The 57671-nt window shown below is 44.5% G+C and carries 56 protein-coding genes and 1 other annotated feature (2 of these 57 only partly in view); of the genes, 46 read left to right on the plus strand and 10 right to left on the minus strand.

From position 1 onward, the window contains the following. The 7 genes from B0H99_RS08615 to B0H99_RS08645 form a co-directional block, all read left to right on the plus strand. On the plus strand, positions 1-567 hold the 3' end of the coding sequence (locus tag B0H99_RS08615; RefSeq protein ID WP_181313624.1) for a flotillin lipid rafts scaffold protein FloT. It extends 954 nt beyond the left edge of the window; only the last 567 of its 1521 coding nucleotides appear in the window; its start codon lies off the left edge, out of view; it ends in the stop codon at positions 565-567. A 309-nt stretch (positions 568-876) separates the two neighbouring features. Continuing rightward, the gene (locus B0H99_RS08620; protein ID WP_106533241.1) at positions 877-2367 is read left to right on the plus strand and encodes a Mur ligase family protein; all 1491 of its coding nucleotides are present in this window, start codon (positions 877-879) and stop codon (positions 2365-2367) included. Between the two features lie 66 nt (positions 2368-2433). Beyond that, entirely contained in the window at positions 2434-3816 is a 1383-nt protein-coding gene (fumC, locus tag B0H99_RS08625; protein ID WP_106533242.1) for a class II fumarate hydratase, read from the plus strand. Between the two features lie 204 nt (positions 3817-4020). After that, the gene (locus tag B0H99_RS08630) at positions 4021-4683 is read left to right on the plus strand and encodes a Dph6-related ATP pyrophosphatase (RefSeq protein ID WP_106533243.1); all 663 of its coding nucleotides are present in this window, start codon (positions 4021-4023) and stop codon (positions 4681-4683) included. Positions 4684-4689: 6 nt separating this feature from the next. Then, a complete protein-coding gene (locus tag B0H99_RS08635; RefSeq protein WP_106533244.1) occupies positions 4690-5685 on the plus strand; it encodes a GNAT family N-acetyltransferase in 996 nt (331 codons plus the stop codon). Positions 5686-6019: 334 nt separating this feature from the next. After that, the gene (locus B0H99_RS08640; RefSeq protein WP_106533245.1) at positions 6020-6718 is read left to right on the plus strand and encodes an ABC transporter ATP-binding protein; all 699 of its coding nucleotides are present in this window, start codon (positions 6020-6022) and stop codon (positions 6716-6718) included. Further along, positions 6708-7982, plus strand: coding sequence for an ABC transporter permease (locus B0H99_RS08645; RefSeq protein WP_106533246.1), 1275 nt, complete (start codon positions 6708-6710; stop codon positions 7980-7982). Before B0H99_RS08640 ends, B0H99_RS08645 begins: the two co-directional genes overlap by 11 nt. A gap of 162 nt (positions 7983-8144) precedes the next feature. On the opposite strand, the gene B0H99_RS08650 is transcribed toward B0H99_RS08645, so the two are convergent. Then, positions 8145-8699, minus strand: a complete 555-nt coding sequence (locus tag B0H99_RS08650) for a M15 family metallopeptidase (protein ID WP_106533316.1) — start codon at positions 8697-8699, stop codon at positions 8145-8147. Positions 8700-8798: 99 nt separating this feature from the next. Between B0H99_RS08650 and nfsA the strand changes: the two genes are divergently transcribed. The 3 genes from nfsA (at position 8799) to B0H99_RS08665 (ending at position 11125) form a co-directional block, all read left to right on the plus strand. Then, positions 8799-9530, plus strand: a complete 732-nt coding sequence (gene nfsA, locus B0H99_RS08655) for an oxygen-insensitive NADPH nitroreductase (RefSeq protein ID WP_106533247.1) — start codon at positions 8799-8801, stop codon at positions 9528-9530. Positions 9531-9761: 231 nt separating this feature from the next. Then, on the plus strand, positions 9762-10376 hold the full coding sequence (locus tag B0H99_RS08660) for an NAD(P)-dependent oxidoreductase (protein WP_106533248.1): 615 nt from the start codon (positions 9762-9764) through the stop codon (positions 10374-10376). 26 nt (positions 10377-10402) lie between these two features. Next, complete coding sequence (locus tag B0H99_RS08665) at positions 10403-11125, plus strand: alpha/beta hydrolase (protein WP_106533249.1); 723 nt, start codon at positions 10403-10405, stop codon at positions 11123-11125. 39 nt (positions 11126-11164) lie between these two features. On the opposite strand, the gene B0H99_RS08670 is transcribed toward B0H99_RS08665, so the two are convergent. Both B0H99_RS08670 and B0H99_RS08675 read right to left on the minus strand, forming a co-directional pair. Continuing rightward, positions 11165-12109 (minus strand): ABC transporter permease, encoded by a 945-nt coding sequence (locus B0H99_RS08670; RefSeq protein WP_106533250.1) that lies wholly within the window; start codon positions 12107-12109, stop codon positions 11165-11167. Then, a complete protein-coding gene (locus B0H99_RS08675; RefSeq protein WP_106533251.1) occupies positions 12087-13010 on the minus strand; it encodes an ABC transporter ATP-binding protein in 924 nt (307 codons plus the stop codon). The genes B0H99_RS08670 and B0H99_RS08675 overlap by 23 nt, the downstream gene beginning before the upstream one ends. Positions 13011-13177: 167 nt before the next feature. Between B0H99_RS08675 and B0H99_RS08680 the strand changes: the two genes are divergently transcribed. After that, positions 13178-13606: a hypothetical protein gene (locus B0H99_RS08680; RefSeq protein ID WP_106533252.1), complete on the plus strand. Its 429-nt coding sequence runs from the start codon at positions 13178-13180 to the stop codon at positions 13604-13606. A gap of 41 nt (positions 13607-13647) precedes the next feature. Here B0H99_RS08680 and B0H99_RS08685 read toward each other — a convergent pair whose 3' ends face one another. Continuing rightward, complete coding sequence (locus B0H99_RS08685; RefSeq protein WP_106533253.1) at positions 13648-13902, minus strand: hypothetical protein; 255 nt, start codon at positions 13900-13902, stop codon at positions 13648-13650. Further along, positions 13899-15056 carry a class I SAM-dependent methyltransferase gene (locus tag B0H99_RS08690; RefSeq protein ID WP_106533254.1) on the minus strand — a complete coding sequence of 386 codons (1158 nt, stop codon included), beginning with the start codon at positions 15054-15056 and terminating at the stop codon, positions 13899-13901. The genes B0H99_RS08685 and B0H99_RS08690 overlap by 4 nt, the downstream gene beginning before the upstream one ends. A 159-nt stretch (positions 15057-15215) precedes the next feature. Between B0H99_RS08690 and B0H99_RS08695 the strand changes: the two genes are divergently transcribed. From B0H99_RS08695 to cydC, 5 genes are all read left to right on the plus strand, one after another. Then, on the plus strand, positions 15216-16862 hold the full coding sequence (locus B0H99_RS08695; protein WP_181313626.1) for an AMP-binding protein: 1647 nt from the start codon (positions 15216-15218) through the stop codon (positions 16860-16862). Between the two features lie 206 nt (positions 16863-17068). Next, on the plus strand, positions 17069-17683 hold the full coding sequence (wrbA, locus tag B0H99_RS08700; protein WP_106533255.1) for an NAD(P)H:quinone oxidoreductase type IV: 615 nt from the start codon (positions 17069-17071) through the stop codon (positions 17681-17683). A 79-nt stretch (positions 17684-17762) separates the two neighbouring features. Then, positions 17763-18497 (plus strand): ZIP family transporter, encoded by a 735-nt coding sequence (locus B0H99_RS08705; protein WP_106533256.1) that lies wholly within the window; start codon positions 17763-17765, stop codon positions 18495-18497. Positions 18498-18986: 489 nt separating this feature from the next. Beyond that, entirely contained in the window at positions 18987-20711 is a 1725-nt protein-coding gene (gene cydD / locus B0H99_RS08710; protein ID WP_106533257.1) for a thiol reductant ABC exporter subunit CydD, read from the plus strand. After that, complete coding sequence (gene cydC, locus B0H99_RS08715) at positions 20708-22414, plus strand: thiol reductant ABC exporter subunit CydC (protein WP_106533258.1); 1707 nt, start codon at positions 20708-20710, stop codon at positions 22412-22414. Before cydD ends, cydC begins: the two co-directional genes overlap by 4 nt. Positions 22415-22453: 39 nt before the next feature. Here the strand turns inward: cydC and B0H99_RS08720 are convergent, their stop codons facing one another. Next, positions 22454-22684: a hypothetical protein gene (locus B0H99_RS08720; protein ID WP_106533259.1), complete on the minus strand. Its 231-nt coding sequence runs from the start codon at positions 22682-22684 to the stop codon at positions 22454-22456. Between the two features lie 199 nt (positions 22685-22883). On the opposite strand from B0H99_RS08720, the gene desA reads away from it, so the two are divergent. The 3 genes from desA to B0H99_RS08735 all read left to right on the plus strand — a co-directional run bounded on the left by desA (position 22884) and on the right by B0H99_RS08735 (position 25769). Next, positions 22884-23903 carry a Delta(5) desaturase DesA gene (gene desA, locus B0H99_RS08725; protein WP_106533260.1) on the plus strand — a complete coding sequence of 340 codons (1020 nt, stop codon included), beginning with the start codon at positions 22884-22886 and terminating at the stop codon, positions 23901-23903. 133 nt (positions 23904-24036) lie between these two features. Continuing rightward, positions 24037-25173, plus strand: a complete 1137-nt coding sequence (locus B0H99_RS08730) for a sensor histidine kinase (RefSeq protein ID WP_106533261.1) — start codon at positions 24037-24039, stop codon at positions 25171-25173. After that, on the plus strand, positions 25170-25769 hold the full coding sequence (locus B0H99_RS08735; RefSeq protein ID WP_106533262.1) for a response regulator transcription factor: 600 nt from the start codon (positions 25170-25172) through the stop codon (positions 25767-25769). The genes B0H99_RS08730 and B0H99_RS08735 overlap by 4 nt, the downstream gene beginning before the upstream one ends. Before the next feature lie 36 nt (positions 25770-25805). Here the strand turns inward: B0H99_RS08735 and B0H99_RS08740 are convergent, their stop codons facing one another. Beyond that, positions 25806-26174, minus strand: coding sequence for a DUF2188 domain-containing protein (locus tag B0H99_RS08740; protein WP_106533263.1), 369 nt, complete (start codon positions 26172-26174; stop codon positions 25806-25808). Between the two features lie 111 nt (positions 26175-26285). On the opposite strand from B0H99_RS08740, the gene putP reads away from it, so the two are divergent. The 3 genes from putP to hflX all read left to right on the plus strand — a co-directional run bounded on the left by putP (position 26286) and on the right by hflX (position 30036). Beyond that, entirely contained in the window at positions 26286-27806 is a 1521-nt protein-coding gene (gene putP / locus B0H99_RS08745; protein ID WP_106533264.1) for a sodium/proline symporter PutP, read from the plus strand. A gap of 115 nt (positions 27807-27921) precedes the next feature. Beyond that, complete coding sequence (locus B0H99_RS08750; RefSeq protein ID WP_245894467.1) at positions 27922-28671, plus strand: VOC family protein; 750 nt, start codon at positions 27922-27924, stop codon at positions 28669-28671. Between the two features lie 93 nt (positions 28672-28764). After that, positions 28765-30036 carry a GTPase HflX gene (gene hflX, locus B0H99_RS08755; protein ID WP_106533266.1) on the plus strand — a complete coding sequence of 424 codons (1272 nt, stop codon included), beginning with the start codon at positions 28765-28767 and terminating at the stop codon, positions 30034-30036. A 185-nt stretch (positions 30037-30221) separates the two neighbouring features. Here hflX and B0H99_RS08760 read toward each other — a convergent pair whose 3' ends face one another. After that, entirely contained in the window at positions 30222-31940 is a 1719-nt protein-coding gene (locus B0H99_RS08760) for an ABC transporter ATP-binding protein (protein ID WP_245894469.1), read from the minus strand. A 153-nt stretch (positions 31941-32093) separates the two neighbouring features. Here B0H99_RS08760 and B0H99_RS08765 point away from each other — a divergent pair, with 153 nt between their 5' ends. The 9 genes from B0H99_RS08765 to B0H99_RS08805 all read left to right on the plus strand — a co-directional run bounded on the left by B0H99_RS08765 (position 32094) and on the right by B0H99_RS08805 (position 39751). Then, the gene (locus tag B0H99_RS08765) at positions 32094-32954 is read left to right on the plus strand and encodes a DUF6612 family protein (RefSeq protein ID WP_106533268.1); all 861 of its coding nucleotides are present in this window, start codon (positions 32094-32096) and stop codon (positions 32952-32954) included. A 259-nt stretch (positions 32955-33213) separates the two neighbouring features. Continuing rightward, on the plus strand, positions 33214-34164 hold the full coding sequence (locus B0H99_RS08770) for an ABC transporter permease (protein WP_106533269.1): 951 nt from the start codon (positions 33214-33216) through the stop codon (positions 34162-34164). Beyond that, a complete protein-coding gene (locus tag B0H99_RS08775) occupies positions 34157-35107 on the plus strand; it encodes an iron chelate uptake ABC transporter family permease subunit (RefSeq protein WP_106533270.1) in 951 nt (316 codons plus the stop codon). Before B0H99_RS08770 ends, B0H99_RS08775 begins: the two co-directional genes overlap by 8 nt. Continuing rightward, complete coding sequence (locus B0H99_RS08780; protein WP_106533271.1) at positions 35104-35865, plus strand: iron ABC transporter ATP-binding protein; 762 nt, start codon at positions 35104-35106, stop codon at positions 35863-35865. The genes B0H99_RS08775 and B0H99_RS08780 overlap by 4 nt, the downstream gene beginning before the upstream one ends. 18 nt (positions 35866-35883) lie before the next feature. Continuing rightward, positions 35884-36831, plus strand: coding sequence for a siderophore ABC transporter substrate-binding protein (locus tag B0H99_RS08785; RefSeq protein WP_106533272.1), 948 nt, complete (start codon positions 35884-35886; stop codon positions 36829-36831). 17 nt (positions 36832-36848) lie between these two features. Then, complete coding sequence (locus tag B0H99_RS08790; RefSeq protein ID WP_106533273.1) at positions 36849-37157, plus strand: antibiotic biosynthesis monooxygenase family protein; 309 nt, start codon at positions 36849-36851, stop codon at positions 37155-37157. Between the two features lie 84 nt (positions 37158-37241). Then, positions 37242-38309 (plus strand): ABC transporter permease, encoded by a 1068-nt coding sequence (locus B0H99_RS08795; RefSeq protein ID WP_106533274.1) that lies wholly within the window; start codon positions 37242-37244, stop codon positions 38307-38309. A 3-nt stretch (positions 38310-38312) separates the two neighbouring features. Next, positions 38313-38987, plus strand: a complete 675-nt coding sequence (locus B0H99_RS08800; protein ID WP_106533275.1) for an ABC transporter ATP-binding protein — start codon at positions 38313-38315, stop codon at positions 38985-38987. A 119-nt stretch (positions 38988-39106) separates the two neighbouring features. Beyond that, positions 39107-39751 (plus strand): phosphatase PAP2 family protein, encoded by a 645-nt coding sequence (locus B0H99_RS08805; protein ID WP_106533276.1) that lies wholly within the window; start codon positions 39107-39109, stop codon positions 39749-39751. A 25-nt stretch (positions 39752-39776) separates the two neighbouring features. Here the strand turns inward: B0H99_RS08805 and B0H99_RS08810 are convergent, their stop codons facing one another. Both B0H99_RS08810 and B0H99_RS08815 read right to left on the minus strand, forming a co-directional pair. Beyond that, positions 39777-41060, minus strand: a complete 1284-nt coding sequence (locus B0H99_RS08810) for an ammonium transporter (RefSeq protein ID WP_106533277.1) — start codon at positions 41058-41060, stop codon at positions 39777-39779. Positions 41061-41072: 12 nt separating this feature from the next. After that, a complete protein-coding gene (locus tag B0H99_RS08815) occupies positions 41073-41414 on the minus strand; it encodes a P-II family nitrogen regulator (protein WP_106533278.1) in 342 nt (113 codons plus the stop codon). 130 nt (positions 41415-41544) lie between these two features. Between B0H99_RS08815 and B0H99_RS08820 the strand changes: the two genes are divergently transcribed. The 15 genes from B0H99_RS08820 to trpC form a co-directional block, all read left to right on the plus strand. Beyond that, positions 41545-42189, plus strand: coding sequence for a uracil-DNA glycosylase (locus B0H99_RS08820; RefSeq protein WP_106533279.1), 645 nt, complete (start codon positions 41545-41547; stop codon positions 42187-42189). A gap of 153 nt (positions 42190-42342) precedes the next feature. Further along, the gene (gene zupT, locus B0H99_RS08825) at positions 42343-43152 is read left to right on the plus strand and encodes a zinc transporter ZupT (protein WP_106533280.1); all 810 of its coding nucleotides are present in this window, start codon (positions 42343-42345) and stop codon (positions 43150-43152) included. Positions 43153-43819: 667 nt separating this feature from the next. Continuing rightward, a complete protein-coding gene (locus B0H99_RS08835) occupies positions 43820-45037 on the plus strand; it encodes an MFS transporter (protein WP_106533282.1) in 1218 nt (405 codons plus the stop codon). A 181-nt stretch (positions 45038-45218) separates the two neighbouring features. After that, complete coding sequence (locus B0H99_RS08840) at positions 45219-46064, plus strand: GNAT family N-acetyltransferase (RefSeq protein ID WP_106533283.1); 846 nt, start codon at positions 45219-45221, stop codon at positions 46062-46064. Between the two features lie 231 nt (positions 46065-46295). Continuing rightward, complete coding sequence (gene abc-f / locus B0H99_RS08845; protein WP_106533284.1) at positions 46296-47939, plus strand: ribosomal protection-like ABC-F family protein; 1644 nt, start codon at positions 46296-46298, stop codon at positions 47937-47939. Between the two features lie 114 nt (positions 47940-48053). Continuing rightward, positions 48054-49022, plus strand: a complete 969-nt coding sequence (locus tag B0H99_RS08850; protein WP_106533285.1) for an ABC transporter ATP-binding protein — start codon at positions 48054-48056, stop codon at positions 49020-49022. After that, entirely contained in the window at positions 49019-49657 is a 639-nt protein-coding gene (locus tag B0H99_RS08855; protein ID WP_106533286.1) for an ABC transporter permease, read from the plus strand. Before B0H99_RS08850 ends, B0H99_RS08855 begins: the two co-directional genes overlap by 4 nt. A 13-nt stretch (positions 49658-49670) precedes the next feature. Continuing rightward, positions 49671-50579, plus strand: a complete 909-nt coding sequence (locus B0H99_RS08860; protein ID WP_106533287.1) for an ABC transporter substrate-binding protein — start codon at positions 49671-49673, stop codon at positions 50577-50579. A gap of 152 nt (positions 50580-50731) precedes the next feature. Further along, a complete protein-coding gene (locus B0H99_RS08865) occupies positions 50732-51880 on the plus strand; it encodes a thiolase family protein (RefSeq protein WP_106533288.1) in 1149 nt (382 codons plus the stop codon). Between the two features lie 26 nt (positions 51881-51906). Next, positions 51907-52677 (plus strand): 3-hydroxyacyl-CoA dehydrogenase, encoded by a 771-nt coding sequence (locus tag B0H99_RS08870; RefSeq protein WP_106533289.1) that lies wholly within the window; start codon positions 51907-51909, stop codon positions 52675-52677. 12 nt (positions 52678-52689) lie between these two features. After that, positions 52690-53838, plus strand: coding sequence for an acyl-CoA dehydrogenase family protein (locus B0H99_RS08875; protein ID WP_106533290.1), 1149 nt, complete (start codon positions 52690-52692; stop codon positions 53836-53838). An 87-nt stretch (positions 53839-53925) separates the two neighbouring features. Continuing rightward, positions 53926-54405, plus strand: a complete 480-nt coding sequence (locus B0H99_RS08880) for a CoA transferase (RefSeq protein ID WP_181313627.1) — start codon at positions 53926-53928, stop codon at positions 54403-54405. Then, entirely contained in the window at positions 54402-56015 is a 1614-nt protein-coding gene (locus tag B0H99_RS08885) for a long-chain fatty acid--CoA ligase (protein ID WP_106533292.1), read from the plus strand. The genes B0H99_RS08880 and B0H99_RS08885 overlap by 4 nt, the downstream gene beginning before the upstream one ends. 212 nt (positions 56016-56227) lie before the next feature. Beyond that, positions 56228-56457 (plus strand) — a binding site (T-box leader). Between the two features lie 63 nt (positions 56458-56520). Continuing rightward, positions 56521-57513, plus strand: a complete 993-nt coding sequence (trpD, locus tag B0H99_RS08890; protein WP_106533293.1) for an anthranilate phosphoribosyltransferase — start codon at positions 56521-56523, stop codon at positions 57511-57513. After that, positions 57510-57671, plus strand: partial view of an indole-3-glycerol phosphate synthase TrpC gene (trpC, locus tag B0H99_RS08895; RefSeq protein WP_106533294.1) — the beginning only. It continues 612 nt past the right edge of the window; only the first 162 of its 774 coding nucleotides appear in the window; it begins with the start codon at positions 57510-57512; its stop codon lies off the right edge, out of view. The genes trpD and trpC overlap by 4 nt, the downstream gene beginning before the upstream one ends.

The following is a 57671-nucleotide window of genomic DNA, read 5'->3' on the forward strand; positions in this document are numbered from 1 at the left end:
GTGAAAAAGAAAGCAGATGCGGACCGTTATGCAGTTGAACAAGCTGCAGCAGCAGAAAAGTCGAAACAATTAACTATAGCAGACGCACAGAAATACAGTGTTGAAGCAATGGCGAAAGCGGACGCTGAAAAAGTGCGCTTAGATGGTTTGGCAAAAGCCGACTCGCTTCGTGCGCAAGGTGAATCGGAAGCGGAAATTATCCGCATGAAAGGTTTGGCTGAAGCAGAAGCAAAACGTAAAATTGCAGAAGCGTTTGAAATGTATGGACAGGCTGCGACTCTCGACATGATCGTCAAGATGCTTCCTGAATATGCAAGAGAAATTGCAAGTCCACTTTCCAACATCGACAAAATCACAGTTGTGGATACAGGCGGTGGAGAAGGCGGCGGAGCCAATAAAGTAACTGCCTATGCAACAAATTTAATGTCGTCACTACAAGAAACATTAAAAGAATCATCAGGCATCGATGTTCGTGAGATGTTGGAAAGTTTGACAGGAAAAACCGATTATGCTGAAACACTAAAACAGCTGCAGTATGAAACGGTCAATAAACAAGCAGCGGAATAAATATTTTACTGATTATCAAAGAGCACAGAAGCGTTCAGCTTTTGTGCTCTTTTAATTCGATTTTAAGGGTATTTTTACAGTATCATTCCATAATAGGGGTGTTTTCCCACAAAAACCAGCATGACAAGTGAACGATATCCAAAAAGCGATAAGAAAAAATTGTGAGACTAGTCGTATAGTACGAAAATAAGGGAATAAGAGAAATGGTTTCTGTTAACAGTTCTCCAGCTCCTGTTAAAATGATAGAATAATGGCAATCGAAGGATAAATTTATCTATTCAATGAGTCGATTTTCAAAAAGGAGCAGCTATGAATATACAATTCAACCAAATTCCAAATTTTTCGCTTATCGTCTGTTACGGTCCAGAAACACAGGAAATCAGTTCCATTGTATATAACTCTCAAGAAGCTGCTGAAGGTTCTGCATTCTTTTGCGTATCCGGAGAAAACACAGATGGGCACCTCTATGTGGAAGAAGCTATTCAAAGAGGAGCTGTCGCAATCATTGGGTCGGATCGCGAAGCATTAGAAGCCTATGCAAAAATCCATGGCACGTTGACTTTTGCAGTAGTAGAAGATCCCCGTATTGCAATGGCCCATGCCTCAATTCTTTTTTCTGATCGGATACAAGACCGATTGATCAAAATTGGTGTAACCGGAACGAACGGTAAGACCACGACTGCTACTTATGTCTATCATTTATTCAACTTGCTTGGAATTCCATGCGGATTTCTCGGGACAACCGGCATTTGGAATTCGGCTGGAAAAATTGCTTATAAAAAGAGTACGCCAACCACTCCTTTATCTTCAGATACCCATAATATCTTTTCTGAACTGGCAGCTTTTGGAGACCAAGCTGCATCCATGGAAGTTTCTTCTATTGCATTAGATCAAAAGAGAGTAGAAGGCATTCTTTTTGATGTTGCAATTCATACCAATATTTCAGAAGAACATATGGAATACCACAAAGTTTTTGAGCATTATTTACAATGCAAACTTCAATTGTTTTCCCAAGCAAAAAACGCGGTCATTAATCTTGACGACAAAGGAATGGCGCAGGAAATACTAAATACCGTAAATTATCCGGCGCTTACATACAGCCGCTATCCGGATTCCGGCGCTGATTTGGTTTGGGCAAATTGCGAGAGCCAAAAAGATGGATTGGTATTTGACCTGCTTTATGACGGACAATCTTATCCGATACAAGTTCCGCTTTATGGTGAATATAACGCCAGCAATCTAACGGCTGCAATTGGAGCGGCGCTGCTGGCTGGCGCTCCAATTGGCCAAGTCGTGGAGGTGCTTTCGAAAATGCCGCAAGTGGAAGGGCGCTTTCAAGTAATTCAAGGACCGGAGGACCGCAAAATCATTCTTGACTATGCGCATACCCCGGTCGCTTTGGATTTGGTATTAAGGGAAGTGAAGAAATTGCCGCATAACCGGCTCATCGCTTTGATTGCGGGAGTGGGCATCCGTGATTTCGCCAAAATGCCTAAAATGGCCCGAGCGGCTGAAGGAAAAGCGGATGTATTAGTTGTGACAGTAGATCATCCTGGATACCATAATCCGGACGACATTATAGATGAGGTGCTGAAAGGCTTGTCAATGCCATATAAGCAAAAAGTGATAAGAGCCCGTTTCCGCCGTGAAGGGGTTATCGAAGCTTTAAAAGAAAGTGGCCCGAATGATATCGTATTGCTTTCCAGCGGCAATATTAACGGAGCGCAAATTGTTGAAGACCAACACATTCCACATTCAGATGAAGAAGTAATTGAAGGATTTTTCATGCAGCAAAACTAGATTTTTGGTTGCCGCTTGTGTTTAATAGAAGAGAAGGCTACAGACATACGAATTGGAGTGAATGGAATGCAGTATCGTACAGAAAAAGATACCATCGGTGAAATTCAAGTAGAAGCTGACAAAATGTGGGGCGCGCAAACACAGCGAAGCGTGCAAAACTTCGCTATCGGAACAGAGCGTATGCCGCATGAAGTTGTAATTGCGTTTGCCCAATTGAAAAAAGCAGCCGCAAAAGCAAACCACAAACTTGGCAAACTATCTGAAGCGAAAATGACTGCAATCGAAACAGCGGCAAATGAAGTGATCGAAGGAAAATGGAACGACCATTTCCCGTTAGTCGTCTGGCAAACAGGCAGCGGTACACAGTCCAATATGAACATGAACGAAGTACTGGCTCGCCGCGGCAATGAAATTCTAGCGGAGCAAGGATCAGAAGAAAAACTGCATCCGAACGACGATGTAAACATGTCGCAAAGTTCAAATGATACATATCCGACAGCAATGCATGTTGCGGGTGTACTGGCAGTGACTGAAAACCTGATTCCGGCTATCCAGAAACTCAAAGCGACACTTGCTCAAAAGTCTGAGGAATTTGATAACGTTATCAAAATCGGCCGCACACATCTGCAGGATGCCACACCGCTTACACTGGGTCAGGAAATCAGCGGCTGGAAACATATGCTGGAAAAAAGCGAGCGCATGATCCGTGAGAGTGTCGAGCATATGCGAGAATTGGCAATTGGCGGTACTGCTGTAGGTACAGGCATCAATGCAGACCCGACATTCGGCCCTTCTGTTGCCGAGTTCATTTCAGAAGCAGTGGGTGCACCGTTCACTTCAGCTGAAAACAAATTCCATGCGTTGACGAGCCACGATGAAATGGTTTATGCACATGGCGCAATCAAAGCCCTGGCAGCGGACGCAATGAAAATCGCAAACGATGTGCGCTGGCTGGCAAGCGGCCCGAGAAGCGGCATTGGTGAAATTACGATTCCTGCAAACGAACCGGGAAGTTCGATTATGCCAGGAAAAGTAAATCCAACCCAAAGTGAAGCGTTGACGATGGTAACTGTCCAAGTAATGGGCAATGACGCAGCTATCGGTTTTGCAGCAAGCCAAGGAAACTTCGAACTAAACGTTTTCAAACCGGTCATTGCATATAACTTCTTGCAATCCGTGCGGTTATTGAGCGATAGCTTGATCAGCTTTAATGACCACAGTGCAATTGGCATCGAAGCGAATCTTGATGTAATCGCAAACCATGTGAAAAATTCATTGATGCTTGTAACGGCATTGAATCCCCACATTGGATACGAGAAAGCAGCGGCTATCGCGAAACAAGCTCACGCAGAAGGCACGACGTTAAAAGAATCGGCAGTGAAAAGCGGACACCTTACAGCAGAGCAGTTTGACGAATGGGTGAAAGCGGAAAATATGGTAGGAAGATAATGAGTGTGAGAGCGGCCAATTTTTTTGGCCGTTCTTTTTTGTTTAGAAAACAAATAGGCAAGTGCATCTGCTTCCTGTAAATAATATTGAAAAACGATTTTAAACTGGGTTTCAATTTGCTGAAAACTCCAGTTGACAAAGGAATTAATGGGCACAGTGGCGAATAACTTAAAACAAGAAACATTATACAAAAAGAGGTGCCAAATGCAAAAAACATTTTTTATGTCATGGAGCGGCGGAAAAGATTCTGCGCTTGCGTATTACCGGGCAGTCTTGGACGGGCATGTTCCTGTTGCTCTGTTCACCATGTTCGAAAAGGATGGGTCCAAATCACGTTCTCATGGCTTATCGCTGGATGTGATGGAAGCGCAAGCTGAAAGAATGGGCCTTCCCCTTGTTATTGGAAAAGCGGACTGGTCTGGCTATGAACAAGAATTTATCAAACAGCTGAAGAGCTTTCGGAACGAAGGCATTCAAATGGGTGTATACGGCGATATCGACTTGGAAGATCATTTGGAATGGGTGAAAAAAGTGAGTGCGGAAGCCGGGATGAAACTTTTCCATCCACTGTGGCAAGAGCCAAGGAAGTCTTTGTTACAAGAATTGGTGGACGAAGGCTTTAAAGCGGTTATTACAGTTGTCGATACGGAACGTCTTGATGAACGTTTCTTAGGGCGGGAGTTTACTTCTGAATTAATCGAAGAACTTGAGGCGCTCGGCATTGATGCGTGTGGAGAAGAAGGCGAATTTCATACTGTCATCATCGATGGGCCAATCTTTGTCGAGCCAGTGCCAGTTGTTTTTGGAGAAAGACTGCAAGTAGAACATTATCGGGTTTTGGAAGTGAAACTTCGGTCAGGGGAGTGAGTGGACATGATTCAATTTATTGGAGTCGAAGAAAACCATATCCGCCAAATGGCGACGTTGTTAGCTAAACGGCATGAGCGGGAGCGGAAAAGCTTTGTATTTCTTCCTGAAAAATTTGAGGAAATTGATGAAGCGGAAAACGTGATTCGGAAAATGCTGGAACGCCCTTACATTAGCGGCATTGTCGCAGTAAGAGGCATTGAAGTGATCGGGTACTTATTGTATGAATTTAAAGAAGATGCCGAACGTGGGCGTTATGTTTGGATGGATTACGAAGCGATTGCCATCAGTGAGAAAGAAAACCCGAGCTTGCTGCGGCTCCTGTACGCAGATGCAGGGGCGGAATGGATTAAGCACGGCTATTTCCATCATGTATTAATGGTCCCGCTTGGCAATCCGGCAATCGTGGAACAATGGCTGAACCAATCGTTCTACTATGAACAGAAATACGCAGTTTTGCCGCTTGAAAACTTTGAGCCGAAACTCCCTGCGCAAAAGCCGAATTTGTCGTTCCGCCGCGGCGGAAAAGAAGATGCCCCGCTTTTAAAAAAGATGGCGCTTTGGAATAGTATCCATCAAGCGGAGGCGCCCTCATGGCTGCCGATCACAAAAGAAACGATGCACAATATAAAAAACGCATATGAAGCTTTATCAGAAGATCAGGAAGCTTATTTGTGGCTGGCTGAACAAGGGGAGAGGGTAGCGGGATTCCATGTCTATTACCGGAAAGACAATCCGTTAAGCCTGGTGGCACCCACCAATTGCGTAGATTTGCCGGCAGCTTCCACAAATCCTGAACTCCGGGGAAGAGGAATCGGACGGGCACTCGCTAATCATTGCTTCACGGAATTAAAAAATGAAGGATTTGATTTTATTTTTGCTGATTGGCATACGCCCAATCATTTGGCTTCGTCATTTTGGCCGCGTCTTGGATTTAAGCCAGTAATGGTGCGGATGTCGAGGCAGATTGATCCGCGCATTGCTTGGGCACGCGGACAATAACGCCAGAAACAATTGGCGTTTGAAAAGCTGTCGCACTCCTGAAATAGAATTCGCGCGAAGTTATCTCTATAGGAATAACGTTAAAGCTCACAAAGAAGAAGCATTGCTTTTTCTTTGTGAGCTTTTTAACAGTCTTCTTAGCTTAGCTGATGGAAAAGAGATGGAAAAACGGCACTCTTGTATGCTTGCCTAACTTCGCCGTAAAGGCATCGACCCTTTTCGGAAGGGTCTTTATTGTGTTCAAAACATCTTAAGACTTTCTTCAGAAAACCCCTACTAAATTGTTAAGATTTGCCCTTTATACTAAAGGCATGAAGCAGAGAGGGGCAGAAAGATGATTAAAATTCAGGGTTTGCAGCACACATTCGCAATTGGCAAAAAAGGAAAAGAACGCCGCGTTCCAGTTTTGAAAGGCGTGACGCTGAACGTAGAAAAAGGTGAGATTGTCGCGATTCTTGGGAAAAGCGGATCGGGAAAATCAACGCTGTTGAACATATTGGCAGGTTTTATGGCGCCAGAATCCGGGTCTGTAAAAGTAGGTGGAAACGAAACCACAACACTGAACGAAGCGCAAATGGCCAACTTTCGGTTGGAGAGCTTCGGGTTCATTTTTCAAAACTTCCAATTGATGCCGGGATTGACCGCATTTGAGAATGTTGAACTGCCACTGAAAATCAAAGGAATGGCAGAGCATGAAAGACGGAAAAAAGTACAGCGATTACTGGAGGAAGTAGGCCTTGTTGCAGTGGCGGACCATTACCCGAATGAATTATCAGGAGGCCAACAGCAACGCGTCAGCATTGCCCGGGCTTTAATCACCGACCCGCCGATTTTACTTGCTGATGAACCGACAGGCAGCTTGGATTCGGAAACAGAAGGGGATATTCTAAAGCTGATCCGATCCCTGAATCAGTCACTTGGATTGACATTTGTCATTATTACGCACGACGAAGAAGTTGCCAATGTGGCACACCGGCAATACCGGCTCCATGACGGCGAATTGGTGAAAGGGGAAAAGCGCCATGCGATTTAACGATCAATTTGATTTTATTCGCCAGCACATGAAACGAAACAAACTTCGGGTAGCAACAACTATTCTGGCAGCGATGATGGGTTGTGCTTTCTTGATCATCTTGGCATCGGTCGGTTTCGGCTTACATAAAACGATTACGGACGGTGTACTGGATAATCAACTGGTGACAGAAATACAAGTGCCGGGCAAAGAAACGTCCGATGAAAAAATTACTGATGAGGAAATCCAGGCGATGCGGGAAATCGATCACGTAATAGCAGGCGTCAAACGAAGCAGTCCCGATGCGGAAGCTGTAGCCATGCTTGATGAGCGGAAAGGGTATGTTCCCGCAGTTCTTGTGGACTTTGAAGAGGAGCAAAAAGCGGGCCTCGCGTTATCGCAAGGGGAGATGCCGAAATCAGAAAATGAAGTTTTGGTAGGCTACCATTTTGCTAAGCAGTTATTAACAGAAGAAGAACAGAAGAAAGTCGATGAAGGGGAAGAAGTTAAAGGTTTTACGGACAACGTCGTCGGCCAGACGTTCAAACTGGAACTGTCTCCATATAAAGAAGGGGTGGAGCCGGCAACTTGGGAATTCACAGTTTCCGGCATCATGGATGAGCCTGCAAAAGATTGGATTGTTAACAGTAAGATTTACATTGATGATTCTTTCGGACCGGAGTTCAACAATAAACTGGCGCTTGGAGAAAGTTACAATGAAATTTTAGTCTATGCAGATGACCTGCAAAACGTTGGAACTATTACGAAAACGTTAAAAGATGAAGGATACTATGTATACTCCGTTACGGAAGAGCTGGATTCGATGGATATGTTCTTTACCGCACTAAAAGCGGGGTTGATTTTTGTCGGAACCATTGCGGTGTTGATTGCTTCCATTGGGATTTTCAACACTATGACTATGGCTGTTACTGAGCGAACGCGCGAAATCGGCGTCATGAAAGCAATTGGAGCGCAGCCAAAGTTGATACAGAAACTTTTCTTGATGGAAAGTGCCGCTATCGGCATCATAGGTACTGTGCTTGCTGTTATTAGTTCTTACGGTATCAGCTTTTTAGCGAATTGGCTGGTTCCAATTATTATAAAAAGTTCTTTAGGAGGAGAAGAAGGCATGGACGATGTTACTCTTCTAATTTCAGTTATTCCATGGCAGCTTGTGGTCATTGCGTCAGTGATCAGCATAGGAGTTGCAATGGTGTCCGGATGGCGGCCAGCACGTAAAGCGACGAAAATTGATGTTATTCAGGCATTACGCCAGGAATTATAGGTGAAATTTGAAAGTTATGCACGTTCAAGAGAATTTACGCACGCTCAGCGAAAAATACGCACGTTCAGGAAAACTTATGCACGCTCAACAAAAAATACGCACGCTTGCCGAAATTCAGCAGCGCAGCCACCAAAAAAGAGCGCCCAAAGGGTGCTCTTTTTCCTATTCCATAACATCTTCAGGGCGCCAGCCATTTTGCAGGTCGTCGATAGATAAGCCGAAACTCATTTCCAGATGCGGGTAATCTTTAAAATACCGCCAGTCGCCACCCCATGAAAAATCGAGGTCTTTCGCAATATCAACTACTTCCTGCCAATCGGCTTTACCGTTTCCGTTGCCATCGCGATTTATATCCCATACAACATCCCCGTTCGGCAAAAGCAATGCGAAATCGATTGCCAAACCGTAATTGTGGTATGACTCGCCGCCTTTAGCATGTGTCACAATTCTTCCTGGATCGCTGCGTCCTTGGCGATGCAAACTGTTTTGTTCTTCAATGGACCGGAAATCATCTGTAATAAGGATATCGATTCCGATGTCCGCCGCTTTTGCAATCAGCTCATTTTTCTTTTCTTCGACGATAGGATGAAGGGTTGAAGGAACAGGCCGTTCTTTCAATTCTTCCCGAAACGCTATCTCGCTGCGTAGCCAAATAAACAAAAAACTGCCGAGTACTAATAAGAATAAAACGGAAAAAGCAGTCTTGGCATTTTTCAAATTCATTCACCTCTATGAGTCTATTGTAGCAAAAAGCGCCGGAGGAGTATCGGTGTAAAGTTTTTGATAGGATAGAGGAAAGAGAGGAGAATGAAATCCATGGTCATCAAATTAATGAAATCCCACGCTTCAGTGCGTGATTATAAAGAAAAACAATTAGCGCGGGAAGAGGTCGATGAATTAATCGAGGCGGCACAGCACGCAGCAAGCTCTCATTTTGTGCAAGCCTATTCCATCGTTTGGGTAACCGATCCGGAGAAGCGGAAAAAACTGGGCAAGTTGTCCAGCAATCCCCGGCAAATAGAAGGGGCTGGCGCGGTATTCTTAATGTGTGCAGATTATAACCGGTTAAAGCATGCAGCGGCTATGCAAGGACAAACGATTGTTTTTGATCAGGCTGAAAATTTGATTGTGGCTATTACGGATGTCGGACTTGTCGCCCAGAACTTGGCGCTAGCAGCCGAATCCAAAGGGTATGGCATCTGCTATATTGGCGGAGTGCGGAATAATATGGAAGCAATCAGCGAGCTCGTCGGCTTGCCGGAGGGTGTTTTTCCGGTCTATGGCTTAACAGTAGGTGTGCCAAATGAAGCAAATGAAGTAAAACCGCGTTTGCCGGTAGAAGCAATTTTGCATGAAAATGCATATGATGAAGCAAAATACAAAACATTATTGGCTGAATACGACCAAACGATTTCAGACTATTATCAAAAGCGCACTTCCAATCAAAAATCCATCACTTGGACACAGCAAATGGCCGATTTCCTGAACAAGCCGCATCGTACCAATCTGCGGGAGTTTCTAAAGAAAAAAGGCTTTCTTTTCAAATGAAAAAATAACGCGTTGGAATGGATTAGTTTTTTAAGGTCTGCGCTGATGTTAAGTGCTTTTTTTGGAAAGTATCTTGGTTTTTCCTAGGAAGGACTTACTAGTTTATGGAAAATTTGATATACTTATCGAATATATGATAACACTTTTTAACTAGGTCCTAGGTACAAGGTTTTTGTTGTTTTGACCGGTAAATTATTTTTTTATTTTATTATTAGTTAGGGAGGGAAGGGCATGAAAATAGCACTGTTTGGAGCTACTGGACGGGTTGGTGAAAACATACTGCGATATGCTTTGGACGACGGACACCAAGTGAAAGCTTTGGTCCGTTCAAAACCGCCTTTTGAACATTCGAATTTAGAATCCATTGTTGGTGATATACGAAAAGCGGAAGACGTTGAAAAGACACTTGAAGGAACAGAGGCAATTTTCAGCGCTATTGGGACTGATCGGACCACTACACTTTCGCAAGCCATGCCGCTTATAATCAATGCTATGAAAGCAAAAAAGATCCGGCGTATTATCACTATTGGAACAGCAGGCATCTTGAATAGCAGGATGTCTCCGGGAGAGCTCCGTTTTCAAGGAGGCGACTCGAACCGGAAGCTGACATTTGCGGCAGAAGAGCATGCTGCAGCATTCCGTTTGTTGGAAAAAACCAATCTTGATTGGACTATTGTCTGTCCAACCTATTTGCCTGATGGAAAAGCATATGGCAATTACCGGATCGAAAAGGATTTCTTGCCGGAAGGCGGAAAGCAGATCACTGTAGGGGATACAGCTGAATTTGCTTATAAACAATTGGAAAATCCCGAGTTTATCGGCAGCAGGGTGGGTATTGCCTATTAGCAAGCCCTTATAGGAGCAGAGAAGAAATGAAAAAATGGAGTATCCGAATATTATTGGCGATTGCCCTATTTATTGGAGGAGGAGCAATTACATTTTTAGTATATGCGCAATTCCAATATGCCCCGAGCAGCGTATTAAAAGAGGAAGTAGATATCAGTGCGATTAATACGGAAGAAGAAGGGCTTTTGTTCCAGCCTGAAAAAGGGAATGGAAAAGGAGTCATTTTATATCAAGGAGCCAAAGTTCAGGTGGAATCATATGCCTATTTGGCAGAGAAATTGAGCGAGCAAGGCTTCTTGGTCGTGATTCCAAAGATGCCTTTAAATTTTGGCATTCTTGGTGTGAATAATGCTGACTTAGCCATCGAGAACCATCCAGAAATCCAGCATTGGTTTATCGGAGGTCATTCTTTGGGCGGTGTTGCAGCTGCGATGTATGCGCAAAAACATCAAGAGGAGTTGTCCGGCCTCTATTTTCTGGGTTCTTATCCAGCATCGGATTTTTCTTCAGGCTCTTTTCCTATGCTTTCCATATTTGCTGAAAATGACGGGTTATCGACAACCGAAAAGATTGAAGAAAATCGTCGCCTTTTTTCCTCGGAAAGCCGCTTTGTAGAAATATCAGGAGGAAATCATGCTCAGTTTGGGTTATATGGAAAGCAAAAAGGGGACAATGCAGCGGAAATCTCGCCACTGGAGCAGCAAAATCAAGTGGTGGAAGCACTGGGAACTTGGCTGAACCATAACTAAAAAACCGCCTGTGCGATTGCGCAGGCGGTTTTTAGCATTCTAAGCTGTAACATCCCGCTTAGAGAAGGTCCAGTAGCTGATGCCGAGGAAAAGAAGGAAATAAACAAACAGCACGGTCAATGACATGGCCATCGTGATATCGGGAATCAGCATGAATCCGGTATAAAACTGGGTTAAATCTGTATGAGTGAATAGATAATATTTAACGATCTCATAATTGCTCAACAAAAAGACAGCTTGAATTCCTGTGAACATTAAGAAAATTGACAGGCCGATTGCAAGCGAGCTCGAGCGGAAAACAGTGCCTAGCATAAAGGCGAAAGTCCCGATGATCCAAACACTTGCAAAACTGAGAATGGAAAATTTAACGGCTTCGAGCCAGTAAGAGCCTTCGACTACACGAGAACCATTCCATTCAAGATACGTTCCTTCCCCAATGCCGAAAAATATCAACCCGGCCAATGCAGTAGCTAGCAAAGTAATGATCGATAACAAGACGGCAAATACCATCGTGGTTAAATATTTAGAAGTCAGCACTTTCCACCTTTTTACCGGACGTGTCAACAGCATCTTGATAGTGCCTTGAGAAAATTCGGAAGCTGTAATACCCGCCGCGATAATGACAGTGAATAAGGTAACAAGCGACAGCATTTCATGCGTGTTGAGAACACTCTGTTGCATGCTGGTAAACTCGAAAGGCTGTACATCGTTAGCGAGACGGTACTCCGCAATGGCAACTTGCTCCGTGTAATAATCTTTTTGTGTATCACTCAAATTTGGATTCATGAGTATTGCTTGATTAGCTTCTAATTGAGCGGCAGTAACATCTTGCCATGATTCTTCGATGCCTTCGTTAGCTGTTGAATTTACGTACTTAGTAATAGCCGCTGAAGCGAAAAGGATTAATACCAGCAGGAAAACCATCATCCAGCTTGCTTTTTTGCTCCATAATTTCATCCATTCATTTTGCATGAGTTTGAGCAATTTGGCCACCTCCGGTCATTTCAAGGAATTGGTCTTCAAGTGTTGCCCGGTACGGCTGGACCGCATAGATTTTCACTCCTGCTGAAACGAGCATTTGAATAGCGCCAGGAATATGCTGCTCTTCTGTATCAATGACCAAGCCTTTGTCCTGTCTCGCAAGAGAGAAACCGATGCCCGCCAGCACTTCTTCTGCCAGCTCCAACGGCTCGGCTTGGATATAATACTGGGAGTGATGAAGTTCGTTGACATTTTTAATGTCGATCAATTCGCCATTTTGAATGACGGCAATCCGGTCGCAAAGCAATTCAATTTCTGACAGCAAGTGGCTTGAAACAAAAACAGCGACACCGTTTTCGCTGGCGACTTTTTGCAAGTACTGGCGGAACTCGCGGATTCCTGCCGGATCCAAGCCGTTTGTCGGCTCGTCCAAAATCAAAAATTGAGGCTTATGGAGAAGGGCTTGCGCCAATCCCAAACGCTGTCGCATGCCAAGTGAATAAGAACCGACCTTTTCATGAATACGGTTCTCCATTCCCACTTGCCTAACGACTTCGTTAATACGCTGTTTTGGAATGCCTTTATGCATACGGGAAAAATGCAGCAAGTTTTTATAACCGCTCATGTATTTGTAAAGCTCAGGATTCTCGACAATCACACCGACTTTTTGAATGCTTTCTTCAAAATTGGTTTTGATGGATTGGCCATCAATCAATACATCTCCGGATGTAGGCTGCATCAGTCCCACCATCATCCGGATGGTCGTTGTTTTCCCAGCGCCGTTCGGTCCGAGAAATCCCGTAATTTGACCGGGGTACAAATCCAAGTTCAAGTTTTTGATGATTTTCTTGTTGCCGATGGTCTTTGAAAGATTTTGCAATCGAACAATCGGTTTTCCGTTCATTTTCCCGCACCTGCTTTCCGTAATCTCTTAGTAGTAATAACGAATCAATCGGTTCAAAGTTTCGGAATTTGCACAATCTGGAATCCGGAGATTGAAAGAGCATGCATAATGAATGGTAAATCAGGGAATACGAAGCATAAAGAGCAGCAAAAAATGGAGGGATTCTAATGGCGGCATTTCAGGAACAAGAACAAATCTTAATGGCTTATTATGTACAATATTACCGCGGCGCAACAACAGCGGAAGTAAAAGAGCTTGATAAACGCCTGCGTGATGAAATAGGCGAAGATGAGTATGACCGTGCGATGAATGAATTGGTCGAACAAGGGCTGGTTCTTGGAATCGAAGGAGTAGAAGAGCGGGAAAAAGAAGGCCTTGAAGCGCCGATGGCCACACGAGAAGGAATTCTTTATATTTCCGAGGCCCTCAGTTTGCAGTCGGATATGGTAGAAGAAACGATCCTTTACTATTTTGACAAATATCTTCAAGCAAGCGAGGAGAACGGGCTGGAATTGACCTTAGAACCCATAAAAGCCTATATCGATGAATCCATCAAAGAACACCAGGAAGAAAAACCGAATTCCAATCAGCCTTAAAGGAACGCTATAAAAAAGAGCCCGCAAATGTTTGCGGGCTCTTACAGTTCCAAGGCGAAAAAAGACAAGGTGAGCGCCAAGATGACGACAAAATTGACGGCGAGTGCCGCGCGCTTGCTTATCGGTTCTTCTAATGAAGAGAAACGTGAAGCAAGCTTTGATAATGCGGCGATCAGCCCGACGATCAGTCCAATTACCAGGACGGTGTGCATGTTGTATATGCGCACGTCGATAAACCGGACAAAAATGACGGAAAAAGCAAGAATAATACCGTTTAATACTTTCTTTTTCGTCATAGCAAATGCCGCAATTCATTTTCTAAAAAAGGTTCAGCTGACAAAAGCTGCGTGAATGCTTTATAGCGGTCCCATTGGCCTGCTGCCGGTTTTTTGCCGGTTTTGTATGCCCGGATCAAAATGTTTTTCGGCGTGTTTTCCAAATCGATAAATTCCATCAGCTGAGTCTCATAGCCGACCAGTGACAGGATTTCAGCGCGGATAGAGTCAGTTGCAAGGGCGCTAAAGCGCTCTTTGATCAAACCGTGCTGAAGCATAAGGCCAAGTTCTGGTGCATCAATTTGGCTGTTCAATTCATGCTGGCAGCAAGGGACGCTTAATATGACACTAGCGTTCCATTTAACTGCTCTAGAAAGGGCCATATCTGTTGCGGTATCACACGCATGAAGGGTTACAACCATATCGACTGCAGATTCTTCGTTATAGTCGTTGATGTCTCCGACTAAAAATTCCAGTTGCCCGTACTGAAGATCATCGGCGATTTTTTGGCATTCTTCAATTACTTCTTTCTTCAGGTCAAGGCCAGTTACGCGAAGGTCTAGGCCTTTTTCGATCCGCAAATAATGGTACAGAGCAAATGTTAAATAGGATTTGCCTGAACCGAAGTCGAGAATCCGCACAGTACGATCCTTTGGCAGATGCTCAAGTGCATCATCAATAAATTCGATAAAACGGTTGATTTGGCGGAACTTGTCATATTTCTGTTTTTTCACTTTGCCATCTTCACTTTGAACCCCAAGGCGTACTAAAAACGGATAAGCAACTCCATCTTCCAGCAAATATTGCTTTTTGCGGTTATGGGAAAGCTCTGCAGTTTTCGTTGTTGTTCCTTCAATTTTCCAGGAAACTTTAAACTTTTTAGAAAGCTGGATTTGCACTTTTTCTTCCGTAAACTGAAACAGAGCCTGGCGAAAATCGCCAAAAACAGTTTCCAGCTTTGCGGCTGCTTCATCAATAGGAAGGTTTTCGTGTTTCAGCACATGTTCATGCTGGTATTCAAATTGAATGCGGTATTCGTTCTTTATATTTACAGGCTTAAGTTTTATGCGTTTAATGTCGTTTGATTTCAACCGTGGCTGGCTAATGGTCGCGGAAACAAGTTCCCGGCCACCTAAGCGTTCGGCAAGTTGAGCGTGCATTGTTTGTAGTTCCATTGAAAATCCTTTCGTCAGACCAGAATAACCTTATATTATCACGGTTAAGGAAAAAAGGGCGAGTAAGCGGCACAAGGGAAGAAAATTGCCTGACCATCCATTCTGAATTTTATGATAATATAAAAAAGACATTAAAAGTAAAATACTGGAGGTATAGCAATGGCAATTTTGCAAAAGACGGTCGGACAAATCGTACGCGAACAAGCAGCTAAACATCCGGATACAGAAGCTTATGTCTATCCGGAGCAGGGTATCCGAAAAACGTATAGGGAATTCGATGAAGAAACAGATCAATTAGCAAAAGCGTTTATTGGAATGGGCATCCAAAAAGGAGAACATGTCGCGATTTGGTCGGACAATAAGCGAGAATGGCTGTTAAGCCAGTTTGCAACCGGCAAAATGGGCGCAGTGCTGGTGACTGTGAACACGAACTACCAGGCCAGTGAATTGGAATACTTGCTTAATCAATCGGATGCGACAACGTTAATACTGGGAGAGGAATTTAAAGGAACCAGCTATATAGACATTCTTAATACGGTTTGCCCAGAATTGAAAACAGCCAGAAAAGGTGCCATCGAAAGCAGTAAACTGCCGCATTTTAAACGGGTGATCCTCATGGGGGAAAATGACTATCCCGGGATTTTTAAATGGAGTGAATTGGAAGCGCTTGCAAAAGGGGTGCCGGATGATAAATTCGAAGACCGCTTCCAGTCGATGGACCCGAATGATGTTATCAACATTCAATATACTTCCGGAACAACCGGATTTCCTAAGGGGGTAATGTTAACGCACGTCAATGTCGTCAATAATGGCAGATTGGTCGGTGATCTGATGAATCTGACAGAACACGATCGCTTGTGTATTCCAGTGCCGTTTTTCCATTGCTTCGGCTGTGTGCTCGGGACAATGGCAGCTGTAACGCATTCAACGACGATGGTCATTGCTGAGCAGTTTGACGCCAAGCGTGTTCTGCAGATGGTCGAGGATGAAAAGTGCACAGGGCTTCACGGCGTCCCGACCATGTTTATCGCGGAACTCAATCATCCGGACTTTGCCTTGTTCGACACTTCAACACTTCGGACTGGCATCATGGCTGGATCTCCGTGTCCGATTGAAGTGATGAAAAAAGTCATCAATGATATGGGAGCGACGGAAATCACCATCGCTTATGGTCAGACAGAATCGTCTCCGGTTATTACACAAACACGGTCGGACGATGCCATTGAAAAACGTGTGGCCACTGTCGGCAAACCACATGCCGAAGTAGAAGTGAAAATTGTCGACCCTGCGACAAATAAACCCGTGCCGATTGGAGTTCCAGGCGAATTATGCACAAGGGGCTATCATATTATGAAGGGTTATTACAAAAACGAAGAAGCGACCAGGAACGCGATCGATGAAGAAGGATGGCTCCATACAGGCGATATCGCGGTTGAAGATGAAGACGGCTATATTGCCATTACCGGACGCATCAAAGACATGGTCATCCGTGGAGGCGAAAATATTTATCCGCGGGAAATTGAAGAGTTCTTATACAGCCATCCAGCTGTCCAGGACGTACAAGTAGTTGGGGTGCCGGATCCGAAGTACGGAGAAGAGCTGATGGCGTGGATCATTCTGAAAGAAGGGCAGGTGCTGGAAGAGGAGGAACTGCGGAGCTACTGCACCGGAAAAATTTCGCGCCATAAGATTCCACGCTATATCGAGTTCACAAAAGAATATCCAATGACGGCATCCGGAAAAATCCAGAAGTTCAAACTGCGAGAATTGGCAATCGAGCGCAGCCAAAAAACAGAAGTTCAATAAATGATTACTCCAGGAAGAAATCCGGCACTCGCTATGGATTTCTTTTTGGCTGCAGCTGAAAGACGACACAGAAAAGGTTATTTCAGATTGGAGTTTAGCAGAACTTTATAACGGGGAAATGACTACAGTAAGTAAAATCTTTAAACTAGGATAATTTCGGCTCTAGCAACTGTCACGGATTTTATAGGAGAAGGAGCGGATTTAAAATGGCGAATACGAACTTGGCAATCATTTACTACAGTTCTACAGGAACAAACTATCAGATGGCTCGTTGGGCAGAGGAAGCAGCAATTGAAGCAGGCGCCGAAGTGCGAGTAGCAAAAGTGAGAGAAAATGCGCCACCGCAGGCAATTGCGGCAAATCCTGCATGGCAGGCGCATTCTGATGCTACGCAAGATGTTCCGGAAGCGGAAGTAGATTTGCTGGAATGGGCAGATGCAATCATCTTCAGTTTTCCAACACGCTATGGCCATATCTCTTCTCAAGCGCAGCAATTTTTTGATATAACAGGCGGTGCATGGGCGCAAGGGAAACTGGCAAACAAGGTGGTAAGTGCCATGTCTTCTGCACAGAATCCACATGGCGGCCAAGAGGCGACCATATTAGCTATTTATACAACAATGTTCCATTGGGGCGCTATTGTTGCAGCTCCTGGATATCGAGATGCGGCTCTTTTCAAAGCCGGAGGAAATCCGTACGGAACGAGTGTCACAGTTAACCAAGAAGGCCAAATGGTTGAAGATGTGGAAGATGCCGTGAAGCTGCAGGCAAGACATACGGTAGAAGTAGCTGGCTGGGTCAAAAACGGGCAAAGCCAATAACAGCGGCATATAGTGAAAACAGGTGAGCGGATCCGTCTCTCACCTGTTTTTTATCCTTTAATAAGGAGGGAAAAGACTTATGACATTTTGGCTTAGCTTTATTTTCATCATTGGGTTCGTCCTTATTCATATTTTTTCGAAGAACATGAAGTTTTTGAAAGCTGTACCACGAAGCCGACTGTTGTCGATTGCTGGAGGAATCTCGGTGGCCTATGTCTTTTTGCATTTATTGCCGGAATTAGGCGAATTTCAAAGAGAGCTGCAAGGTGAACTTGAAACAAGCCGATGGGGGTTTTTAGAAAGCCATATTTATTTGGTGGCAATGGTGGGACTTGCTCTTTTTTATGGGCTGGAACAAATGGTTATGTCATCTCGGCGCCGAAAAAGAAAAGGGATGGAACAGAGCTCGCCAGCTGGCGTCTTTTGGGTCCATATCGGTTCTTTTACCTTGTACAACGCCATGATCGGTTATCTTCTTATACGTGGGGAGTATGAGAGCCTATGGGCAATGACTTTTTTCTTTATCGCTATGGGCCTTCATTTTATCACTAACGACAAGGGTCTCCGGGCGACGCATAAGACAGATTACGATAAGTACGGCCGATGGTTGCTGGCAGTAGCCATCTTTGCCGGCTGGGCTCTTGGAGCAGTTACGCACATAGAGCAAGTTTTTGTTTCTTTTCTCATTGCCTTGCTTGCTGGCGGTATTGTATTGAATGTAATGAAAGAAGAATTGCCCGAAGAACGTGAAAGCAGCTTCCCTGCTTTTTGCCTGGGTTTAGCAGGATATTCAATTTTATTGCTTTTGTTATGAGAAATGTTCTAATTTTCTGGATATTTTTCTTTGCCCCTGCTATAATCATGGATAACATAGGTAAAAAGAGATGAGTCTTTTAAACTACGATTCTTTGAGGTGGGCGATTTGCTAACAAAAGAAGAACGAGTTGTTTTCGAAACTGAACTAATCAAACTTCATAAGGAATACCGGAAATGTGCGAATAACTCCTTGAAGCTTCTTATCAAACAAGACATCTTTTTGCTCAGATCGGTAATTTCGCCAGTTCATAAACAGTAAATGTAACGGACAGCCCCAAATAACGAGTGAGCCCATGAATCTTTTCATGGGCTTTTTTATTTTCAACCAAGCTGTTTGGCAAGCACTGATTTTAACTGGAGATTGTGAACGGAATTGTAACAAACGCCTCTCAAACTAGGAAAGAACAGGGCAACAGCGAAGGGTTTTAAAAGGGTATGCCTTATAATATAAGCATAAGCAATATAGCGGTACAAAGGAGAGAACGGCATGATTGATCTGAAACAAATGGCGTTTGAGCGAAAAAACACCATGGCAATGCTTGGAGCAGCTTCTATTTTGAAAGGAGTAGCCATTGTTTTACAAGCTTTATTTTTTGTCTGGGTAGTAGACAGTGTTTTTCTTAAAGGCGATTCTTTTGAAACGGTTCTTCCATTGCTTGGCGGCTTATTTGGCGCAATTGTTCTTCGGGCAGCTTGCGGTTATGCGCTCGGTAGAATGGGCATCCATCTCGCAACGGCGATCAAAATCGAATTGCGGAAAAGATTAATCCGATCATTTGCGGCAAATCCGCTTCAGGCGGCAACTCAAGGCCAATCCGGCCAAAAAGTGAGTGTGTTGATGGATGCGGTAGATGAAACAGACGGCTTTTTCAGTAAATATATTCCTCAGATGATGCAGACATATACCATTCCGCTAATGCTTCTAGGGGTGATTTTTTATCAGCACTGGATAACAGGGCTGATTATTCTAATCACCGCCCCGTTTATTCCAGTCTTTATGGCGATTGTCGGGAAACGGACAAAGGTGAAAGCCGATGAAAAAATGGAGCAGCTTAGCCAGTTCTCAGGAACATTTTTAGATGTTTTGCAAGGATTGACCACTTTGAATCTTTTTGGTCAAGCGAGTAAACAAAAACAACTTATTCAAAAAAACAGCCTGGCTTTTCGAGATGCTACAATGGGAGTTTTAAAGTCAGCATTTTTATCGTCACTTATGCTTGAATATATTTCAATGCTAAGTATCGGGATTGTCGCTCTTGAAATCGGGCTTCGTCTCGTTGTATTCCAAAACATTACGTTTTTTACCGCTTTTTTCATGATGCTCCTGGTCCCTGACTTTTTCAATATGCTGAAAGACTTCGGAAGTGCATTCCATACAGCCAGAGGCAGCATGGCAGCATCGAATTTATTAACAGCGGAATTTGCAAAAGAAGAAGGGAAAGTGGAATGGGGCCAAAAAAGTTTAGCTTCTGGAGCGCCTCGCCTCCAGCTTGATGGGTTAGCGTTTCAATACAGCGACAGTTTTGCTTTGCATCCGGTGCAAGCAAATATTCCACCTTATAGCCAAGTGGCGATTATCGGCAAAAGCGGGTCGGGAAAAACGACGCTCATGCACTTGATTGCAGGGCTCTTGCCTGCAAGTCAAGGGACAGTGAAAATCAACGACATGCCCCGCGAAGAAATTAGCGAACAATCATGGTTTGACCAGTTGAGCTATATTTCACAGAATCCGTACCTGTTTGCCGGAACCATACAAGAGAACATCACCATCGGCGTAAAAAAGGAAGTGACGCACGAAGAAGTGGTGGAAGCAGCGGAAAGAGCAGGAATCATCGAAATGGTAAATTCCCTCAAGCAAGGCTTTGATACAGAGATTGGCGAAGCTGGCCGCGGATTATCTGGCGGAGAAAAACAACGGATTGCTTTAGCGCGTGCCTTTTTGAAAAAACCTTCCGTTATTTTGTTTGATGAGCCTACTACAGGGCTTGATTTGCGAACTGAACAAATTCTGCAAGATTCGATGGCCGAATTTGCTAAAACATCTACGGTTATTACAATTGCCCACCGGCTTCATACAATCAGTCGGTCGGATCTAATCTTTTTCCTTTCAGACGGCAGGTTATCAGCTGTTGGCGGCCATATGGAGTTGATGGAAAATTATAGCCCATATCGCGAAATGGTTGCTGTACAGCAAGGAGGAGTAGCGGGATGACGGACCTGAAATCTATTTTAAAATTGACGATTATGGAAAAAAGGGATGTCGCGCTCGCGGTTCTCTTCGGTTTTATAGCGGGCATTGCTGGAGTGGCACTTCTTGCTTCCAGCGGCTATTTGATTTCAAAAGCGGCATTAACCACGCAAATGACAACTTTGGTCGTAATGGCAGCTTGTTTGAAGTTATTCGGTTTTGTTTCAGCGCTGAGCCGTTATGCGGAAAGGCTGTACTCACATAGAGCAACATTCACAATGTTGAGCAATCTACGGGTTTCTTTTTTTGAAAGATTGTCGCCGCGTGCACCGACTTTATTTCAGCGTTATCGCAGCGGCGACTTGCTGGCCCGGATTGTTGGCGATGTGGAAAGCTTGCAGAACTTTCTGCTCCGGGTGTTTTATCCGCCGCTTGTTTTGGCGCTTGTTTTCTCAAGCACTATTTTTTTCGCTTCGTTTTTTTCAGCAGCGCTTGCTTTTGTGCTATTCGTCGGCTTTTTATTGACGGTCATAGTAGTGCCAGCCCTGTTTGCCTGGCAAAAGCGCAAAACCGCATCGAAGACGAGAGTGAGCCGTGCCGCTTTGTCTACAGAAGCTACTGAATTTTTGTATGGTTTCCGTGATCTGAAAATCTATCAGCAGTTGGAGCAAAAAGAACGGCAGCTTGAGCAATTGGTCGAGTCTTACGCAAAAGATCAGTGGAATGAAGGGCGACGGGAAAATTACAGCCAGTCTATCAATGCTTTTGTGGCGATGCTTGTGTCATTGGTTGTCCTTGGGCTGGGTGCATATTACGTGGCAGCGGGCGAACTGGACGGTTTATATTTAGCGATGCTCGTCATGTTATCGCTGGCTTTATTTGAAAACGTAACACCTATGGCGGTATTTCCTGCCTATTACGAAGATAGCCGAAGAGCGGCAAGCCGTTTGGATAAAGTTGTGGAAGAGCCTTACCAGAATGAAGGGGAGAATAGCCTGCCAGCTGGAAGCTTAGGAATCGAAGTGAAAAATGTCTCCTATACTTATCCGGAAGAAGAGCGGCCGGCTTTGGCCAATGTGTCGGTCCGGTTGCCTTCTGGGTCTAAAACAGCGATAGTCGGACCAAGCGGTTCAGGAAAGTCTACGCTTATGCAAGTTTTGCTGCGGACCCTCCCAGTCGATAGCGGATCGATTTTTATAAATGAAGAAAATATAAACAACTTGGATCAGCAAAAACTATGGAGCCGGATCAATGTCGTACTTCAAGAAAACCATTTCTTTTTTGGTACCATTAGAAGCAATTTGGCCATCGCTAATGAAGAAGCTACTGAAGAGCAGTTGAAGGCCGCACTTGAAAAAGCAGAGCTGGGTGCATTTTCTTTATCTGCGAAAGTAGAGGAAAAAGGTCAAAACTTGTCTGGCGGTGAAAAACAACGGCTGGCAATCGCGCGTGCCATGTTGAAAAATGAGGCGTTGTGGTTGCTGGACGAACCTGTCTCTTCTATTGACGGTTTAACCGCAAGAGCGATCTATAAACGGCTTTTCGAGCAAGGGAAAGACCATACGTTTGTTGTTATCAGCCATGACTTGTCTGATCTTGAACAAATGGACCAAATCATTGTTATGGAACAAGGGCGAATTGTGGAAATAGGCTCATATGATAGCTTGATGGAACGTCAAGGCTATTTTTATGGAATGAAGCAAATAGAAAAAAGTGTGTTTGCATAAATAAAAAGCACGAAACTGCATGCAGTTTCGTGCTTTTTTTCATTTCAAAAGAAAGTCGTTTCCTTTTCGGGCATCTTCGAGTTTCATCTGTTCCAATTCAAGCCTCATTTTTTGCGTTTCGATAACAAAGTTATCATGTTTTAACTTCTCCAGTTCAAGTTCTTTTTCGATCATTTTGTTTTTCAACTTTGCCTGTGTTTGAAGATGCGAGGTGATGATGCCAGCGAGCGGAATTGAAAAAATCATTATGACGGCGATCAGTCCGGTCATGCCGTTCACTCCCATTTCGAATTTTCTGACTCATTAAATTATACACTAATCCAGCAAAATAAAAAGCTGGGCAAAGAGAAAAGATATGACAAGTGTCACGTCTAAACTAGACGTTTATGCCTTTTTTGCTGTTGCCTATCCCTATATGATAAGGGTAATAAGTTATCCGAGCCGACAAGCTCGTATAAGGAGGAAGAACATGAGCAGAGAAAAAACAGCGCAGTTACGTAAATTTGTGGCACCTTTTGAAAAAGCCGATGTAAAAGCAAGTGTTAGACAATTGATCAATACCATTCCACCGTTCATTTTATTTTGGTTCTTGGCTTATCAGGCGTTAGATGTATCTATCTGGTTGACAATCGCTTGTTCAATCGTAGCAGCAGGGTTTGTTATTCGGACATTTATCATCTTCCATGACTGCACGCACGGGTCGTTCTTCAAAAACAAAAAGGCAAACGCTGTAGTAGGGACGATTACCGGCGTTCTGACATTGTTTGCTTACGAAAAGTGGAAACGTGAACACTCGATTCACCATGCTTCAAGCGGAAACCTCGACAAACGAGGCGTTGGCGATATCTGGGTTATGACGATTGAAGAATATGTAGAAGCGTCTAAATGGGAGCGTTTCAAGTACCGCATGTACCGCAACCCGCTTGTCATGTTCGGATTTGGACCATTGTTCTTAGTTTTAGTATCAAGCCGTTTCAACCGTAAAGATGCGCGCAGCAAAGAACGCAACAACACTTACTTGATCAATTTCTTGCTTGTGGCTATTTATGCAGTATTGATTTGGGCAATTGGCTGGCAGGCATTTGTCATCGTTCAAGGAACGACAATGTTTGTAGCTGGGGCGCTTGGCATTTGGCTGTTCTATGTTCAACATACATTTGAAGATTCCTATTTCGAAGACGAAAGCGAATGGGATTATGTCAAGGCTGCAGTGGATGGAAGTTCATACTACAAGCTTCCTAAGGTCTTGCAATGGGTAACAGGAAACATTGGTTTCCACCATGTTCATCACCTGAGCCCGCGGGTTCCGAACTACAACTTGGAAAAAGCGCACGAATCAACTCCGCCGCTTCAACAAGCAACAACTATTACAATCAAATCAAGCTTAAAATCGTTGCGTTATAAAGTATACGATGCGAAAAACAAAACATTCGTTACGTTTAAAGACATCAAGCATCTTGTAAACGACTCTAAAACAGCAACCGAATAAATGTTAAGAAAAACCATTCTTCGTGAATGGTTTTTTCTTTGTGAAAAAAGAGAGGTGTCAAGATTGTTCGAACGCCTGCACTTTTCATCATCTTTTGATATGATATGACTAACAGAAAGAAGAGGGGGAGCTTATGCAAAGCTGGTATCAAATTTTTCCGAAGAATTCTTGGCTTAGCCTTTATGCCTGGATTGCTTTTTGTGTTTTGCCGTTCTTCTTTATTTTTAGATCTTCTTCATTTGCTGAAATTGCAGTCGGCATTTTGCTGCTCTTGCTATTTTTCTTGGCTTACCGTCTTTCGTTCAACTCTAAAACTGGCATGGTATATGCTTGGATAAGTTTAGAAATGGCTATTAACCTTGTAATGACTTTCTTGTTCGGTTATGTGTATTTGGCCTTATTTTTAGCGTTTTTTATTGGGAACATTCGCCATAAGGTTGGATTTTTCATCGTCTATGGCATCCATATTGGCACAACGATAGTTGCGGTCATTTTAGGCCTTATTGAACACCAGGAACTCTACACGGCTCAATTTCCTTTTATGCTTCTTACAGTTATTGGAGTCATTTTGTTGCCTTTCAATACGTACAATCGCAACAAGCGTGAAAAACTTGAAGGGCAGCTTGAGGATGCAAACAAACGAATTTCGCAGCTGATGATCATTGAAGAAAGAGAGCGGATTGCACGGGATTTGCACGATACATTAGGGCAAAAGCTTTCGCTAATTGGCTTGAAAAGTGATCTGGCCAGGAAATTGATTGAACGCAATCCCCAAGCGGCTATTGATGAGATCAACGATGTGCGGCAGACTGCACGCACTGCATTGAAAGAGGTTCGGGAACTGGTTTCGAATATGCGGGGAACCCGATTGGAAGAGGAACTTCTTCGCATCCAGCAAATTTTAAAAGCGGCGGATATCGATTTTGTCTTATATGGAAATGCCCAACTGACCAATACACCTTTATTGGTGGAAAATGTACTGAGCATGTGCTTGAAGGAAGCAGTGACAAATGTGGTCAAACACAGCAATGCCTCCCGCTGCAGCGTACTGATCAAACAAAAACCGGAAGAAGTGCTGGTCCAAGTCGAAGACGATGGAATCGGCCTTTCTGAGGGAAGCAATCTGACGCAAGGAAATGGATTGGCGGGAATGCGTGAGCGATTGGAATTTGTCAATGGTACTTTGGAAATCAAAACAATGGAAGGCACGGTTTTGAACATTCGGGTTCCGAATGTAATTCTCTATAATTCAAAGGAGAAGTTAGTATGATACGAATTGTTTTAGCTGAAGACCAACGGATGCTGCTTGGCGCTTTAGGTTCGCTGTTGGATTTAGAAGAGGATATGGAAGTCGTAGGAAAGGCCTCGAACGGAGAAGAGGCAATTGCGCTTGTTGAAAAGCATCAGCCCGACATTTGCATTATGGACATTGAAATGCCAGTGAAAAGTGGACTTGATGCGGCGGAAATCTTGAAAGACCACTCTTGTAAAGTTATTATTCTCACGACTTTCGCGCGGTCAGGATATTTTGAGAGGGCGCGGAAAGCGGGAGTCAGCGGTTATTTGCTGAAGGACAGCCCAAGCGAAGATTTAGCGACTTCCATCCGCTCTATCATGACAGGTCGGCGGGTTTATGCCCCGGAATTGATTGATTTGGCATACGGTGACGAAAACCCTTTGACGGAACGAGAGCAGGAAGTTTTGAAACTTGTGGCTGAGGGGAAAAACACAAAAGAAATCGCAAGCGAGTTGTTTATTACGACAGGGACTGTCCGGAACTACATCTCCACAATTTTAGATAAATTGGAAGTAGGGAATCGCATTGAAGCGATTTCGCGTTTTAAAGAAAAAGGCTGGTTCAAGTAAAATCCCGATGCTCATCAGCAACGGGATTTTTTCTTTTTAATTTTCTTTGTACAGCGTGTCTTCAAGAGTCCCGTCTTCAGTATAAATGCGCAGCTCTCCATTGTTCTTGTTAACGTAGCGCTTTGCTTCTCCCATTAGCTCTGCTTTCGTCTCTTCGATCAAAATGGCTTTTTTGCTGTCTTTTTTCTTCAATTGCCAACCTTCATCGTGTGACCGAATCTCGTAAACAGGCTGTTCTTCGTCACTGTGAATGCTTTTGCGCGCACGATCAAGAGCAATCGGAATGGCGCGTCCTTCTTCATACCCATCGCGAAGAAGCGCGTTAGCAATTTCAATTGCTTTGCTGCGCACATCTGTGTTCAAATTTTTGAATGAGTCCGGATAATTGTCGTTGCTCCATGGCACTATGATCGCCTCCTTGATTTTCTTTTCCCCCTTCATTCGGGAAATAAAACAAAAAAACTGCTAGACAAGGTTGAAGAACCTGATAAACTAAAATTCTGAGGGGGAGTAAAAATGTCAGATACAGTTTATCAAGTTATAGCTTTAACCATTTATATGGCAGCTATGCTATTTATCGGATGGTATTCATTTAAGAAAACGGCTAATTTAACAGATTATATGCTGGGAGGAAGAGGTCTTGGCCCTGCAGTTGGTGCATTAAGCGCTGGAGCAGCGGACATGTCCGGATGGTTGCTGATGGGATTGCCTGGGGCAATTTATGTCGGCGGTCTCGTAGAGGCTTGGATTGCAATCGGCTTGACAGTCGGAGCTTACTTAAACTGGTTCTTCGTAGCACCGCGATTGCGCGTCTATTCGTTTATCACGAAAGACTCGATTACCATTCCTAGCTTTTTGGAAAATCGCTTGAAAGATACTTCACGTCTATTGCGTGTGGTTTCAGGAATTATTATTTTAGTATTCTTCACGTTTTACGTTTCTTCAGGGATGGTTGCAGGAGGAGTATTCTTCCAAAGCTCTTTTGGCCTTGACTACCATCTGGGTCTAGTAATCGTTTCTGCTGTAGTAGTGGCGTATACGCTTTTCGGCGGATTCCTTGCCGTAAGTTATACGGATTTTGTACAGGGGACAATGATGTTCTTGGCATTGATTGCAGTGCCGATCATCGGGGTCTTCGTTACAGGAGGCTTTGGTGAAACGGCTTCTAGTATTCGTGCAGTCGATCCTGCACTTTTGAACTTCACGACAGGTGCTTCACTAATTGGTGTTATTTCAGCAGTGGCTTGGGGTCTTGGTTACTTTGGCCAACCGCATATCATTGTTCGTTTTATGGCTATCAGCACATTGAAAGAAGTTCGCCAAGCACGCCGTATCGGCATTGGCTGGATGATCTTAAGCTTACTTGGAGCAATTTCGACTGCTTTAATCGGGTTAGCTTACTTCCAACAAAATCCAGGTGCGAGCTTAGGAGATCCTGAAGGTGTGTTTATCGTTCTCGGGCAAATTTTCTTCCATCCGCTAATTGCAGGATTCATGCTGGCGGCTGTATTGGCAGCAATCATGAGCACGATTTCTTCTCAATTGATTGTTACATCATCAGCATTGGTAGAAGACTTGTATAAAATTGCGTTCAAAAAAGCTTCTACAGACAAACAATATGTAACACTTGGCCGTTTAGCGGTCTTGGTCATTTCCTTAATTGCAGCTGCTTTGGCTTGGAAGCAAAATGCGACCATTCTTGATTTGGTTGCCTATGCATGGGCTGGTTTCGGAGCTGCGTTTGGTCCGCTTATTCTCTTGGCATTGTTCTGGAGAAAGTTGACGACAGCAGGCGCTTTGGCAGGGATGGTTGTTGGAGCCGCTACGGTTATCATTTGGGACTTGCTGGGTACAGCCGCTGGCGATCCAGGCGCAACTGCCACTACGAACTTTATGGGCAGTGTATATGAAATCATTCCAGGATTCCTTCTTTGCTTGATCGTAACGTTGGTTGTAAGTATGATCACTTACAAACCAAACAAAGAAATTACGGCAGAGTTTGATGAAACAGAGCGTTTGATCAAAGAAAGAGCGTAATTGTTTAAAATTCAAAAGGCTTCAAAAGCAGCGTTATAATTGCTTTTGAAGCCTTTTTCTTATGGATTTTAAGGAATGTTTTTACTCGTAACGTATAATAGGAGAAAACGAGACAATGAAGGAGAGACGTGCCTTGTACTTAGACCATATTGTGCATTTTGTTGATGAAAACCCGCAGGAAGCGGTCAATCATTGGAAGGAGCTTGGTTTTCAAGCCGTGGTTGGTGGGCAGCATTTGAAATGGGGAACCCATAATGCCCTTTTTTACGTTAAAGATTGTTACATAGAATGGTTGGCTGTAGAGAATGTTGATATTGCAAATGGAGCTAATCATCCACTGACTAAATTGCTTCTTCACGATAAGTTAGGGTTTGGTACAATTTGCCTTCGGACAGAAGCTATTGAAGAAGTAGACAAGCGGTTACAGGCACATGGATTTGATACTTCTGGAGTGTTGCAGGCTGAACGACGGACAAGTACTGGCAAGCTGATTCAGTGGCAGATGCTTTTTGTTGAAGAAGAGGTTTCGAACCAATTGCCATCCCCATTTTTTATCCAGTGGCAGGAAGATGATCCGGTCCGGTTAGAAAACTTGCGGAAAAGCGGTGCACTGCTGACTGAAAATGAAGTGCTGGAAATCGAAAAATGCATTTTGGGAGTGCATGATGTTGCTGCAAGTACCGAAAAATGGACAAGGTTACTCGGAGGTAAACTGAACCTGGCAAATTGCCGTATTGAATTTAAAGCCACTGACCGGGGAAAGGAACGGTTGGAAAAAGTGGTATTCAAAAATGCTGTTCAGGAAGTGACATTCGCCGAAGGGGTTTATGCGCTGCCGGAGAAAGGGAATAACAAGGGTAACTAGGAGCAGCCGATGTTGGCCTGTATGTTATTAAAAGAAGCTGAAAAGACGCTTTGCTATAAAGGAAGTTTCCCTTGAGGAAAAGGAGGACCATAAATGGATCTACTAATAGAAAAAGCGATACTAGTTGGTGTTCAGTTGCAGAAGGACATCCATTTTGATTATGAAATAGAGGAATTGCGCAACTTAGCTGAAGCTTGTGATGTAGAAGTGGTCGGAGAAGTGACTCAGAATCTTGACCGCATCAACCCTTCCCATTACGTGGGGACGGGGAAAGTGGAAGAGATTAAAGCGCTGTATGAAGAAGCGGGAGCGAACTTGGTTATTTTCAATGATGAACTTGGGCCATCGCAAATCCGCAACTTGGAAGAAGAGCTCGAATGCAAAGTCATTGATCGGACTTTGTTGATTTTGGATATTTTCTCTCGCCGCGCAAAAACGCGTGAAGCCCAAGTGCAAGTTGAACTGGCACAGCTGCAATATATGCTGCCGCGCCTAGTCGGTTTGCGCGCTTCACTCGGACGGCAAGGAGGAAGCAGCGGCGGAGGTTATCAAAACCGTGGTGCCGGTGAAACGAAACTGGAACTTGATAGACGGAAAATTGAAGACCAAATCTCGAAGCTTCGCAAAGAATTGGAACAGATCAAAGACCAGCGTGTAACTCAGCGGAAACAGCGTACTAAAAAAGGGACGCCGGTCGTTTCGCTTGTTGGGTATACGAATGCCGGAAAGTCCACAATCCTGAATGAGTTGCTGACAAAAACAGGCCAAGGTGAAGAAAAGCAAGTCTTTGAAAAAGATATGCTATTTGCTACGTTGGATACATCTGTACGCCAAATCCGCTTGGAGGACAACAAGTCGTTCTTGCTTGCCGATACAGTCGGATTCGTCAGCAAATTGCCACATCACTTGGTCAATGCCTTCCGTTCCACACTGGAAGAGGCGCGCAATGCGGATTTGCTGCTGCACGTTGTGGATGTATCGAACGAAGAATACCGGCATATGATGGATGTCACCAACTCCACGCTGCAGGACGTCGGCGTTGAAGGTATCCCGACTCTCTTTGTCTACAACAAGGCGGATCTAGCGGGCATCCCGTATCCTAAAGTAACGGGAGACGCTCTATGGATAGCCGCGAAAGAGGACAAGGGATTGAATGAATTGCTGGAACTGATCAAGCAGCGAATTTTTTCAGACCACGTTACATGCCGGATGATCTTGCCCTTTGAACGCGGCGACATTGTCGCTTATTTAAATGAGTATGCGACAATTGAAGAAACCGAATATGAAGAAAACGGCACGCTTCTTAAAGTGGAATTGAGCCAAGCCGATTATGATCGTTTCGAAGAATTTGTCATCGGGAAATAAAAAACGCATCTCCAATTTGGAGATGCGTTTTTTTGTTGCTGAGTGATCCTTTTTAATAGAAGGATAAAAGGGTATCTAGTTACTGTACCGCTAAACATTTGTGAACTTTGGTGCAGATAAACAATTGCTCCTGCAGTGCTGCGCACTTCGTCGCAGATGAGTAATGCCCCTGATGGGGGCATTACTCATTGCTGAAACTGGATTCTGTGGAGATTTGCGAAAATGCCGTTGTGCTCTAGCAGTTCAGTGTAGCCGCCCTGTTCGGCGATGCCGTCTTCTGTTACGACAATTACGCGGTCAGCATCCCGGATGGTTGCCAAACGGTGCGCGATAATAAGTGTTGTACGGTTTTCGGCAAGTTCGGATAAAGCTTCTTGAATGACGCGTTCTGTTTCGGTATCAAGGGCCGAAGTCGCCTCATCAAGAATCAAAATCGGCGGATTTTTCAAGAACATGCGTGCAATGGCCAAGCGCTGCTTTTGTCCACCGGATAATTTAAGGCCGCGTTCGCCGATTTGGGTTTCGTAGCCTTCAGGAAGCTTGGAAACGAAATCTTCAAGATGTGCTTTCCGGGCAGCGGCTAGTATTTCTTCATCTGTAGCATGTTGCTTGCCGTAAGCGATGTTTTCTCGTATCGTTCCCGTAAACAAGAAGACGTCTTGCTGTACAATACCGATATGTGAGCGGAGGGATTGTTTCGTCATATCCCGGATATCGATGCCGTCAATTGTAATGGCACCTTCTTGGATATCGTAAAACCTTGGGATCAAAGAGCAAATAGTTGTCTTGCCGGCGCCGGATGGGCCGACAAAGGCGATGGTTTCCCCGGCCTTTAACGTCAAATCAATGCCACTCAATACCTTTTTATGGTCATCATATCCGAAATGGACGTTGTCAAAGCGTATGTTTCCTTTTAAACCGTCAACAGCAACTGCGTCAGCGCGGTCCAAAATATCCGGCTCTTGGTCGATCAATTCGCGGAAGCGGCCAAATCCAGCCATGCCTTTTGGATACAATTCCAGAAGTGCGCTGATCTTATCGATTGGCTTGATCAAGACGTTCAAGAACAATACGAAACTGACAAGTTCTCCGTACGTCAGATTTCCTTGGTAATTTAGCCAAGCTCCGTAAACCAGGACGATAAGTGTCAATAGCCGTGTCATCATGTAGATGCTGGAATGAGTAGCGGACATGACTTTATAAGCAACAAGCTTTGCTGTGCGAAATCTGTCGTTATCCTTTTTGAAGCGGTTTATTTCAAATTCTTCGTTTGTGAAAGACTGCACCACGCGCGCTCCTGAGACACTGTCTTCCACTCTGCCGTTGACGTCGGCAATTTTGCCGTACATGCTGCTCCAAGCCTGATTCATTTTAATGTTGCAGAAAGTGATCAGCCAAATGAGGAACGGTATGACAACCAATGTGACAAGGGCAAGATTCGGATTGATCCAGAACATGATGCTGAAAGCGCCAAAGAAAGTCATGATGGCGATAAAAAAATCTTCCGGCCCGTGGTGGGCAAGTTCGCCGATATCAAACAAGTCATTGGTCACCCGGCTCATAATGTGGCCGGTCTTTGTATTATCGAAGAAACGGAAAGACTGGCGCTGCACGTGAGTGAACAACTCTTCCCGCATATCGGTCTCAATATTAATGCCAAGTTTGTGGCCCAAGTAATTGACGATATACTGCAGGAAAGTGCTTAATATGAACACGGCAAGAAGCAGGACGCTGACTGTGACAATAGAATTCCAGTCACCGCTCGGCAGCAAGGAATCGATGAACCATTGAACAGCGACCGGGAAAGCAAGTTCTAAAACTGCGACAGTGATAGCGCTTGAAAAATCGATGATGAACAAGCGTTTGTGGGGCTTATAATATGTGAAAAACTGCTTTAACCTCAAAAAATCCACCTCATTAGTTTTGCTATAAACAAAAGTATAATGCATATCCTGCCATTTAACTAATAGAAATTCGTGAATCGAAATATTTTTCGAAACAGGCCAAAAGCGCTGTCTGGATTTGCGGATAAGCAAATCAGTGAAAGGATGATCAATTTGAAAAAATGGATTATGTTCGTTAACGGAACGATACTGGCTTTTAGTCTATCAGCTTGTGGCCAGACAACAGAGCCGGAAGTCGGGAATGGAGCAGAAAATGGTTCAGCAAGCCAATTGACGGCAGTGGAAGTGTACGAAGATGCATTAAAAGCGGCAGAAGAAGTGGGCAGCCTGCATGCGGATATTGCAACAAAACAGCAGATGAAGATGCAGCCGGATGGCATGGCAATGGATGTATCTATAGATGCCGGCATGGACCTGACCCGGAATCCTGAAGCGTTCCATCACCAGTCGGAAACTTCCATCGTGTCTGAAGATATACAAAATGAAACCCCAACTTTCATGGAGATGTATCTTACTGAAGAAGGATTGTACTTATACGAGGCTTCGATGGATACATGGCTGAAGCTGCAAGATGAAGCCATTGAAGATTTTAAGCTGCTTGCTGATCAGCAAACTGCAGATCCTGCTCACCAATTAAAAGGCTTGAAGTCCCTTAGTGAAAATTTCTCATTAGAAGAAACGGAAGGAGAATATGCTTTAATACTGGAGTCATCTGGCGAGGCATTCTATCCTTTACTAACGGAGCAGCTGAAGAAAACATTCGGCCAAATGGAAATTGGGACGCCGATGAAAAGCGAAGATATGGAAATTCGTTCTGTCCGGTTCGAGTTCCAACTCGATAAAAAATCCCTCCAAGTCTTATCTTTGAAAATGGATGCGGATTTCGATGTGAAAATCGGGGAAGATTTGATGTCCATCCAGTCTCAAGTAGATTCCGTATATAAAAACTACAACGAAGTGGCGGAAATTGTTTTGCCGGACGAAGTCATCGAACAAGCGCAAACATTGGAATGAAAACGACAAAAAGCCTGCCTTTTGGCGGGTTTTTTTATTGTTTCTTTATTCTGTATTAAAATAATCGGAAATCAAGAATCCTATCCCTTCTTAGGATTTCAAAAATGACCATAATAGGCCATTATCATCTAAATGAAAATAATTCTCAGTAAATCATTGACTCTCTTTTTCAAACTGCTATACTAAAACTTGTGCGAGTGATAATCATTATCAATTTGCAAGAAGTTGAAACACTTTATAAACAAGGATGAGGGCAGTAATGAAAAAACGTTATTTAATACCTACATTGATCATACTGTCAGTTGTCTCTTTGTTTATCGGAGTCAGCAGTATCAGTATCATGGATCTGCTGGATTTCCAATCTGAAGAGACACAAATCTTCCTCATCAGCCGTCTGCCACGGTTGGTAGCGATTTTGCTTGCAGGCGCTGGCATGAGTATGGCAGGACTCATTATGCAGCAGTTGAGCCGCAACAAATTTGTGTCTCCGACAACCGCAGGTACACTTGACGCCACTCGTCTTGGGATTTTAGTTTCCATGCTGCTGTTTGCCAATGCATCGATGCTGGAGAAAATGACGCTGGCGTTCGCTTTTGCACTTGCGGGAACTTTCCTTTTTATGCAAATTCTTAACCGCATCAAGTTTAAAGATGCTATTTTTATTCCGCTTGTCGGAATGATGTTCGGAAACATCTTGTCTTCAATCACGACGTTCTTTGCATACCGGGCTGATGTAATCCAAAACATGTCAGCGTGGATGCAAGGCGACTTTTCGATGATCATGAAGGGGAGCTATGAACTGCTGTACATCAGTTTGCCGGTCTTTGTTATCGCCTATCTTTATGCTAACCGTTTCACGGTGGCCGGGATGGGAGAGGATTTCTCCAAAAATCTGGGGCTGAAGTATCGGAGTGTTGTCAATATTGGGTTAGTCTTGGTTGCGCTGATCACTGCAACGGTCGTTTTGACTGTCGGGATCATTCCGTTTCTTGGGCTGATCATTCCGAATATCGTCTCTATCTTCAAAGGCGATCACTTGCAGAAGACATTGCCCCATACTGCAATGCTCGGAGCAATTTTCTTGTTGCTTTGCGATATTTTAGGAAGAGTTCTTATTTATCCATATGAAATCTCCATTAGTTTAATGGTCGGCGTCATTGGAAGTTTTATTTTCCTCTTCTTGCTGTTTAGGAGGAAAGCATATGCGTGATTTACATAAACTGATGATTCTTGTTGGTTTGGCAATACTGGCATGTGCCGCTTATCTGTTTCACGATTTGAACGGCAGTTTCGACTACGCACTGCCGCGGCGTGGAGTAAAAGTGTTTGCCATGGTGCTCACTGGGGTGGCAATTGCTTATGCCACAGTCGTCTTTCAGACGATTACCCATAACCGTATTTTGACGCCAAGTATTATGGGGCTCGATTCCCTTTATATGCTGCTTCAAACGTTGTTGATTTTTTTCCTTGGCTCCAGCCATGTAACGATTATCAACAAACAAGTTAATTTCATTTTGTCCATACTTGTGATGGTTGTATTCGCTTTACTGTTTTATCAGTTGCTTTTTAAAAAAGGAAACCAGCCTATTTATTTTCTGCTTTTAGTCGGCATCATTTGCGGGACGTTTTTTTCGAGCATTTCGACATTCCTGCAAGTGCTGATCGATCCGAATGAATTTCAAATAGTACAGGACCGGATGTTTGCCAGCTTCAATAACGTCAACGCCGATCTGGTTTGGACATCGCTTGTAATTATCATCGTATTAGTCGTCTTTGCTTGGCGGCATAATGGGTCGCTGGATGTCTTGTCATTGGGGCGGGACACGGCAATTAACCTTGGCGTGAATTATGATGCGCTTGTTAAACTGATGCTCGTGCTGGCGGCAGTGCTGATTGCGGTTGCTACTGCACTTGTTGGGCCAATTACATTTTTCGGGTTGATCGTCGCCAATTTATCTTATCAATTCTTTAAGTCCTATAAGCATTCAACAATTATTTTTGGTGCCATTATTATTAGTGTGATTGCACTTGTCGGCGGTCAATGGGTAGTGGAGCGAATCTTCACTTTCAATACGACATTGAGTGTGATCGTCAACTTTATCGGTGGGATTTACTTTATTTATCTACTATTAAAGGAGAGTCGGTCTAAATGATACAAGTTCGTGAATTGACAAAGCTTTATGGCAAAAAACAAGTTGTGGAAAATGTCACGGTTGATATTCAGCAAGGCCAGATCACTTCGTTTATTGGGCCGAACGGAGCGGGGAAATCGACGCTGCTTTCCATGGTCAGCCGGTTGCTTGATGCAGATACTGGAGAAGTGTTGATCGATCAAACCAACTCCAAAAAGATGAAATCAAATGATTTTTCCAAGAGAGTATCGATTTTAAAGCAGTCCAATTACATGAACGTGCGTTTGACGATTCGTGAACTTGTTTCTTTTGGCCGTTTCCCTTACTCAAAAGGCCGCTTGAACGGCGAAGATGAAAAAATGGTTGACCAGGCACTTGAATACATGGATTTGAAGGATATGGAACACTCTTATCTGAACGAACTTTCCGGTGGACAGCGGCAGCGTGCGTTTATCGCGATGGTTATTGCCCAAGATACCGATTATGTCTTGCTTGATGAACCGCTAAACAATCTGGACATGAAGCATTCGGTCCAAATCATGAAAATTTTGCGCCGTTTGGTTGATGAACTTGGCAAGACGGTTGTCATCGTCCTTCACGATATCAACTTTGCATCTGTTTACTCAGACCGGATTGTGGCATTGAAAAATGGGCGTGTGATCAAGGACGGAACAACTGCAGAGATTATCCAAAGCGATGCTTTGAAAGAAATTTATGATATGGATATTCCGATTCAGCAAATGGATAATTGCCGGATTTGTGTTTACTTTAATTCTTAATAAAAGGAGATGGAATAGATGAAGAAATTATTGCTATTAACATTTGCGTTAATGATGGTTGCTTTCTTGGCTGCCTGTGGATCAACTAGCGAAGCAGGGGAAACAAGCGCATCAGAAGGAACTACGGAAAAAATGACGGTGACGCATGAACTTGGAGAAACGGAAATTTCGAAGAATCCTAAAAATGTAGTGGTATTTGATTATGGTGTATTAGATTCATTGGACAAACTAGGCGTTGAAGTTGCAGGAGTGCCTCAAGCGATGGTACCTGCGTACTTGGAAAAATACACAGACACAGAAAAATACAAAAACGTCGGAACTTTAAAAGAAGCTGATTTTGAAGCAATCAATGCGATGAAGCCGGACTTGATCATCATTTCTGGACGTCAGGCTGAGATGTATGAAGAGTTTGCAAGTATCGCACCAACAATCCATATGGCAGTCGATACGAACAATTACATGGATTCGTTCACTGAAAACATGACCCTTCTTGGCGAAATCTTCGGTAAAGAAGAGCAGGTTAAAGAAGAATTGGCAACAGTCAATACAGAAATCGAAGGCGTAAAAGAAGCTGTCGGCAAGTCAGATGAAAAAGCATTAATCTTGTTGGCGAACGAAGGCAAGATCAGTGCATACGGACCGGCTTCACGCTTTGGCATCATCCATGACGTATTTGGTGTTCCGGCGGCGGATGAAGGCATTGAAGTTTCAACTCACGGCCAGAGCGTTACATTTGAATACATCCTGGATAAAAATCCGGACATCATCTTTGTAGTCGACCGCAATGCAGCAGTTGGCGCAGGTGCAAGTGCAAAAGATTCACTTGAGAACGAATTGGTGCAAAAGACAAACGCTTTTAAAAACGGCAAGATCATCTACTTGGATCCGGACTACTGGTACATGTCGGGTGGCGGATTTGAATCTGTCAGCGCCATGGTGAAAGAAATCCAATCGGCGTACAAGTAAAACAGGGGGGCTATTACATGTTTGTGCAAATGAAGCGAATTGTCGTCAAGGAAGGCTTTTCTGAACCTGTCTTAGCCAAGTTTTCCGGTGAAGGGAAACTGGAAAAACAGCCTGGGTTTATCGATTTGGCGGTGCTGAAGAAAAACGTCAGACGCGGCGACGAAGAAGTGGTTGTCTACGTCCGATGGGAATCAGAAGAAGCGTGGAAGAACTGGGAAAAGAATCCGGATCACATCGCAGGGCATAAAGCGAATCTTGGAAAGCCGAAACCGGATCATGTTCTGGAATCGTCTCAGGCCACTTACCATGTTCATGCAGTAAAATGAGGCAAAAGGCGAACCGCTGGAGGTTCGCCTTTTTTCTTGCTTCCAAATAAGGGATAATAAAAGAGAGAAAAGAGGGGTGAGCCGATGTTTTTAGCTTGGAATGAACTTAAAAAGAATAAATTGCGATTTGTTCTGATTATCGGCGTGCTGATGCTGGTGGCATACCTGGTCTTCTTTTTATCGGGTCTGGCAAACGGACTAGCCAGCTTGAATAGGGAAGCGGTGGATAAATGGGATGCTTCGGCAATTGTGTTGACAGAAGAATCCGATAAGAGCCTGCTTCAATCCACTATGTCCATTGACGAAATGGATGCTATTCAGGCGGGTGAAACGGCGGTGATCGGGCAAATCAATGCCATCGCCCAAACAGGTGATAAAAAAGCCAATGTTTCTATCTTCGGCATTGAAAAAGATGAATTTATTATGCCCGATATTATAGAGGGTGAAGAATTTTCGGCAGCCAATGAAGTGGTTGCAGCTGATGCCTTAAAAGAAGAAGGCTTTGGATTAGGTGATAAATTGACCTTGTCTTCTACTGATGAAACTTTGACTATTGTCGGTTTTACGGCAGAGGCCCGATTCAATGCAGCGCCTGTCCTATACGGGGACTTGGCAACTTTCCGGCGGATCAAATTCGGGGATGCGGCAGAGGCCAATGGCGATCAGATCAATGGAATTATCGTACGATCGAACAGTCTCTCAAACCTTGCGGGCAACGAAGAGTTAGAAGTGATCGAATCTGAAACATTTATTGAAAACTTGCCGGGCTATACCGAACAAAGCTTGACGTTAAATTTCATGATTTACTTTTTATTCATCATTTCCTCTGTTATTGTCGCGATTTTCTTGTATGTATTGACCGTCCAGAAAATCAGTATGTTCGGAGTCATGAAAGCGCAAGGCATTCCAAGCGGCTATTTGGCTCGGTCAGTTATTGCCCAGACGTTTATACTGGCTGCGGTCGGCGTAATTGTGGGCTTTATCTTAACGCTGCTTTCCGGAGCTTTTCTGCCAAGTGCGATACCAGTAGCATTTGATATCCTGACAATGATCATATACGGATTTGTTTTAATTGTGGTGGCTATTCTCGGGGCAGTGTTCTCGGTGCTGACGATTGTGAAAATTGATCCGTTGAAAGCGATTGGAGGATAAAATATGGCAATTCTGGAAATGAAACAAGTGAAAAAAACATACGGTTCCGGGCATAAAATGGTGGAAGCTTTGAAAGAAACCGATTTTCGGGCGGATAAAGGAGAATTGATTGCGGTCATCGGCCCTTCGGGTTCAGGGAAAAGTACGTTTCTAACCATTGCCGGCGGGTTGTTGTCTCCGACAAGTGGTGAGATTTGGATCAATAAGCAAGACTTGAGCGGTTTGAATGAAAAACAGCGATCCAAAATCCGGTTGAAAGAAATCGGCTTTATTCTGCAGGCTTCTAACTTAGTGCCGTTTTTAACAATGGAAAACCAATTGAACTTGCTGGATAAAGTTAAAAAGGGCAATATGGCAAGAAACGAGAGAATGCAGCTTTTTGAAGATTTGGGAATCAGCGACCTCCGCAATAAATACCCGGCCGATTTATCTGGCGGGGAACGGCAGCGAGTTGCCATTGCAAAAGCCATCTATAGCAATCCGTCTATCATCTTGGCCGACGAACCTACTGCTTCTCTGGATTCGGATCGCGCATACGAAGTGATGGAATTATTGAAAAGTGAGACCAAGAACAAAAACACAACCACAATTGTAGTAACGCATGATATACGGTTGATTCATTACTGTGACAAAGTATATCGTATGACAGATGGCGTACTGGTGTTGGATAAAGAATAAATAATTGGCTCTTCCTTTTGTGCATGGCGCTAGGAAGAGTCTTTTTTACATAGGCCGCGTTTCCCTCAAACTATTTCAAGGTTTACGTTATAATAAATTAACAACCGAGGCGAAAGAGGGTGAGTAGCATCAAAAAATTTTTCTACCCGCTTGCAATGGCGACGCTAATTGTTTTTTTTGCAATTCTCATTACTTTTCCCAGCGTACAATTTCGGCAAATAGATATAGCAGCTTTTGAACTGCTAGGAGGAAACGCATTTGTCGACAGCTTATCGCTTCTTGGAGATCAATGGGTGATCATGACAATTAGCATTGCCTTGATTCTGTATTTGTGGATTCACCGCAAAAATTATCGGGGCATGCTGTTTGTTTTTTTTACTGCCGGTGTTGGAAATGTGCTGAATCAGTTGTTGAAACGCATTTTTGACCGTGAACGCCCCGATTTTCCACATGGCTTGGAAAGCTTCAGTTTTCCTTCAGGACATGCAATGGTCGGATTATTGTATTTGTTTACAATAGCGTATTTCATTACTGAACACCTTAATTCAAAGCTGATTAAACGGCTTGTGTGGTTAGGGGCCGCCATTCTTGCAATTGGTATAGGATTGTCTCGTGTAGCAGGCGGCGAACATTATTTTTCAGATGTCTTAGCTGGATGGTGTGCAGGCTATTCGTGGTTTGTGGCAGTTGCAATTTGGTATGAGATGCGTGAACGGCTCTTTAAAGAGTATTTGCAGAAACGAACAACAAGGACGGTCCGATAAACGGATCGTCCTTGTTGTTTCTTTCTTATAATTTTTGGATTGAAGGATCTTCTCCCAATTGATTGAGCCGCGCGGCGAAACTTTGATCGCTGGCAGGTCCTGTCCCTCTTAGAACGTCCTGCATCGAATAGGCTTGGGAGCCATGTTCTGTAAAGTCGAGGCCAGTTTCCTCTTCTTCAGCAGTGACACGAAGCGGAATAAAGACGTTGATAGCTGAAATCGCCAGGCCGGCTGCAATTGAAGTCCAGGCGATGACAGCCAGAACGCCGACTGTTTGGATGCCTAGAATTTCAGCTCCGCCTCCGTAAAGAATACCGCCATTTGTATCGAAAAAGCCTAACGCCAGAGTTCCCCATACTCCGACGATTCCATGTACGGAAATCGCGCCGACAGGATCGTCAACCCGGATTTTCGAATCGAGGATTCGGACGCTTTCTGTCATAACAACGCCTGCGATCAGTCCAATGATGATTGAACCCAAAAGCGAAACGTTAGCACATCCGGCAGTAATCCCGACTAGCCCACTCAATGCGCCGTTCATCGTAAGTGAAGCGTCAATGCGCCCATATCTGTAACGGGTATAGGCTGCTGTAGAGATAATGCCTGCCGAAGCAGCAAGCAGTGTATTGGCAATAATGGATGGTACAAGAGCCGGGTCTGCCGACAGTGTGCTGGCACCGTTAAAACCAAACCAGCCTACCCAAAGAATGAACACACCGAGGGCACCTAATGGCAAGTTATGCCCAGGAATGGTGTTGACCGTTTTTCCAGAATATTTTCCGATGCGTGGTCCGAGTTTCCAAGCTACGATGAAAGCAGCTGAAGCCCCGGTTAAATGGACAACGGTTGAACCGGCAAAGTCAATAAAGCCGAGCTGCGATAACCAGCCGCCTCCCCATATCCAATGGCCGACGACTGGATAAATTACAGCGATCATAACAACCGTCATTGTGATGTAAGCAGACAAATGCATGCGTTCTGCTACTGCTCCGGAAATGATTGTCGCGCAAGTTGCGGCGAAAACTGCCTGAAAAACGAAGAATCCAATATCTTCGCGGCCAAGGAGTGCAAAACCATCAGTACCGATCAGGCCAAAGGCTGACGTGCCGAACATAAGTGCAAAACCGATGAAAAAGAAAAGAACGGAGCCAATGGCCACTGTAAGCAAGTTTTTCATTAAAATGTTCAACGTATTTTTGGAACGGGTAAATCCTGTTTCCACCATTGCAAATCCGGCATGCATAAAGAATACGAGAATCGCTCCGAGCATAACCCATAACATATCAACTGAACCTTGAACTGCTTCCATTTGTTTTCCCCCTTATCCGACGGCGACAGCGCCGCGTTCTCTTGTTCTGATGCGAATAGCTTCTTCCACTGGCAAAATAAAAATTTTGCCATCTCCTACTTGTCCTGTAGATGCATATTGCAACAACGCTTCTACGATATCTTCGACTTTGTCATCTTCCACAACCATTTCAAGTTTCAGCTTTGGAGAAAATTCCATGGTGTAGGCATTTCCGCGGAATAAGCCGACCCGGCCTTCTTGTTTACCGATTCCAGCTATTTCAGTGACAGAAAGTCCGTCAATTCCTTCTAAAGCCAATGCTTGGCGAACATCAGCGAAAACAGATGGACGGATGATCGTTTCAATCTTTTTCATATTTCCTCCTCCTTCATGTTAGGTTTGTTAACATCATAATCAAACTATTCAAATAACGCAAGCTTTTATTTTCATCAATGTTAGGAAACCTAACATTTTGTTTGTGGTAAACTGATTACGAGGTGATTCTATGTATAAAATTTCCGAAGAATTAGCTGTTTTAGGGATAGAGCGGATCAAAGGATTTCCTGTGGAAGGTTTTGTACGTGGAGAAGGTCCGCGAAATCCGGCGCTTATGCTGGTAGGGGAGGCACCCGGAGAAAATGAAGTGGAAACCGGTATTCCGTTTACCGGCAGAGCAGGAAAAGAATTGATGGCTTCTCTAGCAAGTATCGGTTTGTCCAGAGAAGATGTATATATAACAAGTGCAGTCCGAAGCCGCCCTTATAAATGGGGGGAGAAAAAAGAGCGCAACGGTGAAATAGTGAAACGGAAATACAACCGTGCGCCGTCAAAGAAAGAAGTTATTGCTCATGCGCCGATATTGGACACGGAAATTCGCGATATCCACCCACCGATCATTGTTACTCTTGGAAACGTTGGGCTTCAGCGGCTAGTTGGCCCTCAGGCAAAGGTCACGCAACTGCATGGCACCTTAATGGAAACGCCGATTTTAATATGGAATGAGAAAACGAAGGCGTTTGAATCTTCCGAAACTAATTATCATGTATTCCCTACATTTCATCCGGCCAGCGTTTTCTATAATCCGCCTGTCCGCGTCCATAAAGAAGAAGACTGGCGGAAGTTAGGGGAGTTATTGCGGACCAAAAAATAAGGAAGGCTCTATTAGTGCGAAAGAAATTCTCTAAGCATAATAGAAAGAACTGAAAGAAAAATGAAATATCTTTCTTGATTGAAAAAAGTTGCGCAGAGGAAACTTCTGCCGTACAATTAGCGTATTCAAGTGAAAAAGAAAGTGGATGATGCTATGGACTCGGCAGTTTTATTTGCGTTGGGGTTAACTTTATTTGCTGGGCTTGCAACTGGAATCGGAAGCTTGATCGCATTTTTTGCTTCTCGGACAAATACGAAATTTTTATCGATCTCTCTGGGTTTTTCTGCAGGTGTAATGATTTATGTATCTATGGTTGAGATCTTTGTGAAAGCGAAAACGGCGTTGACGACAGCCCACGGCGACTCGTTGGGATATTGGCTGACGATTGGCGGATTTTTTGGCGGAATGGTTTTCATGGCAGCTCTGGATCGGATTTTGCCGCAGCTCGAAAATCCACATGAAGTTAAAACGGTTGAAGACATGGATGCAGGACCAACTAATGATCAGTACGCACATTTGCGGAAGATGGGAATTTTTACGGCTTTGGCGATTGGAATTCACAACTTTCCGGAAGGAATTGCGACCTTCATGTCAGCAATTCAAGATCCAAGCCTTGGTATAGCGATTGCCATTGCAGTTGCGATTCATAATATTCCGGAAGGGATTGCGGTGTCTGTACCGATCTATTACGCAACAGGGAGCCGGAAAAAAGCTTTCCAATACAGTGTCTTATCTGGATTATCAGAACCGGTTGGTGCAATTGCAGCATGGCTGATTTTGATGCCGTTCATGAGCGATACAATGTTTGGCATCGTTTTTGCAGGAGTGGCGGGCATCATGGTATTTATCTCGCTGGATGAATTGCTGCCGGCAGCTAAACGGTATGACGAAGCCCATCTATCCATTTATGGTCTGATAGCAGGAATGGCAGTTATGGCTGTCAGCTTGGTATTGATTGCATGAAGCCTAAAAAAGAACGCCTCCTTATCTCGTAGAAAAGAGAAAAAGGAGGCGTTCTTTTTATGGGCATTAATTCGATAGAACAAACGCATGAAGAAATAGCAAAGGCACTCGGTTGGACCATAGATTCTCCGTAGGAAACGATTTACAATGGCTTTCTAAAATAATGACCTTTCACTCTGCAGTTTACAATCCAAAAGTCGTGGGTAGAGTATTGGCAATAAAAGAGTTTTTCCAAAATGAAAAAATCAAACTTCAGAGAACCCGCTATCCGGTATGGGATTGTTGGCTGCAGCCGAAGCGGATGGCAGAGCGCTGCAAAACATTGCTGAAGGAACTAAACGCTTAGAGCGAACAAAATTATTCAAGTGATATAAGGATCTTGCGCTTTCAACAGCGTCTCAATATGAATTGCAAAATGCGTTTGCTATGCAAAATCTTTCAAATGCCGCCTTCTCGCTTCTTTGGAAACATTAATGCAAACTCAGCTAGCTGCTGCGATAGCAAGCATTAACGCAGCTGTTATAGCCTCTTCCACCAATCATGCTGACTACTCGTGAATAGTTTGAAAAGTGGAACATTTTTCGCTGGCTTGTTACTTTATTCCTTAAAATGTATAGTTAAGGTGTAAAGACAGTTAGTTACATGTGTAAAGACAAGGGGAGAGAAGATGGCTACGTTAACGGAAAAGGAAGTAAAACCAATATCAAAAAATAAACTTTTAGGAATTGCAGGTTTAGGTTGGCTTTTTGATGCAATGGATGTAGGGATATTAGCATTCGTCATTGCGGCCCTTCACCAAGATTGGAATTTAACGACTCAGCAAATGGGATGGATCGGCAGCGTCAATTCTATTGGGATGGCAGTTGGGGCTTTTGTATTCGGCATTTACGCGGACCGTATTGGCCGGAAAAAGATATTTATTTTTACATTATTGCTGTTCTCGCTGGCCAGCGGTTTATCAGCCTTTACGACAACATTGGCGGCATTCATGATTTTGCGCTTTTTTATTGGGATGGGGCTAGGGGGAGAACTCCCAGTCGCTTCGACACTGGTTTCAGAAAGTGTGCCAGCAGCGGAGCGCGGCCGAGTAGTCGTTCTGCTCGAGAGTTTTTGGGCAGGGGGCTGGCTAATTGCAGCAGTGATTTCGTATTTTATTATTCCATCGTTCGGCTGGCGTGTCGCTTTGCTGCTTACAGCATTGCCAGCTTTATATGCCCTTTATTTGCGGGTCAATTTGCCGGATTCACCTCAATTTACAGCGAAAAAGACAGGCCTTCAATCGATTTCGACAAATATCAAAAGTGTCTGGTCTAAAACTTATCGACGGCCAACCATAATGTTATGGATTGTCTGGTTCACGGTAGTCTTCTCTTATTATGGAATGTTCCTTTGGCTGCCAAGTGTTATGGTATTAAAAGGATTTTCGTTAATCCAAAGTTTTCAATACGTCCTTATTATGACATTAGCTCAATTGCCTGGCTATTTCTCTGCAGCTTGGCTTATTGAACGGATGGGGCGGAAATTTGTTCTCGTTACGTACTTGTTTGGAACGGCAGCAAGTGCGTTGGCTTTCGGCAATGCAGAGACTATCACCACATTGATTGTCGCAGGCGCATTCCTATCGTTCTTTAATCTAGGAGCATGGGGAGCATTATATGCTTATTCTCCTGAACAATATCCGACAGTGATACGGGGTACGGGGACAGGCATGGCGGCCTCCTTTGGCCGCATCGGCGGTATTCTTGGACCGCTGCTTGTAGGCTCACTACTTGCAGCCAATTACGAAATCAACTTTATTTTTAGCATCTTCTGTGGTTCAATCATCATCGGAGCATTAGCAGTTGCTTTTCTTGGGACAGAAACAAAACAACTCGAATTGGAGTAAAGAATAAAAGCTCAAATCATCTTTTGGTGGTTTGAGCTTTTATTGATTGTTTTTCCTGATAAAAAGCCATATCGTAAAGATAGGGAAATATTGCATGAAAATTCTCATATTTCAGCAGGTGATTTTTTTGTAATAGCTAATTCTTTAGTAATGCGAATTTTAGAGAAATGAGAGTGGAGAAATGAAATGGAATATATATGCTGAAACAGAAGCGTTTTCTGAAAAAGTGGAGCCTCTCCTTTATGAACGCGAAGATATATACAGCCTGTTCTTAGGGATACTCAATCAGATTAAACAAGGCAAATATGAAGATTACTTCTTGGCTCTTGCCGAAGAAGAGGAAGAGGTCGTGGGTGCATGTTTAATGACTCCACCGCATCCATTGCAATTAATTAACTTCCGAGATACGCCTGAGATTGAAAGTGAACTTTCCGAATTGCTTTTGGAAGTGGGGGTGCAAGTGAATGGGATTGTAGGGGACCGCGAAACAGCCCATCGCTTTGCGTTAGCTTGGACTGCGGGAACAGACCAAAAAGCAAATCTGCTGATGGATCAAGGATTATACCGGGCCGATGCGGTAACGGCCGGTCTCGAAAAAAGCCCTGGCACTTGGCGCATAGCCAGCAAAAAAGACGCTCCACTTTTAGAAGGGTGGTGTTTGCTTTTTGAAGCCGAGACTGGCATTAAAGTATCAAGTGCAGCGGAGGCAGCGCGGAAAATCGACGCATTTATTGAAGGGAAAGAAGTATACGTTTGGGAAGTGAACGGCGAAGTGGTATCTTGCATGAAAAAAACAAGGCCGTCAAAAAGGGGCATTACCGTGTCTTTTGTTTTTACGCCGCGCAACCACAGAAGAAAAGGGTATGCTCGCACATTAGTTGCTGAAGTAACAGAAGAGCTGCTGCTCGAATATGATTTTGCTATGTTATATACCGATCTGCAAAATCCGACATCCAATAAAATCTATCAGGAAATTGGCTTTGAACAGATAGCCAACCCTGTGCACGTATCCTTTGTAGAAGTGTAGAAGTTGACAGAATTTTATGATATAATCGGTGAATCAAACTGAAGGGAAGATGGGTGGACGATGGATAACTAATCCTTTTCTAAAAACCAAAAATACTTGGTGCACTAGAAATTGGATTCGTCTGCCTATTTTCTAATAAAGTGCCTGCCTATGCAGGTTATTTAGGCATGCGAATTCTTCCGGCAATTATTTCGGAGGAATTTTTTATTTCTCCGGCAAGGGGGAATAACAATGGCCATCATAGGAAAATTGAATAATTTAGTCATACATTATGGGGAGTCGATCGTTTTAGAAAAAGCAGATGCAGATATCCCGAAAGGGGCACGGATCGGTTTGGTGGGGCCAAATGGAGCAGGAAAATCATCATTGCTGCAAGCGATTGCTGAAGGGGGTCCAGGAATAGAGTGGAAAAGCGGGGCTCCGGACATTTTCTATATGCAGCAGGAAATAAGAGAGCAGCCTGTCCATTTATCTACTGTAGAGAGCCGGGTATTGGAGTCGAAATGGAATGTGCCCAAAAGCAGCCAGCATCTGAGTGGAGGTGAAGCGATGAAAATGAGGCTGGCACAAGCTTTGTCGAAAAAGGCAGAATTGCTCCTGCTCGATGAACCGACGAACCATTTGGATGCAGAAAGTATAGAGCTTGTAATAGAACAATTAGATTCCTATAAAGGAACTTTGATTTTCATCTCGCATGACCGGTATTTCATTGATAAGATTGCTACGCATATTTGGGAGATCGAAGACCGGGAACTTGTAATTTATAAAGGGAATTACAGTGCTGCTCTTTTGGAGAAGGAGCGCAACCGTTTGGCGCAGCAACGGAAATACGACAAACAGCAAGTTAAAATTGAAAAGGTTGAAAGCCAAATAGCCGAGTTAAGATCATGGTCCGGGAAAGCCCATGCGGATTCCACCAAGCAAGAGTTTGCAAAGGAATTTTACCGTTCGAAAGCCAAACGTATGGATGTTCAAATACGCAGCAAACAAAAGCGGCTGCAAGCTGAGCTAGAACAAGAACAAGTGGAAAAGCCGAAAGAAGAAAAAACGGTAGCTTTTGAAATAGCTGGTGGAGCGAAAAAAGGAAAGCGGGTCATCGAGCTTAAGGACGCTAGTATTCGATTTGGCGAACGAATTCTTTTTGGCGCCTCCTCTTTTACCATTCAGCATGGAGAGCGTGTCGGATTAGTAGGCAGAAATGGAAGTGGGAAATCGACGCTGTTCAATATGCTGCGCGGAGAGCAGGACTGTTCCGGAGAAGTATGGACCACGGCGGGCATGAAAATTGGTTACTTGAGCCAGGATGTGTTTGACTTGCCGGAAGAAAAAACACCGGCCGAATTGTTTGAGTCGGAGACTTTTGAGCAGGTTGGAAAGATCCGGACACTCATGGACAATTTAGGATTCGATAAAAAACATTGGAATCAGCCGGTTCTCCAGATGAGCATGGGGGAACGAGTGAAATTAAAACTGATGGAATTCATGCTTACCGAATGCAACGTACTGCTATTGGATGAACCGACCAATCATCTGGACTTGCCTTCACGCGAGCAGTTGGAAAAGACGCTGCAAACTTTTCCAGGAACACTCCTTATTGCAACGCATGACCGATACTTTATGGAACGTCTTGCTAATAAGCTGCTGTTCTTTGGCCAGGAGCGTTTGATAAAATACGAAGGAAGCTATGGGGAGTGGAAAAGCAAAAAAGCGGATTACAAGGAAAATCGGGAAAACGAAATTTTGGCGCTTGAAACCGAACGTCAAGCGGTTTTAGGTAAACTCAGCTTTATGCAGCCAAGCGACAAAAATTATATGGATTTAGATTCCCGCTTTAATGAATTGACAAAGGAAATTCAGGCACTTCGAACGAATTAAAGTATACAAGGGCAAAAACGGTTGTTTAAAGCAGCCGTTTTTTCTTTAATGAAACTGTGAATAGATTTTTAGATTAAGGGTAAGGACCTATCAGATAGGGAAAGAGGTGCTGCAATGATTCGGTTTGAAAATGTCAGCAGACGATTCTCTGACGGGACTGAAGCGCTGAAGGATGTTTCACTCATTCTTCCGGCTCATAAATTGACAGTGGTTATCGGCCCAAGTGGATGTGGGAAAACCACGTTAATGAAAATGATCAATAAACTGGAAAAGCCTACAGCAGGAAATATTTACATCGATGATAAGCCCGTTACAGATTTGGATGAAGTTCAGCTCCGGCGCTCTATTGGTTATGTTATTCAGCGGATAGGGCTGTTTCCGCATATGACAATTTTGGACAATGTCTCGCTTGTTCCAAAATTGCTTGCATGGCCAAAAGAAAAAACGGATTCTCGAATCCGTGAGCTGTTGGATTTAGTTGGACTTGATCCGAATACGTACTTGCAGCGCTTTCCTCTAGAGCTTAGCGGAGGGCAGCAGCAGAGGATCGGTGTTGTCCGGGCACTGGCTGGGGATCCGAATATTGTACTGATGGATGAACCGTTTTCGGCACTGGATCCCATCAGCAGGGAACAACTGCAGAACGAGTTGCGAAATCTTCAGCAAAGTATTAACAAAACCATTGTTTTTGTAACTCATGATATGGACGAAGCTTTGAAAATCGCAGATACTATTGTTGTCATGCGAAAAGGGCAGATTGAACAAATCGGCTCGCCTCAGCAATTGGTAGATAATCCTGCTAATGAGTTTGTCCGGAATTTTATCGGCATTGATCGTATTCGCCAGAAGAGATCTTTTGGAGATCGGCAGTTGAAAGAGTACATGGAGCTTTTTGAAAAGGAGTGGAGCGGAGATGCACAAAAGATCGATTCTTCCTCGACGATTGATGAAGCAGTTCTTTGTTTGAGCGAAAGCCGCAGCGACCGCTTAGCGATTACTGAAAATGGCCGCGTCGTCGCTTACGCGAGTGAAAAGGAACTTTTAAAGGCGGCTCTCTTTAAGGAAGACGGTGCGTTAGTATGAGAGATCTGCTGCAAACCTTAAGCAGCCGCCAGGAAATGATTCAAACCGCATTTCTTGAACATATTTACCTGTCGTTCATAGCGGTTGCGATTGGCATCGCTATCTCTTTGCCTTTAGGGATCACGATTGCGCGCTACCGTCGATACGCAGAGCCTATCATTGGTATAACTGCGGTTTTCCAGACAATTCCGAGCCTTGCGCTATTTGGTTTTTTAGTGCCGATCCTAGGAATCGGCTATCCGACAGCCATGTTTGCTCTCATCATTTACGCATTGCTTCCTATATTGCGCAATACCTATACCGGTATTACCGGAGTTGATGCCTCGATCATTGAAGCGGGACGAGGGATGGGCATGACCAAGACACAAATTTTACGGCAAATCGAATTGCCGCTTGCTTTGCCTTTTATCATGGCAGGAATACGCACGGCTGCTGTTCTTACAGTTGGAATTGCTACACTGGCGACTTTTGTCGGAGCGGGTGGCTTGGGCGACATTATTTACCGCGGTTTGCAGTCTTACAATAATTCACTCGTTTTGGCGGGAGCTTTGCCGGTTGCCATGCTCGCCATCGGGTTTGATTTGATATTAAAATGGTTCGAAAAGAAAGTGACGCCAAAGGGACTGAAAATTTAAGGGGGACTCTAGGATGAGAAAAAGTATTTTAGGGGGTTTATTGGCAGCGGCGGTTGTTCTGTCTGGCTGCAGTTCAGGGACGGGTGGAGAAAGCACGGATCCAATTGTTATTGGCGGAAAACCATGGACCGAGCAATACATTTTGCCTCAGCTTTTAGGTCAGTATATCGAAGCGAATTCTGACTATACTGTTGAATACAAGGAAGGACTTGGGGAAGTGGCTATTTTAACACCTGCTCTCGAAAAAGGAGACATCGACATGTATGTGGAATACACCGGAACCGGCTTGAAAGATGTCTTGAAAGAAGAGTCGGTCACTGGCCAGTCTTCTGAAGAAGTGTTAGAGCGCGTCCGCCAAGGATATGAAGAAAAGCTGGAAGCGACTTGGCTGGAACCGCTTGGATTTGAAAACGGCTATACACTTGCTTTTTCTAAGGGTAGTGGCATTGAAGCAACCACTTATTCCGAGCTTGCGGAAATTTCACAGAAAGAAGACGTGTCGTTTGGAGCTCCCCATCCTTTTTACGAACGGAAAGGGGACGGCTATAACGATATGGTGAAGACTTATCCATTCAACTTCTCCCAACTGGAGAGTTTTGATCCGGCCATTATGTATGAAGCCGTAAAAAGCGGGGAAGTTGATGTGATCCCGGCGTTTACAACAGATAGCCGCATTGGTTTGTTCGATCTGCAGACAACTGAGGACGACCAGTCATTTTTCCCGAAATACGATGCCGTTCCGGTTGTCCGGTTAGGAACACTGGAGGAGTACCCTGAGTTGGAAGAAGTATTAAACGGACTCGCTGGCCAAATCAGTGAAGAAGAAATGCTTGCTATGAATGCCAGGGTCGACCAGGATCAAGAAGTCGCAAGTGATGTGGCCCGTGATTTTCTTATTGAAAAAGGTTTGATAAAGGAATAGCTTTTCTCCCGTCCTGCAGAGGTTTCTGCAGGATTTTTTTATAGTATTTGCAAGCACGGTCTTGTACAATAACAGTAATTGAATGAATAGTCATTCAATTCTGAAAAAGTTTCTTATTATGAATCTCTTATTACTATGGATGGGGTGAAAAAATGAGAGAAGCAGTAATTATAGAGGGCGTCCGTTCAGCAGTGGGCCGGCGAAAAGGAGCATTTGCCGGTATGCGGCCGGATGAATTGGCGGCTGAAGTGTTAAAAGAACTGGTTGGTCGGGCGGGAATTGAAAAAAGTGATGTAGAAGACGTCATTTTAGGTTGTGTTTCCCAAGTGGGTGAACAAGGCGGCAATATTGCCCGGACTGCGGCATTGATTGCCGGGTTCCCAGATCATGTGCCAGGTGTCACCATTGACCGGCAGTGCGGATCAAGCCAGCAAGCTGTACATTTTGCTGCCCAGGCTATTTTGGCCGGAGATATGGATATCGTTATTGCAGGCGGTATTGAAAGCATGACGCGTGTGCCGATGTTCTCGAACATGCAAGAAGCGAAGCCGAGCGAAAAATTGACCGGGCAATACGAAATCATCAACCAAGGGTTGTCTGCGGAGCGCATTGCGGAAAAGTGGCAGCTTACACGTGAACAGTTGGATGCCTATTCAGTTCAAAGCCACGAGCGTGCCCAACAAGCCATTGCGGCCGGCTTTTATGACCGCGAAATTGTACCGGTGGAAGTTGAAGGGGAAAGTGGCGACAAACAAATAACGGCAAGAGATGAAGGGCCTCGTCCAGGGACCACAACAGAAGTGCTCGGAGCCTTAAAGACGGTCTTTGATGCAAACGGGGTTATTACTGCAGGAAACGCAAGCCAAATGAGCGATGGAGCCTCAGCCATATTGTTGATGTCTGGCGAAAAAGCGCAAGAACTCGGTTTAAAGCCGAAAGCCCGGATTATTTCACGTGTAGTGGTCGGATCGGATCCGACATTGATGCTGACAGGTCCGATTGCCGCAACGAAAAAAGCGCTGGAAAAAGCAGGTCTGAAAATCGAGGATATCGACCGCTATGAAGTCAATGAAGCGTTTGCGCCTGTCCCGCTTGCCTGGCTCGCCGATATCGGCGGAGATCCGGAAAAACTGAACGTAAACGGTGGCGCCATAGCTCTTGGGCATCCGCTTGGTGCAACCGGAACAAAATTGCTGGTCTCGCTACTCCATGAACTTGAACGGATCGAGGGGCGCTATGGCCTCTTGGCTATCTGTGAAGGAATGGGCATGGCAAACGCGACAATAATTGAACGGCTTTAAAAAGTCCTAGTCAAAGGGGGATGGCGATGAAACTGGCGGACATGAAAGCGATTGTGACTGGTGGAGCATCAGGGCTTGGCGAAGCCACGGTCCGGCGTATTGTGGAACAGGGCGGACAGGTAGCAATTTTTGATTTAAATAAGGAGAAGGCGCAAAAACTGATTGAAGAGCTTGGGGAAGAACAGGTTTTTTATATTCAAACAGATGTGTCAGACGCCAATCAAGTTGAACAGAATGTTCGGCAAGCGGTAGAGCGCTTTGGGAGTGTTAATGCAGCCATCAATTGTGCAGGCATTGGAACGCCTGGGAAAGTCGTTTCAAAAACGGGTCCAATGCCGCTTGAACAGTTTGAAAAAGTGATCCGAATCAACCTGGTGGGCAGCTTTAATGTAATTCGGGTGGCGGCTGCGGCAATGCAAAAGAACACACCAAACGAAGACGGGGAGCGTGGCATCATTATTTCCACGGCTTCGGTTGCTGCTTATGAAGGGCAAATCGGCCAAGCGGCATACAGTGCCTCAAAAGGCGGCATTGTTTCCATGACCTTGCCGATTGCTCGTGAATTCGCGCGGGACGGCATCCGGGTTATGGCAATTGCGCCAGGGCTGATGAAAACTCCGATGTTCGACGGGCTGCCGGAAGCGGCGGTAGAGTCGCTATCTGCTTCCGTGCCGTTTCCGGCACGCCTCGGCAAACCTTCGGAATATGCGCAGTTGGTGGAAAGTATTGCGGAAAACGCCATGCTGAATGGTGAAGTAATCCGGCTTGATGGAGCTATTCGCATGCAACCGAGATAAGGAGGGATCCCAGTGGGCAAGTATCGATTTGAAGAAGAAGAACACGAATTGTTCCGAAAATCATTGCGCAAGTTCCTGGAGAAAGAAGCGGTTCCACAATACGAGAAGTGGGAAGAAGACCGCATCATTCCCAAGTCATTTTGGAAACGGTTAGGCGATATGGGCTTTTTATGCCCTCAAGTGGAAGAAGAGTACGGCGGTCTTGGTGCTGACTTCCGGTATGCGGTCATCATTGGAGAAGAAATGGAGCGGGTTGGCGCAAGCCTTACTGGAGTAGGGCTTCACAATGATATTACGGTTCCTTATATCGAAGCGTATGGTTCAGAAGAACAGAAACAGCGATGGCTGCCGGGATGCGTTGCTGGAGACCATATTACGGCAATCGCGATGACTGAACCCGGCGCAGGATCGGACCTTGCCAATCTGTCAACGACAGCAGTGCGCCAAGGCGACAATTACATCGTCAATGGACAAAAAACCTTTATCACCAATGGCATCAATTCAACACTTATCTTGGTTGCGGTCAAGACGGACCCAAAAGCGGACCCGAAGCATAAGGGTATTTCCTTGTTGTTGGTTGAGGAAGGGACCCCTGGATTTACGAAAGGGCGAAAGCTCAATAAAGTTGGTTTGCATGCCCAGGATACATCCGAATTATATTTTGAAGATTGTGTCGTGCCAGCGGCGAATTTGATAGGGGCTGAGAATAAAGGCTTTACATACTTAATGGAGAAATTGCAGCAAGAACGCCTTGTGGTTGCCATTGCAGCGCAAACCGCCTCAGAAGACATGCTGGAAATGACGCTTGATTATGTAAAATCGAGGAAAGCGTTCGGCAAGCCGATCAGTTCTTTTCAAAATACGCAATTCAAATTGGTGGAAATGGCAACTGAAGTGGAAATCGGCCATTCATTTCTGGAGTCGCTTATTGAAGATCACATGGCAGGCAAAGATATTGTTTCGAAAGTATCGATGGCCAAGTATTGGTTGACGGACACGGCGAAAAAAATCTCTGGAGAGTGCATGCAGCTTCATGGGGGGTACGGCTATATGGAAGAATACAAAATTGCCCGCAGGTTTCGCGATATTCCAGTTGCCGCTATTTATGCAGGTTCCAATGAAATCATGAAAACAATTGTCGCTAAACGGATGGGGCTCTAAATGGATGCTGACCCTAAGCGCTCGATCAGCTGAAAGACGGCGATAGCCGGCCGGTACACCCCACAAATACATTAGCTGATTTTACTGGTGGCCTGGTTGCTTCCGAACAAAATTAATACGGAAATTCAGAACCGGCCAAGGCATCTATTTGGATATTGCACTTGCTGGTGTCATGGCTATTTTCTTGGTAATCATGACAGTTATAAAAAAGCGGGAATATCGGAAACGGGCATTCCTGAGATTTCGGGTACGCGAATCAATTACGCCATTTATGAAACAAAGGATCAACGTTACGTAACGCTTGTGCCACTGAAAGAGAAGTTTTGGCAGAATTTCTGTAAGTTGGCCGGAAAAACCGAATGGCAAGGCTGGATGTCAAAACAAGTTGGAAGCGCTGAATACACGGAAGTGGCAGCATTTTTCAAGACTAAAACGTGGAGCGAATGGTATGTGCTGTCAACGAAAATTGATTGTTGCCTGGCTCCCGTTTTGACTGCCCATGAACGAAATGAACATCCGTTTTTTATTCACTTAAAAAAGGATAAAAGGGAGTTGGATGATATATGATGCAAGCCCCGTTACTATTGTCATCTTTTATAAAACGAGCAGAACGTTATTTTCCTGATAAATTGATCATTTCCCGCACTGGGGATGCAATTCACCGCATTCCCTATAGCGATTTTGCAAAACGGACCCGTCAACTTGCTTCCGCTTTTACGAAGCTTGGTATGACAAGAGGGATGAAAGTAGGAAGTTTTGCATGGAACCATCATCGCCATTTGGAGCTGTATTTCGGCGTTCCAAGTTCTGGTGCTATTTTGCATATGATCAATATCCGTTTGTCGCCTGAGCATATTGTCTATGTTATCAATCATGCTGAAGATGAAATACTTGTAGTAGACCATGATTTGTTTCCGTTAATTGAAAAATTGGCGCCGCAGCTAACAACGGTCAAACATTTTGTCGTCATGAAAGATGGCGCTGATTTACCAGAAACCTCCCTTGAGAATGTTTATTCCTATGAATTGCTGCTGGCCGGCGAGGCGGACGACTATGCCTTTCCTGAAGATTTGGATGAGAATGCTCCGGCTGGCATGTGTTATACGTCTGCGACAACCGGTAATCCCAAAGGCGTCGTTTACTCGCATAGAGGGCTGGTGCTCCACAGTTTCGCGCTCGGCATGAAGGACGCCATGGGATTATCCGAGCAGGATGTGGCAATGTCGATAGTGCCGATGTTCCATGCGAATGCATGGGGCTTGCCGTTCGCCGCTGTTCTTTTCGGTACGACGCAAGTGCTGCCGGGTCCAGGTTTTGCGCCAGGCATGCTATTGGATTTAATCGAACGGGAAAAAGTGACTTTGACTGCCGGAGTGCCGACTATTTGGCTGGGTGTCTTGAAAGAGCTTGAAGCCAACCCGCGCAATCTCGAATCGCTGCGAATGATTGTCTGCGGAGGTTCCGCATCGCCAAAAGGATTGATTCGCGCTTTTGAAGAAAAATACAAGGTGCCGTTTGTTACAGGCTATGGTATGACGGAAACGTCTCCGCTAGTAAGTTTGGCGGTGACAACATCGGCGATGGAAAATATGACGCTCAACGAACGCATCGACAAACGGTCGAAAGCGGGCCTTCCGATGCCGGGCCTCGAAGTGCGTATCGTGAACGAACAAGGAGAAGCGCCATGGGATGGACAGACAATGGGGGAACTCAATGTACGGGGGCCATGGATTGCCAGTGAATATTATAAAGATGAGCGGACCGAAGAGGCGTTCCGGGATGGCTGGCTCTATACGGGGGATATTGCAGTCATTGAACCCGACGGCTATATCAAGTTGGCCGACCGGACAAAAGATTTGATTAAGAGCGGGGGCGAGTGGATTTCGTCGGTGGATTTGGAGAATGCTTTAATGACTCATGAAGCCGTATTTGAAGCGGCAGTTGTGGCGATTCCACATGAGAAATGGCTTGAACGTCCGCTTGCTTGTGTGGTATTGAAAGAAGGCTATCCGGAGAGCGCGGCGATGAGAGCTGAGCTTCTTGAATATTTGGAGGCTCAATTTGCTAAATGGTGGGTGCCGGACGATGTGTTTTTCTTGGATGAAGTGCCGAAAACTTCCGTCGGCAAATTTTTAAAAGCGACCCTGCGCAAAGAGTTGGATCATTATTATCGATAAGCTTTGAATTTCTCTGCAGCCTCAAGCGTTCGGCCTCTCGGTGACGTCCATCGATTAGCGAGTCACTACTATAGCTCTTGAAGTGAAAGAAGAGCACCTAACTTTTCGGACTTGACAGAATAAACAAAAGAATTTAATATGAATGAAACTTGTTGGACGAGCCGATAAGTCTATTTGAGAGAAAAGCCGAGAAGAGCATAGCAGAGATAGTGAAAAAATCGTAGATTGAGACGAGTAGGCAAGAAAATCCATCTAGAGAGTCAGCGGCTGGTGGGAGCTGATTGGGTTGCTTGTGCGAATGGACTTAGGAGAGCTGGCCTGAAAGCGGAAGCGAGTAAGGGAGACGTAAGCCCTGCGTTAAAGGGAAAGGCGAAGAGCCTGTTTAAGTGAGTGCAAAAAGGCACTAATGCGTGGTGGTACCGCGGTTTGACCCGTCCCCGCAATCGGATAGCTATCCGATTGCGGGGATTTTTGCATTTCAAAGACGAGTTGAGGAGAGATGAAGATGAGCAGAGCGGAGAATTTTACAGAGCAAGTTATGTACGAAAAATCGTTGGAATTACTAAGTGGAACTATTGATGAAACAACAATAAAGCAATTCCTGATCGAGTTGCATGCAAAAGGTGAAACAGCTGATGAACTAGTAGGATTGGTCAAGGCTATGCGCAAAAGAGCAGTAGCTATGCCGCACGTTCAAGGAGAACTGATTGACGTTTGCGGAACCGGAGGCGACCGGTCATTCAGCTTCAACATCAGTACGTTGACGGCTTTCGTATTAGCGGGATGCGGAATGACTGTAGCAAAGCACGGCAACCGGAGCGTATCGAGCAAAACCGGGAGTGCCGATGTATTAGAGGTACTAGGCATTTCAACGGATGTAGATGTCGCTTCTATTCCGATGATGCTTGAGCAGACAGGAATAGCGTTTTTGTTTGCACCGGCCATTCATCCGGCGCTTGGTGCGTTGCGGCCTGTACGTAAGAGCATCGGGACTCCGACCATTTTTAATTTAGTTGGACCGCTTGCAAATCCATTGCCGATTTCGATTCAAATGACCGGCGTGTACCGCCGCGACATGATGGATCCGATGGCTGATGCCTTGATGCGCTTAGGCAGAAAACGTGGAGCCCTTATTCATGGAGCTGGAGGCCTTGACGAATTATCGCTGTCGGGAACAAACGAATTGATCGTTTTCAATGAAGAAGGCAAACGGAAAATGACTTTTCATCCGCACGAAGCGGGGCTGGAAACGGCACCGATCGAAGCGATTCGCGGAGGTGAACCAGAGCGCAATGCAGAAATTTTCATGGACGTACTCGAAGGAAAAGAAAGTGCGTATTTGGATACCGTAGCGTTAAACGCAGGAGCTGCTCTATATGTCAGCGGCCGCGTCATTTCGATTTCTGAAGGCGTTCATCAAGCCCGGAAATCCATCTTATCCGGTGAAACAGCTCGTGTTTTTGAACTACACCGCATTGCGTCAGGAGTGCTTATATGACAATTTTAGATAAAATCATCGCCACTAAACGGCAGGAAATCAAACACTATACAACGATCCAGGAATCCAAAGACGTTTTTCCTGAAAAGCCAAGGCTGACGGACCATCTTCGCAATAAGAATGGCGTCATTTCCGAGATTAAGCGCGCTTCTCCTTCA

It is taken from the genome of Planomicrobium soli (assembly GCF_003014655.1).
In the GTDB taxonomy this organism is placed as follows: Bacteria; Bacillota; Bacilli; order Bacillales_A; family Planococcaceae; genus Planococcus; species Planococcus soli_B.

Bases quoted from the DNA above. Each gene is read 5' to 3' on its own strand.
- trpD (WP_106533293.1), top strand. From the start codon at position 56,521: ATGAGCAGAGCGGAGAATTTTACAGAGCAAGTTATGTACGAAAAATCG.
- B0H99_RS08665 (WP_106533249.1), top strand. From the start codon at position 10,403: ATGAAAAAATGGAGTATCCGAATATTATTGGCGATTGCCCTATTTATT.
- B0H99_RS08860 (WP_106533287.1), top strand. From the start codon at position 49,671: ATGAGAAAAAGTATTTTAGGGGGTTTATTGGCAGCGGCGGTTGTTCTG.
- B0H99_RS08795 (WP_106533274.1), top strand. From the start codon at position 37,242: ATGTTTTTAGCTTGGAATGAACTTAAAAAGAATAAATTGCGATTTGTT.
- B0H99_RS08630 (WP_106533243.1), top strand. From the start codon at position 4,021: ATGCAAAAAACATTTTTTATGTCATGGAGCGGCGGAAAAGATTCTGCG.
- B0H99_RS08660 (WP_106533248.1), top strand. From the start codon at position 9,762: ATGAAAATAGCACTGTTTGGAGCTACTGGACGGGTTGGTGAAAACATA.
- nfsA (WP_106533247.1), top strand. From the start codon at position 8,799: ATGGTCATCAAATTAATGAAATCCCACGCTTCAGTGCGTGATTATAAA.
- B0H99_RS08720 (WP_106533259.1), bottom strand. From the start codon at position 22,684: ATGACCGGACTGATCGCCGTCATAATGATTTTTTCAATTCCGCTCGCT.
- B0H99_RS08850 (WP_106533285.1), top strand. From the start codon at position 48,054: ATGATTCGGTTTGAAAATGTCAGCAGACGATTCTCTGACGGGACTGAA.
- B0H99_RS08785 (WP_106533272.1), top strand. From the start codon at position 35,884: ATGAAGAAATTATTGCTATTAACATTTGCGTTAATGATGGTTGCTTTC.
- B0H99_RS08790 (WP_106533273.1), top strand. From the start codon at position 36,849: ATGTTTGTGCAAATGAAGCGAATTGTCGTCAAGGAAGGCTTTTCTGAA.
- B0H99_RS08775 (WP_106533270.1), top strand. From the start codon at position 34,157: ATGCGTGATTTACATAAACTGATGATTCTTGTTGGTTTGGCAATACTG.
- B0H99_RS08735 (WP_106533262.1), top strand. From the start codon at position 25,170: ATGATACGAATTGTTTTAGCTGAAGACCAACGGATGCTGCTTGGCGCT.
- B0H99_RS08840 (WP_106533283.1), top strand. From the start codon at position 45,219: ATGAAATGGAATATATATGCTGAAACAGAAGCGTTTTCTGAAAAAGTG.
- B0H99_RS08885 (WP_106533292.1), top strand. From the start codon at position 54,402: ATGATGCAAGCCCCGTTACTATTGTCATCTTTTATAAAACGAGCAGAA.
- B0H99_RS08705 (WP_106533256.1), top strand. From the start codon at position 17,763: ATGACATTTTGGCTTAGCTTTATTTTCATCATTGGGTTCGTCCTTATT.
- cydD (WP_106533257.1), top strand. From the start codon at position 18,987: ATGATTGATCTGAAACAAATGGCGTTTGAGCGAAAAAACACCATGGCA.
- B0H99_RS08815 (WP_106533278.1), bottom strand. From the start codon at position 41,414: ATGAAAAAGATTGAAACGATCATCCGTCCATCTGTTTTCGCTGATGTT.
- B0H99_RS08645 (WP_106533246.1), top strand. From the start codon at position 6,708: ATGCGATTTAACGATCAATTTGATTTTATTCGCCAGCACATGAAACGA.
- hflX (WP_106533266.1), top strand. From the start codon at position 28,765: ATGGATCTACTAATAGAAAAAGCGATACTAGTTGGTGTTCAGTTGCAG.
- B0H99_RS08750 (WP_245894467.1), top strand. From the start codon at position 27,922: ATGAAGGAGAGACGTGCCTTGTACTTAGACCATATTGTGCATTTTGTT.
- fumC (WP_106533242.1), top strand. From the start codon at position 2,434: ATGCAGTATCGTACAGAAAAAGATACCATCGGTGAAATTCAAGTAGAA.
- B0H99_RS08820 (WP_106533279.1), top strand. From the start codon at position 41,545: ATGTATAAAATTTCCGAAGAATTAGCTGTTTTAGGGATAGAGCGGATC.
- cydC (WP_106533258.1), top strand. From the start codon at position 20,708: ATGACGGACCTGAAATCTATTTTAAAATTGACGATTATGGAAAAAAGG.
- wrbA (WP_106533255.1), top strand. From the start codon at position 17,069: ATGGCGAATACGAACTTGGCAATCATTTACTACAGTTCTACAGGAACA.
- B0H99_RS08685 (WP_106533253.1), bottom strand. From the start codon at position 13,902: ATGACGAAAAAGAAAGTATTAAACGGTATTATTCTTGCTTTTTCCGTC.
- B0H99_RS08780 (WP_106533271.1), top strand. From the start codon at position 35,104: ATGATACAAGTTCGTGAATTGACAAAGCTTTATGGCAAAAAACAAGTT.
- B0H99_RS08770 (WP_106533269.1), top strand. From the start codon at position 33,214: ATGAAAAAACGTTATTTAATACCTACATTGATCATACTGTCAGTTGTC.
- B0H99_RS08855 (WP_106533286.1), top strand. From the start codon at position 49,019: ATGAGAGATCTGCTGCAAACCTTAAGCAGCCGCCAGGAAATGATTCAA.
- B0H99_RS08730 (WP_106533261.1), top strand. From the start codon at position 24,037: ATGCAAAGCTGGTATCAAATTTTTCCGAAGAATTCTTGGCTTAGCCTT.
- abc-f (WP_106533284.1), top strand. From the start codon at position 46,296: ATGGCCATCATAGGAAAATTGAATAATTTAGTCATACATTATGGGGAG.
- B0H99_RS08675 (WP_106533251.1), bottom strand. From the start codon at position 13,010: ATGAACGGAAAACCGATTGTTCGATTGCAAAATCTTTCAAAGACCATC.
- B0H99_RS08865 (WP_106533288.1), top strand. From the start codon at position 50,732: ATGAGAGAAGCAGTAATTATAGAGGGCGTCCGTTCAGCAGTGGGCCGG.
- B0H99_RS08640 (WP_106533245.1), top strand. From the start codon at position 6,020: ATGATTAAAATTCAGGGTTTGCAGCACACATTCGCAATTGGCAAAAAA.
- zupT (WP_106533280.1), top strand. From the start codon at position 42,343: ATGGACTCGGCAGTTTTATTTGCGTTGGGGTTAACTTTATTTGCTGGG.
- B0H99_RS08680 (WP_106533252.1), top strand. From the start codon at position 13,178: ATGGCGGCATTTCAGGAACAAGAACAAATCTTAATGGCTTATTATGTA.
- B0H99_RS08620 (WP_106533241.1), top strand. From the start codon at position 877: ATGAATATACAATTCAACCAAATTCCAAATTTTTCGCTTATCGTCTGT.
- B0H99_RS08690 (WP_106533254.1), bottom strand. From the start codon at position 15,056: ATGGAACTACAAACAATGCACGCTCAACTTGCCGAACGCTTAGGTGGC.
- B0H99_RS08870 (WP_106533289.1), top strand. From the start codon at position 51,907: ATGAAACTGGCGGACATGAAAGCGATTGTGACTGGTGGAGCATCAGGG.
- B0H99_RS08635 (WP_106533244.1), top strand. From the start codon at position 4,690: ATGATTCAATTTATTGGAGTCGAAGAAAACCATATCCGCCAAATGGCG.
- desA (WP_106533260.1), top strand. From the start codon at position 22,884: ATGAGCAGAGAAAAAACAGCGCAGTTACGTAAATTTGTGGCACCTTTT.
- B0H99_RS08800 (WP_106533275.1), top strand. From the start codon at position 38,313: ATGGCAATTCTGGAAATGAAACAAGTGAAAAAAACATACGGTTCCGGG.
- B0H99_RS08695 (WP_181313626.1), top strand. From the start codon at position 15,216: ATGGCAATTTTGCAAAAGACGGTCGGACAAATCGTACGCGAACAAGCA.
- B0H99_RS08835 (WP_106533282.1), top strand. From the start codon at position 43,820: ATGGCTACGTTAACGGAAAAGGAAGTAAAACCAATATCAAAAAATAAA.
- putP (WP_106533264.1), top strand. From the start codon at position 26,286: ATGTCAGATACAGTTTATCAAGTTATAGCTTTAACCATTTATATGGCA.
- B0H99_RS08810 (WP_106533277.1), bottom strand. From the start codon at position 41,060: ATGGAAGCAGTTCAAGGTTCAGTTGATATGTTATGGGTTATGCTCGGA.